Source organism: Rahnella perminowiae, assembly GCF_019049695.1.
Classification (GTDB): domain Bacteria; phylum Pseudomonadota; class Gammaproteobacteria; order Enterobacterales; family Enterobacteriaceae; genus Rahnella; species Rahnella perminowiae.
Map to the genome: position 1 here is coordinate 455,209 of NZ_JAFMOT010000188.1, position 48,647 is coordinate 503,855.

Sequence of the window (48,647 nt, forward strand, 5' to 3'; positions counted from 1 at the left end):
GCAAAGGAACCTTTCCTGCCGGCATCGAATACTGGCAACCGTTGTTTTTCAGCCAGCCGCTGACCACACTGTTTAGCTATTTACCGGAAAACACACTGGTGCTGAATACCGGCGATCTGGAAGCCGCTGCCGAGCGCTTCTGGCTGGACGCCTGCCAGCGTTACGAAAGCCGCCGCGTTGATCCGATGCGCCCGCTGCTTGAACCGGAAAACCTGTGGCTGCGCGTGGAGTCGCTTTATACCGAGCTTAAAGCCTGGCCACGTATTCAGTTGCGTACTGATTCACTGCCGAAAAAAGCTGCCAACACCAATCTGAGTTACGAAAAACTGCCCGATTTATCCGTTCAGCCCCAGAACAAAGCGCCGATGGATAATTTGCGGCGCTTCAATGAATCCTTTGCCGGCAGCCTGGTATTCTCCGTAGAAAGCGAAGGCCGCCGCGAAACGCTTCAGGATTTGCTGGCGCGCATCAAACTGATGCCAACGCTGATCACCCGCATTGAACAAGCCGAAACCGCCGGTCGTTACATCATGATTGGTGCCTCTGAACGCGGTTTTCTCGATGCCGGTAAACAGCTGGCACTGATCTGCGAAAGCGATTTGCTCGGTGAACGCGTGGCGCGCCGCCGTCAGGACAGCCGCCGGTCAATCAATACCGATACACTGATCCGTAACCTCGCCGAGCTGCGACCCGGCCAACCGGTGGTACACGTTGAGCATGGCGTGGGGCGTTATCTCGGGCTGACGACGCTGGAAACTGGCGGTATTACTGCCGAATACCTGATCCTGACCTACGCCGGTGAAGACAAACTTTATGTACCGGTGTCATCGCTGCATCTCATCAGCCGCTATGCCGGTGGCGCAGATGAGAGCGCGCCGCTGCATAAACTCGGTGGTGAAGCCTGGTCGAAAGCGCGGCAGAAAGCGGCGGAGAAAGTGCGCGACGTCGCCGCTGAACTGCTGGATATCTATGCCCAGCGCGAAGCCAAAAGTGGTTTCGCATTTAAACACGACAAAGAACAGTATCAGTTGTTCTGTCAGGCTTTCCCGTTTGAAACCACACCGGATCAGGCACAGGCCATTAATGCTGTACTGACTGACATGACCCAGCCGCTGGCGATGGACCGGCTGGTCTGCGGCGACGTCGGTTTCGGTAAAACAGAAGTGGCGATGCGCGCGGCTTTCCTTGCGGTATCCAACAATAAGCAGGTGGCTGTTCTGGTACCCACCACGCTGCTGGCACAACAGCACTTTGATAATTTCCGCGATCGTTTCGCCAGCTGGCCGGTGCGTATTGAAATGATGTCCCGTTTCCGCAGTGCGAAAGAGCAAAATGCGGTGCTGGAAGACGCAGTAGAAGGCAAAGTCGATATTATTATCGGTACGCACAAACTGCTGCAAAGTGACCTGCGCTGGAAAGATCTGGGGTTGTTAATTGTTGATGAAGAACACCGTTTCGGCGTGCGTCATAAAGAGCGCATCAAGGCGATGCGTGCCGACGTGGATATTCTGACCCTGACCGCAACGCCTATCCCGCGTACGCTGAACATGGCAATGAGTGGCATGCGCGACCTGTCGATTATCGCCACGCCGCCTGCGCGACGTATGGCGGTCAAAACCTTTGTGCGCGAATACGATAGCCTGGTGGTGCGCGAGGCAATCCTGCGTGAAATTCTGCGCGGCGGGCAGGTTTATTATCTTTACAACGATGTGGAGAATATCGAAAAAGCCTCGCAGCGGCTGGCGGAACTGGTCCCGGAAGCTCGCATTGCTATCGGTCACGGCCAGATGCGTGAACGCGACCTCGAACGTGTGATGAATGATTTCCACCATCAACGTTTCAACGTCCTGGTGTGTACCACTATCATCGAAACCGGTATTGATATCCCGACCGCCAATACTATTATTATTGAGCGTGCAGACCACTTTGGTCTGGCACAGCTGCATCAGCTGCGGGGTCGTGTGGGCCGCTCACACCATCAGGCGTATGCATATCTGCTGACGCCGCCGCCGAAAGCGATGTCGACGGACGCACATAAGCGTCTGGAAGCCATTGCCTCGCTGGAAGACCTGGGTGCCGGTTTTGCGCTGGCGACGCACGACCTTGAAATCCGCGGTGCAGGCGAACTGCTCGGTGAAGGCCAGAGTGGCCAGATGACCAGCATCGGTTTCTCGCTGTATATGGAGTTGCTGGAAAACGCTGTCGACGCGTTGAAAGAAGGCCGCGAGCCGTCGCTGGAGGATTTAACCACCAGCCAGACCGAAGTTGAAATGCGCATGCCTGCGTTGCTGCCGGAAGATTTCATTCCTGATGTGAATACGCGCCTGTCGTTATATAAACGTATCGCCAGTGCGAAAACAGAGGGAGAGCTGGATGAACTGCGCGTTGAGCTGATTGACCGTTTCGGCACCTTGCCGGACGGTGCGCGCAATCTGTTGCAGATTGCCGTACTGCGCCTGAAAGCCAAAGAGCTGGGCATCCGGCGCATTGAAGGTAATGAGCGCGGCGGATTCATTGAGTTTGGCGATAAGAACCGTGTCGATCCGGGCTTCCTGATTGGTCTGTTACAGAAACAACCGCAAGTTTATCGTCTGGACGGCCCGGCAAAACTGAAATTTATGTTAGATCTGACTGATCGTCCGAAACGGCTGAAGTTTGTCGGTGACATGCTGGGTGAGTTTACAGAACATCTGATCTGAAAATGAACAAGAGGAAGTCATGCAAAATGGCAGGTATTATTCTTCTCGCCGCGGGTACGGGGAGCCGGTTTATCGCCGCCGGTGGTGAAGGAAATAAACTAAATGCACGCCTGCAAAAGACAGCAGGAAACGTTGTCACTGTTTTTGAGGCAACGTTGCGTCAGGCGTGCGCGAGCCGGTTGCCGGTACATGTGATCACCCGCCCTGAAAACCGGCCGGTTCAGACATGTTGTTTGTGTGAGGGAATACCGTTCACGCTCATCAGCAGCGCCGGCACCGGCGAATCCATAGCCGCGGGTGTGCATGCTACGGCGGGCTGGGACGGCTGGCTGATCCATCTGGCCGATATGCCTTTTGTCACCGCTGAAGTTTTCACCGCCGTGGCGGATCGCCTGCGCCAGGAGATGATCGTACGCCCGTACTGGCAAAATGAACCGGGGCATCCTGTCGGTTTTGCCCAGCCAATGCGTGAAAAACTTCGGCTCTTACGCGGTGACAACGGCGCACGTGAACTGCTCCGCAGCCATCGTATGTTGCGCCTGGATTTCAACCATCCTGCCGTAATCACAGATATTGATATTCCGGCGCAACTTTCCCCGCCCCTGTTTATTTCAAACCTAAATCAGCATGCAGCATCTTGATAATGAAGTTATTTCCCAGGCTATAACCTGGCTGGCACATCAGCCAGTATGGCTTTGCACCGTACTCAACACGTACGGTTCTTCTCCGCGCGCGCCGGGCGCTCTGATGGCGGCGACACGCGACGGGCATTTTTGCGGATCGCTTTCCGGCGGTTGTGTCGAAGAGAATTTTTTACAGCGTATTGCCGCGGGTGAATACCGGCAACCGAGCCAGATCGTGCACTATGGCGAAGGAGGACTGACGCCCGACATTGCGTTGCCGTGCGGCGGTTCGCTGGACGTGCTGGTCGAATATTTACCGGCGACTGCCGGTAATGCCGGTTATCTGCAACGTATGGGAATGGCACTTGCCGGGCATTATGCGCTCAGCAAATCCATCACGCCGCCTGCCGCCTGTGATCATCTGGCACCCGCTGAGTATTATCATGCGACGCAAATCAAGCGCGACGGCAATTGCATCACGCTGCATCTGGCAGCACCCCCAAGGTTATTGATCGCCGGTCTGTCGGGTGTGGCACTTTACTGCGCCGATTTTGCCTGCGCCCTGGGCTTTGAAGTCGTGGTCTGCGAATGCCGGGACGACGTGCTGGAAAATTTCTTACCGAGACTGAAATCAGATATCCGGCTGGAAAGACAGTTCCCGGCAAAATATCTCGAACAGCAAAACTGCCATGCGAATACTGCGATTGTGGCGCTGACCCACGATCCGCGAATGGATGACCTGACACTGATGGAAGCGGTGAATACACCCGCGTTTTACATCGGCGCGATGGGGTCGCAGCTCAACAGCGCACGACGTCGTGAGCGTCTGCAAAGCATCGCTGATTTCAGTGAGGAAGATTTTTCCCGCCTGCATGCGCCGGTAGGATTACACATCGGCAGCAAGACCCCTGCGGAAATTGCACTGGCGGTCATGGCGGATATCGTCAAACACAAAAATGGTCTGTAAGCGGTATAAAAAAAGCCTGAGGTTCGCCTCAGGCTTTCATTTCTCACCGCTACCGCGTGTTTATGAACGGGTAAGTTGCAGCTGACCGCTTTTATCCAGCGGAATTTGTGTGCCCGGATCGTGGTCCATACGCACTTTCCCTTGCTGATCGCCTATTTTATAGGTCACATCATAGCCGAGCATTTTATCTTCTTTGTCATACACGGTTTTACAGCGCTGCTGTTGCGTGGTGTAGGTGTCATTATCCTGCATGCTGCTCTGCACACGGTTACCCGCATAGCCACCACCCAGTGCACCGGCTACTGTCGCAACATCACGTCCGCGACCGCCACCAAACTGGTGACCCAATACGCCACCGGCAACAGCCCCGAGTACGGAACCGGCAATCTGGTGCTCATCCTGTACAGGACGGCGGTGAGTGACTGTCACATTACGACATTCCTGACGTGGGGTTTTTGTGGTCTCTTTGATTGGCGTTGCGCTGACAACCTGCGCATATTGCGGGCCAGACGAAAAGACGTTCATGCTCGCGACGCCAGCAATGCCCAACGCCGCAGCCACACCAATACCGACCCCAGCTAACATTGACTTGTTCACAGGACTTCCTCCGAAAATGTTACCACGCAATTCGTACCCTCCCGGGACGCTCCTCAGCGAACAGCCCTATCTCTGAGGTCCGGCGTGCGTGAATCGCCGTCTGTAAACTTATCGTCAAGTCTGCCCACCCAAACGTAAGCAAACAATAAGACGAACTCTGTAAGTGAGGAAAATGACCTGTCCCGTGAAGTGTTTCGGAGGATTCTTAGCTGACAACATAAAGAGGTCGTGATCGTATGCGTGTTGAGAAAGGATTACGCAGCAAATAGAAAAGCCTGCGGTAAACAGGCTTTTTAGGTGTGTCACGATTTCGCTGCTATCCCTAAGAGAGATGACCGGAATCAGTGCAGTTTAAGACGCGGGCGGATTACCCGGTTAATACCACCGACCAGCATCATCAGACCGGTTTTAATGTAACCGTGCAACGCAATCTGGTGCATGCGGTACAGCGAGATATAAACCAGCCTCGCCAGTCGGCCTTCGACCATCATGGAGCCTCGCATCAGATTACCCATCAGGCTGCCGACAGTGCTAAAGCGTGACAAAGACACCAGCGAGCCATGGTCTTTATAGACGTAAGGTTTCAGGCCCTGCCCCTTGCGCTGCGCCATAATATTGGCGAAGCAACGGGACGCCATCTGGTGTGCAGATTGCGCACGTGGTGGCACAAAACCCCCCGCAGGTTGCGGGCAGGAAGCACAGTCGCCAATCGCGTAGATGTTCGGGTCACGCGTGGTTTGCAACGTCGGCTCAACCACCAGCTGATTAATCCGGTTGGTTTCCAGGCCCGCGATCTCTTTCATGAAATCAGGGGCTTTAATCCCGGCTGCCCAGACCATCAGGTCTGCTTCGATGAACTCGCCGGACTTGGTGTTCAGGCCATTTTTATCAGCACTGGTGACCATCGTTTGTGTCAGAACCTGCACACCCAGTTTGGTCAGCTCATGGTGCGCCGCCGCAGAAATACGCGGAGGTAAGGCAGGCAGAATGCGTTCACCGGCTTCCACCAGCGTGACATTCAGCGCTTCGCTGTCCAGCCCTTCAAAACCATAGCTGTGCAGTTCTTTTACCGCATTGTGCAACTCGGCAGACAATTCAACGCCGGTTGCCCCGCCCCCCACAATGGTGATATTCACCTTTTTCTGTTTATCGGAACTGGCAGAGAATTTGAGGAAAAGGTTCAGCATTTCGTTATGGAAACGGTGTGCCTGATGCGGGTTATCCAGGAAGATGCAGTGATCTTTGACACCCGGTGTACCAAAGTCATTAGAGGTGCTGCCCAGCGCCATCACCAGTGTGTCGTACGCGATATCACGCACCGGCACCAGTAATTCGCCGTTCTCGTCGCAAATTTCAGCCAGTTTGATGGTCTGGTTTTCGCGGTCAATGTTGGTCAGTGAACCGATCTGGAAAGTGAAACCATGGTTACGGGCATGAGCCAGATAGCTCAGCGCATCGACGCCATCGTCCAGACTGCCGGTCGCCACTTCATGTAATAAAGGTTTCCATAGATGGCTGTGGTTGCGATCGACCAGAATGATCTCCGCTTTTTTGTTGCGGCCAAGTTTATGGCCCAGACTGGTTGCCAGTTCCAGACCGCCGGCGCCACCGCCGATAATCACAATTTTTTTCACTGGTGATGTCAAAATGACCCCCTCAAATGTGAACCAATTGTTATATAAGAGTAAAAATATTATCCTTATATTACATAGGGTTGCTTAAGTTAAATCGGTATCTGAGACGGAGGATATCACGCGTGGTGATTTGGTCATACCAAAATTGATATAGGTCAATTTAAATTCAATTGGATAATTTAATTTAGGAAAATGGCACGCGTTTTGCCATTTTTAAATCAGCAAGTTAGAGACAGAACCGGCAGAAAACGGTTCATGGCCGGCGAAGGGTATAAATGAAAAACCACTGCGCGAAGGCAGTGGTTTCAGAAACGACAGGTTAAATCAGGCGATATTTTTGAATGCTTTAATCCGTTGCAGATGCGTCGATATATCTTTGAATTTATGGCTCTGATGCTCGTCCCATTCAACCGGATAATAGTGATGCAATTTCTCAGCCGTTTTGCTGCTGTCGAGTACACCGTCTTCACGGGATAAAATCACCAGGCAGCGGTCACGGTTTTTCTCGCGGAAATCACTGATGCACTTGGTGGCGATGTCTTCATACTCTTCAGGGCGGTCGATTTTTCCGGCCATATTATCCTGCGGTGACAAATTCGGGTTGAACATCACCTGACGGATCCCACACAGGAATCCGATGCGCTCAGCCCAGAAGGCTCCAAGCCCGACGCCGCAAATCAGCGCGTTTGTGTCCGTCGTTTCATGCAGGACTTTATCCACTTCTTTGAGCAAATGTTGCATGTCATGACGCGGGTGGAGCGTGCTGTAGCTGATGAAGCGCACGTCCGGATCAATGAACTGTAACTGCAAAACTTTTTCATGGTTACCGGGACTGGTTGAATCGAAGCCATGCAAATAGATAATCATCGTTTACCTCATCCTGAATGTGCGTTGACCCCTTCACGCGGTCGAAAAAACGTTACAGGGCTGCCTGTTTGTGTTCCTGCCAGCGGGCATCGAGTGTGGTCAGATCACGGTTTGCCTCTTTCCAGCGACTTGAATTTTGCAGATCCTGACGGGCCTGTTTTCCACTGTACAGTCCGCGATGATACAACTGCGTAACACGCTCAGCGTTGACCGGGGACAGGTTATCCAGCACGCTCACCGCGCCTTGCCGGTTATTACAGGCAAGGATCATGTCACAGCCCGCATCCAGCGAGGCCTGTGCCCGTTCGGGATAACTCCCCATAATGGCCGCGCCTTCCATTGATATATCATCGGAGAAGATCACGCCGTTGAAATTCAGCTCTTTGCGCAGAATTTCCTGTAACCAGTATGGTGAACCACTGGCCGGGCGCGGATCGGCCTGGGTATAAATCACATGTGCAGGCATCACCGCATCCAGCAATTTACGTTCGTTAAGCTGGCGGAAGATAGCCATGTCGTGCTGACGGATAACCTCCAGCGGACGATCGTCACGCGGTGTTTCTTTATGGGAATCTGCGCTGACGGCACCGTGGCCCGGGAAATGCTTACCGGTGGTTTTCATACCGGCGGAATGCATGCCGAGAATATACTGCTCAGCCATTTCCAGCGCTTTACGGGGTTCTGCGTGGAACGACCGCTCACCGATAGCTGCGCTGATATGCCCGATATCCAGTACAGGCGCAAAGCTGATGTCGATATCCATCACAATCATTTCTGATGCCATCAGCCAGCCGCTTTCCTGCGCCAGGCGTCCCGCTTCGTGCGCTTCGTTGAGCGCTGCAAAAGATTGCGCGGCAGGCAAACGGGTAAAACCTTCACGAAAACGCTGTACGCGCCCGCCTTCCTGATCGACGGCCAGCACCAATCTGTCGTGCGACGCGGCACGGATCTGGCGGATCAGTTCATGCAACTGATCGACATCATGATAATTCCGGGTGAATAAAATCAGCCCACCCACCAGCGGGTGCTGCAAAATTTCACGTTCTTCAGCATCCAGCGCGTAGCCAGCGACATCCAGCATGACAGGTCCCAACAAAATGGACGCTCCTTTTCTTTTTCATATGATTATCACGGGCGCAACGGGTGCGCCCATTCACTGTATTGATTCTCGCCGGTCTGCTGCCAGCGCACTTCAAACCACATCAGCATCAGGTAGTTGACCCAGGGGATCCAGCGGTTAACCTGCTGCTGCAACAGGGACAGGTTCTGATACCCGCCAGCCTTTACGTACTCGTACAGGAACGCCCTTTTCTGCTGCTCGTTCCAGTCGTTGCCGCGAATAAGCGCCGCCAGCTCAAGTGCAATATCCGCATTCGCCGCGTACTCCCAGTCAATCAGGCGCAGCCCCTGCGGCGTATTCAGCACATTTCCCGCGTGAATATCCATATGTACCAGCGCCAGTTTCAGCGGTGACGGCGGAACCTGCGACAACATCTGGTGGTGTAAACGCAACCAGCGTGGCGTCAGCCTGCGCCTGTCGATATGTTGCCAGTAACGGGCAAATTGCTGCTGTAAATCCAGCCGGTAACCCGACGGCGGCAACTGATGTAACGTCACGAGACGTTCGCATAAGGCGTTGCGCACTGAAGCGTCAGTGAATGCCTGTTCCTCCAGCGGTGTTCCGTCAACCCAGTCGACTATCAGCCATGGCGGAGAATAAAGTCTGACACGCGGACCTAATTTATGCCGCGCGATATGCCGCAAAATCGCAGATTCACGCTGGCGGTCAGCGCCCGAAACTTGCCGCTGAGCAGACTGATGCCGTGCCAGAAAGTCGCCGGCAGGGGAACTTATTTTCCAGCTTTCGCCGGTCAGGCCGGCAACCGGTAATAAACGAAAACCGGCGGTTTTCACCGCCGGATAATGTTGTTCAATCAGTTGCTGTAGTTCGGATTGCACAAGCCCGGCGTTAATTATGAACGGCACCGCGGCCTGACCAGACGATTTCACCGCTCGGTGCGGTAAGCAGACGCATCGACATGGTTGGCGCTTTGACATCGCCGCTCACCGTGCTGTAAAGGACATATTGCGCTTTCACGATGTTTGCCAGGCCGATGGCCTTGCTGACAGAAGCCAGGCTGTCGTCCGGCGATAATCCCAGTGACTGTTTGGCCGAAGCCAGTTGCCCGGCAGGCACTACCTGGAAGGTGGTGTTGTTGGCCAGTGCATTACGCAATGCATCGGTAGCTTTTGCCATTTGCAGGGAACCGTTGGTGCTGTTTTTCACCCCGTCCACCAGCAGCACGCTGCCCGGCTGCACACCACCGGATTTCAGCATCTTCGCGAGCATTGGCTCGACGGTTGCGGTCCAGTCGATATTGGCAAATTTAGGCGGCTGCGGGACCGGCTGGATCTGTGGTTGTTCAGGAACAGGCGGGTTCACCGGTGGCAACGGTTGCTGAGGCTGTTGCGGTTGTTCAGGCTGCTGTGGCTGGGTTTGTTGCTGGTTTGGCAACGTACAACCGCCAAGGATCAATGCGGCCATTGCCACAATGAGGAAATACTTTTTCATCAACCTTCTCCGTACAGAAAATTAAAGATAAAGGTAAATACGCACACTGTACGCATCAAGATTACCGTTCAGGGAACTGACGTCCACGCTGCTGTTCGCAGGAACAGTAATGGTTCTGGCCTCGGCGACCGGGAATAAATCCAGCCCCTGTTTATCATACCAATAGAAACGGTAATGCAGGGTGACAGAGTGTGGCTGGTTGTTATTCAACGTGGTGGTGGCTTTTTTCTGCCCGCCGGAATCAGACACGGATGGCGAACTTGGGATGATGCCCGCCGTCAGAACGGGGGACTCCATGACCACTCTTTGCTGATTATTCAGCGCAATAGTGGGCGTGCTGCTACAGCCAATCAATAAAATTACCGGCAATAACGCCATCAGAAAACGCATGTTTACCCTTACTGACGCGACAGCAATGGACCCAGTGCACGGCCACCGACCAGATGCATATGGATATGATAAACCTCCTGACCGCCGTCACGGTTGCAGTTGACGATCAGGCGATAACCGCTTTCGGCGATACCTTCCTGTTCAGCAATTTTTGCCGCCACCGTCATCATTCTGCCCAGTGCCGCTTCATGCGTTTCATCAACGTCATTCATTGTCGGGATCAGAATATTCGGGATAATCAGAATGTGGCTAGGTGCCTGAGGAGAAATGTCGCGAAACGCAGTGACAAGTTCATCCTGATAAACCACATCAGCAGGGATTTCACGGCGAATGATTTTGCTAAAAATTGTCTCTTCGGCCATCTTAACTGTCCTTAACAAAGTAAAAAGCGTTGTACGCAGTATGGGTTAGAATTTCCATTCCTTTCAACCTGATTACGCGTTTTGATGCTTAATTGACGCAGAAAGCGTCAGCCAGCGCTCCGCTGAATCGCAGACATAAAAAAAGGAGGCCGCAGCCTCCCTTCTCAGAACCAGTCATTGCTCACCATTAATGGCTACGCATGTACTCGTCCATGTCGGTTTTCAGGTTGTCAGACTTGGTACCGAAAATCGCCTGAACACCAGAACCTGCAACGACCACACCTGCCGCACCCAGTTTTTTCAGGCCAGCCTGATCCACTTTGGAGACATCCGCGACACTGACACGCAGACGGGTGATACAGGCATCAAGGTTTGTGATGTTTTCTTTGCCGCCGAAAGCCTGAACCAGAGACGCAGACATTTCAGAACCGCCCTGCGCTGTGGTTTCGCTGGTGGTATCTTCGCGGCCAGGTGTTTTCAGATCCAGTTTCGCAATCAGGAAACGGAAGATGCTGTAGTAAACCACCGCATAGACTGCACCAACGATTGGGAACAGCCAGATTTTGCTGCTGTTACCGCTCAGAACGATAAAGTCGATCAGACCGTGCGAGAAGCTGGTACCGTCACGCATGCCCAACAGAATACAGATTGGGAATGCCAGACCGGCCAGAATCGCGTGGATCACGTACAGGATCGGCGCAACGAACATAAAGGAGAATTCGATTGGCTCGGTGATACCGGTCAGGAACGCAGTCAGGGCAGCGGAAATCATAATGCCGCCGACTTTTGCACGGTTTTCAGGTTTCGCTGAATGCCAGATTGCTACCGCAGCAGCAGGCAGACCGTACATTTTGAACAGGAAGCCACCGGACAGTTTACCCGCAGTCGGGTCACCCGCCATGTAACGTGGGATATCGCCGTGGAACACCTGACCTGCAGAGTTCACGTACTCACCGATTTGCATCTGGAATGGAACGTTCCAGATATGGTGCAGACCAAACGGTACCAGCGCACGTTCAACAACGCCGTAGATACCGAATGCCACCACCGGGTTCTGGTAAGCAGCCCATTGTGAGAAGGTCTGGATACCTGTACCGATTGGCGGCCAGATAAAGGACAGCACCACACCCAGGATAATTGCAGCCAGACCAGAGATGATCGGAACAAAACGTTTACCGGCAAAGAAGCCCAGGTATTCCGGCAATTTGATACGGTAGAAACGATTGAACATGTATGCCGCAATCGCACCCGAGATGATACCGCCCAGTACACCGGTATCAGCCAGATGCTTGGCCGCAATTTCTTCAGCGGGCAGATGCAGAACCAGTGGTGCAACAACCGCCATGGTTTTCACCATGATGCCGTATGCCACAACGGATGCCAGTGCAGAAACACCGTCATTGTTAGTGAAGCCTAAGGCAACACCAATAGCAAAGATCAGAGGCATGTTAGCGAAGACTGAACCACCGGCTTCGGCCATAACATGAGAAACGATCATTGGAAGCCAGCTAAAGTTTGCAGAACCGACACCAAGCAGGATACCTGCGATTGGCAGTACGGATACTGGCAGCATTAGCGATTTACCGACCTTTTGAAGGTTTGCAAACGCATTCTTAAACATAATTGATTGTGCTCCTGAGTAATGATGCTTTTTGATACTTCTTGCGGTTTAGCCTGATAACTCACCGCTTTGCAAAAGTGTTGTGAACCTTTTGCTGCCGGGTGTCTGAGCACCCCTTTTAATTTTTACGCAGGGTAAAATAATTCCCTTTGTTAATGTTTGATGGCAGTCACGTTTTTCTGAAAAATGCATTAAGAGCGTCTTAAAAGCCATCATTTAACAACATAAAATCTGAATAAAAGCCTGCGGCACCGCCAAAAACGGTGCCAAGATACCTCATTAACAGGATTAATTACGAGGTGAAAAATAAATACAGGGAATATGACCTGGCCTAACGCGAGATCAAAGTGGAGGAGTCGATGTGAAATAAGTGTGAAAAGTTTGCTGTAGTCGCTTCGGCAAGCCGTTCCACGCTGACGCCCTTGAGGACGGCCATATATTCGGCAACGTCACGCACATAAGCTGGCTGGTTTTCCTTTCCGCGATGCGGCACCGGTGCCAGATACGGCGAATCGGTTTCCACCAGCAAACGATCCAGCGGGACATAGCGTGCCACCTCCCGTAACGCTTCTGCATTACGGAAAGTCACAATGCCGGAGAAAGAGATATAAAAACCCAGATCCAGCAGAAACTCAGCGGTCGGTAAATCTTCGGTGAAACAGTGCAGCACGCCACCACATTCCCCGGCTTTCTCTTCTTTTAGAATATCCAGCGTATCCTGTCGGGCATCGCGTGTATGCACAATCACCGGCTTGTTCAGTTCACAGCCAATGCGGATATGCTCCCGGAAAGAGTCCTGCTGTAACTTCAGCTGAAGAGCCTCTTTCTGATAAAAATAATCCAGACCGGTTTCACCCATCGCCACCACTTTTGGACTGGCCGCCAGCTCACGCAATGTATTGAAATCATAACCATCATCAATATTTAACGGGTGAACACCGCAGGAAAATGCCACCTCCGGGCGATCACCAATCAGCTGCGTCATCGACTGATAGCCTGGCAATGTTGTTGCGACAGCCAGCATAAACTTCACATCACGTTCGCGGGCTTTTTCCAGCACGCTGTCCACGCCGGAATGCAATTCGTTGTAATCCAGGCTGTCGAGATGACAGTGGGAATCGACTAAAAACATAATTATTAACTCGTCGGTCTGTTAAAGATAAAAAAATATCAGCGTGATAGTGCGGAACTGAAAATAGACGGGGAAACTGTCCCCTGAAGCATTTGTTCCCATTCCAGCAATTGTTCTGTCAGCAACAGTTCGCGGTTTATCCCCACGATGGAAAGTAATTGCTGACGGCAGTGCATCCATGCTGTAACCGACTGTTGCAGAGAGGCGTTAGTCTGTGCATCCGCCAGCAAGGTAATCAGCGGTTGTTGATCATGATTGATGATGTACTGCCCGGCATGTTGCTGCCATTTGATAGCATCGAGCAATAACGTCGCCAACCAATACAGGCGTTCGGCGGCATCGTCATGATTAAGCTGGGGCAACAGAGAAAGCATATCCTGCTGCTGGCACTGCACATAAAGCTGCTGACAAAGCGCTACGCGTTGTTTCCAGCGCTCCGGCTGCAACAACTGAATCGCCGATAATGGTCCGCCGTTGGTCAGACGCAAAGCAGTTTTAATCGCGACCGGATCTGCACTGAGCTGGCGATTGATCCAACGCACCGCCAGTGTTTCTTCGGGCACCGGCAGATGCCAGTAGAAGCAACGACTGCGGATCGTCGCCAGTAAGGCCGAAGGCTCACGGCAACCAAGCAGGAAATAGGTACCTGCCGGCGGCTCTTCGAGCGTTTTCAACAAGGCATTGGCCGCCGCTTCAGTCAGCATTTCCGTCTGCGGGATCCACACAACTTTTGCACCGCCCTGCTGTGAATAGTTGTACAACGTTTCAATAAGCTGACGCACAGGGTCGATGCCCAGTGAGCTTTTGCCCTTTTCAGGCTGAAGAATATGCCAGTCAGGATGGTTTCCGGCAATCATCAGCTGGCAGCTATGGCAGGTCCCGCAGCTTTTTTCGCCGTCTTTATGCTGGCAAAGCAGCCAGCGACTCAGGCCATACACCAGCGCCTCATCGCCTAACCCCGTAGCCACGTGCATCAGCAAAGCGTGATGCCCCCGCCCCGTCTGGTATTGTGCAACCAGTTTTCTGTACGGGTCACTGAGCCACGGATACCAGTTCATGAGGCGTTGCCTTGTAAAGCCTGCTCATCGAACCAATTTTTCAACGTCAGCCTGATAGCGGCAGTGACCTGTTCAATGGATTGTGAGGCATCAATAGTTTTGATGCGATTGTCTTCAGCGGCCAGTTCGAGATAACGCCTGCGTGTACGCTCAAAGAAAGGCAAAGCTTCCTGCTCAATGCGATCCAGTTCTCCCCGGGCACGGGCGCGTTGCAGGCCGACAGCAGGAGGCAGATCAAGATACAGCGTCAGATCAGGTCGGAAATCGCCCAGGACAGTATCGCGCAACGAACTCATCAGATTAGCGTCAATCCCACGACCGCCCCCCTGATAAGCCTGTGAAGAGAGATCATGACGGTCACCGACAACCCAGGCCCCACGTGCCAGGGCAGGTAAAATAACCGTTTCAACCAGCTGAACACGGGCCGCATAAAGCATCAGTACTTCTGCTTTCACGGTAGGTTTTTCGCCATCAACGCCACGTTTGAATAAATCGCGTAATTTTTCAGCAAGCGGCGTTCCCCCCGGTTCACGGGTGAACACGATTTCCTCCACGCCGTGCTGACGCAGAGCATCGACGACCACATCGTGAGCCGTCGTTTTCCCTGCCCCTTCAAGGCCTTCAATCACGATGAAGTTACTTTTCATTCTTATTCTTAAGCGCCTCTATGTACACACGAACCGCCTTGTTATGGTTCTCAAGATTCGTGCTAAAAGTATGCCCGCCTTTGCCGTCAGCGACAAAATAAAGATACGGTGTTTTGGCCGGATGCGCGGCCGCCTGCAGTGAGGCTTCGCTCGGCATCGCAATGGGCGACGGCGGCAGGCCAGTGATCACATAGGTATTGTACGGGGTCGGCGTTTCCAGATCTTTCTTCGTAATGTTGCCGGTGTATTTATCACCCATTCCGTAAATCACCGTCGGATCGGTTTGCAGTCGCATCCCTATACGTAAACGGTTGATAAATACTGACGCGACCTCAGGGCGTTCATCTTTCACTGCGGTTTCTTTTTCGATAATCGACGCCATGGTAACCATATCAGCAGGCGTTTTATACGGCAGAGAATCCATGCGACCTTTCCAAATATCCGCCACCGTTTTTTCCATCCGTACATGCGCACGTTTGAGTAACGATAAATCTGTCATACCCGCCGTGTAATGGTAGGTATCGGGATACAGCCAGCCTTCAACGTTTTTAGTCTCCGTTTCGCCCAGCGCGGCGGCAATGTCTTCGCCACTTTTACCGCTGAGTTCATGTTTCAGATACTCTGATTTATCCAGAACCTTCATCCAGTCGCTGAGCTTAAAACCCTCGACAAAACGCACGCTGAATTGTGCCTCTTTACCGCTTTTCAGCAATTCAAGCATCTGACGCACTGTCATGCCTTTTTCAAAACGGTAGGTACCGGCTTTAAACTCACTCAGCGCCGGCTCTAAACGCAATAACCACGGAAACCACGGATTGGGTTTCATCAGTTTTTTATCGATCAGCAGTGTTTCCAGCACCACGCGGCCCGTACCCGCTGGCAGGGTAAAGATCATTTCACTGCTGACATTGATCGGGCGATCCGCAAACTGTTTTACTTTCTGATAGGCAAACGTCGCCAGCCCTAACAGAATCAGGACAATCAGGGCGAAGATTTTGGTCTTTTTGTTTGTCATTGTTTAATCACTTTTTTAACAGTTCTGGAGCAGGAAATCGTACAAACGCCGTGAAGCGTAATATTGATTATCGATCTGATTCACCGGCAGTACCGGCATCAGGGCGTTACAAATCAGGATCTCATCGGCATCTGATAGCGTGCCCGGCGGCTCACTGACTATGTGCACCCCCCGGGGGGATGTCGCTTCAAGTACGCGGATGAGATGCTGACGCATAATACCGTCAACGCCTGACTGCGATAAATCCGGTGTAAAAACCTGATTTCCCTTACGCCAGAATAAATTAGCGGCACAGCATTCCACCAGGCAGCCCGAAGTGTCAACCACCAGCGCTTCATTAGCCTCTGTCTGGTCAAGATGCATGCGGATCATCACCTGTTCCAGCCGGTTAAGATGTTTTATGCCGGCCAGCAAGGGAGCCTTGCTCAGTGTTACCGGGCTTAGGGCCAGTTTCACGCCCTGTTTCCGCCATGCGTGATAATGCACCGGGTAAGCAGAAACAGAGACAATGCGCGTCGGCGCAGAACAACCGGCGACGCTGTAACCACGGCCGCCCTGCCCGCGCGTCACAACGGCTTTAACCACTGCCTCTTGCTGCTGTCCGGCAGCCAGAACCATTTCCTGTTCCAGCGCCGCCCAGTCCACACCTTCGATACGCAGTACTGACGCTGCACGCTGCAGACGGTCAATGTGCCTGGACAGAAATTCAATTACACCGTCTGACACCCGGGCTGTGGTAAAGCAACCATCACCAAACTGCACTGAACGGTCACTGGCCGGCAACGTCGCGGCCGCCACACCGTTAATCCACATGATTACTTCCTCCGGATCTCATGGTCATGCTTGACTGCAGAGCCTGCGTGAGCCGGTCTGTCGCATCAAGGAGAGCATTCTTACTTTATCGTATTGAAACACGCTGCCAGCAGGAACAGGCATCCCGTTTACACATTGTTGTATTCAGGCGTCGCTTTTATTCAGACAGCAAAAAGGCCCGATTAACGGGCCTTCACAAACACAGCGTGTGCCGGTTCAGATCTTACGGAACACCAGCGAACCATTGGTACCGCCGAAACCAAATGAGTTACACAGCGAATACTGCATATCTTTCACCTGGCGCGCTTCGTGAGGAACAAAATCCAGATCACAACCGTCATCCGGATTATCCAGATTGATGGTCGGTGGAACCATCTGGTCGCGTAATGCCAGTAAAGTGAAAATGGACTCCACTGCACCGGCCGCACCTAACAGATGACCAGTCATCGACTTGGTGGAGCTGACCATAACTTTTTGCGCATCGGCGCCAAAGACGGCTTTAACTGCCTGTGCTTCAGCTTTATCACCCGCCGCCGTCGACGTACCATGCGCATTGATATAACCAATCTGCGCTGCAGAAACACCCGCATCACGCAGTGCGTTTTCCATCGCCAGTGCCGCACCCGCGCCATCTTCAGGCGGTGATGTCATATGATAAGCATCACTGCTCATGCCAAAACCGACAATTTCCGCATACATTTTTGCGCCGCGTTTGCGGGCATGCTCGTACTCTTCCAGCACCATAATACCTGCGCCGTCACCCAGTACGAAACCATCACGATCTTTATCCCACGGACGGCTTGCCGCCTGGGGGTTGTCATTGCGCGTAGAAAGCGCACGTGCTGCACCGAATCCCCCAACACCTAACGGTGTACTGGCTTTTTCCGCACCGCCTGCCAGCATCACGTCGGCATCGTTATAGGCGATGATACGTGCTGCATGACCAATATTATGCACACCAGAAGTACAGGCTGTTGCGATAGAAATACTCGGTCCACGCAACCCGAACATGATACTCAAATGACCTGCAATCATGTTGACGATAGTTGATGGCACGAAGAAAGGACTAATTTTGCGCGGTCCGCCGTTAACCAATGAGGAATGGTTTTCTTCAATCAGACCAAGTCCGCCGATACCGGAACCGATCGCCGCACCAATGCGTGTCGCGTTCTCAGCAGTCACTTCAAGCCCGGAGTCTTGCATCGCCTGAATACCGGCAGTAATACCATACTGAATAAAGGCATCCATCTTGCGGGCATCTTTTCGCGGGATGAAGTCTTCACAGTTAAAATCTTTTACTAAGCCAGCAAAACGCGTTGCGTAGGCACTAGTATCAAAATGGTCGATCAGGCTGATGCCACTCTGACCGGCAAGGAGAGCGTTCCAAGTGGACTCTACAGTATTGCCGACAGGAGACAGCATGCCCAGTCCAGTCACTACAACTCGACGCTTAGACACGTGTGTCCTCCAGGGAGGGAAAAAAGTAGTAATACCGTGGGATATAAAAAACTTAGGCGGTCAAATGACCGCCTAACTATCTAAACTTAAAGCATGTACGCTTACTGTTGGCTAGCGTTGATAAAATCAATTGCTGCCTGAACAGTAGTGATTTTTTCAGCTTCTTCGTCAGGGATCTCGGTATCAAACTCTTCTTCCAGAGCCATAACCAGCTCAACGGTGTCGAGAGAATCAGCGCCAAGGTCGTCTACGAAAGATGCAGCATTCACTACTTCTTCCTGTTTAACACCCAGCTGTTCAACGATGATTTTCTTAACGCGTTCTTCGATAGTGCTCATACTCTTAAATTTCCTATCAAAACTCGCTTTCGCGATGGTTTTCGTAGTGTATAAAATGTTGAAAAAGATGCAACTAAATCCAGGCTGGTCAAACCACGAATTTGCTCTATTTTGCGGTTTTTACCGCAAAAAACGCAAATAATTTCGTAATTTTTAAATCATATACATGCCGCCATTGACATGTAATGTTTCACCCGTGATGTAGCTGGCCTCGTCAGAGGCTAAAAAAGCAACGGCGCTGGCAATTTCTTTGGCATCGCCCAACCGGTTGGCTGGAACTGATGACAAAATGCCTGCGCGTTGATCATCTGTCAACGCCCTTGTCATATCCGTCTCAATAAAGCCGGGAGCGACGACGTTGACAGTAATGCCACGTGAAGCGACCTCACGTGCCAAAGACTTACTAAAACCAATCAAGCCAGCTTTAGCCGCCGCGTAGTTCGCCTGCCCTGCGTTACCCATGGTGCCAACAACGGAACCAATTGTAATAATCCGTCCACACCGTTTCTTCATCATAGCTCGCATGACAGCTTTTGACAGCCGAAACACTGAAGTCAGGTTCGTATCCAGGATATCCTGCCACTCATCATCCTTCATACGCATGAGAAGGTTATCACGGGTGATGCCGGCATTATTAACTAAAATATCAATTTCGCCAAATTCAGCTCGAATCGTCGCCAATACTTGCTCAATAGATGCAGAATCAACCACATTGAGCATAATACCCTTGCCATTTTCGCCTAAATATTCACCAATCGCTTCCGCACCTTTCTCGCTGGTCGCAGTACCGATCACTTTTGCGCCACCAGCAACCAGCTTTTCTGCGATTGCGCGGCCAATACCACGGCTCGCACCGGTCACCAGTGCAATTTTGCCTTCGAAGCTCATATTCATCCTCTTATTACTGCTCAAGCGCCGCTGCCAGACTTGCCATGTCATTCACAGCGGCAGCCGTCAGGGTGTCAACAATACGTTTGGTCAGCCCGGTCAGTACTTTACCCGGCCCCACTTCTAATAGTTTTTCTGCGCCTTGTGCTGCCATGAATTCGACAGACTCAGTCCAGCGAACCGGGCTGTATAACTGACGGACCAGCGCACTGCGGATGGCTTCAGGAGAGGTTTCGATTTTCACATCTACATTATTCACGACAGAATACTGTGGTGCGCTGAAAGTCACATTTTCGAGTGCAACCGCCAGTTTTTCAGCGGCTGGCTTCATCAGCGCACAGTGTGAAGGCACACTGACAGGCAGAGGCAGAGCACGTTTTGCGCCCGCTTCTTTACATGCCGCGCCGGCGCGTTCTACAGCTTCTTTGTTACCCGCAATCACCACCTGACCAGGCGAGTTAAAGTTCACCGGAGAAACAACCTGACCTTGTGCCGATTCTTCACAAGCTTTGGCAATGGCATCATTATCCAGACCGATGATCGCATACATCGCGCCTGTCCCCGCAGGGACGGCTTCCTGCATCAGCTTACCGCGCAGTTCAACCAGGGAAATCGCCTGTTTAAAATCCAGCACGCCGGCACAAACCAAAGCGGAATACTCGCCCAGGCTGTGGCCTGCCATCAGAACAGGCTGAGTGCCGTTCTGTTGTTGCCATACGCGCCAGATAGCGACGGAGGCCGCCAATAATGCCGGTTGCGTCTGCCAGGTTTTATTGAGTTCTTCAGCTGGCCCCTGCTGCACCAACTGCCATAAATCGTACCCCAGCGCCGAAGAAGCCTCGGCAAATGTCTCCTCAACAACCGGATGCGCAGCGGCTAAATCAGCCAGCATACCGAGTGTCTGAGAACCCTGACCAGGGAAAACTATTGCTATTTTTGTCATTTTTATCATCCTGTTAAATCAAAAACGTACCAGCGCCGAGCCCCAGGTAAAGCCACCGCCAAATGCTTCGAGCAACACTAATTGCCCCCGCTGAATTCTGCCGTCACGAACCGCTTCGTCAAATGCTGCAGGCACAGAAGCCGCAGACGTGTTCCCATGGCGATCGAGCGTGACAACGACTTTATCCATCTCCATGCCCAGCTTTTTCGCTGTTGCACTGATGATGCGCAGGTTCGCCTGATGCGGCACCAGCCAGTCAAGTTCGGAACGGTCAAGATTATTGGCCGTCAGGGTTTCATCGACAATGTGCGCCAGTTCAGTCACTGCGACTTTGAAGACTTCATTACCCGCCATGGTGACATAAGCCGGTTTTTCCGGCTCTGACTGGCTAGGGTAAGCCAATGTCAGTAAATTGCCGTAATGGCCATCTGCATGCATGTGAGTGGAAATAATGCCCTGCTCTTCGGACGCACCCAGCAATACTGCGCCAGCGCCATCCCCAAAGAGGATCACCGTACCGCGATCTTCCGGATCGAGTTTACGGGATAACACATCAGAACCGATTACCAGTGCGTATTTCACGGCACCGTTTTTAATGTATTGATCGGCCACGCTCAGTGCATAGGTAAAACCTGCGCATGCGGCAGCCAGATCAAACGCTGCGCAATCTTTGATGCCCAGCATATTCTGCACCTGGCAGGCTGAACTTGGGAATGCATGTGAAGATGAGGTTGTTGCAACAATGATCAAACCTACGTCACTTGTGCTGACGCCGGCCATTTCAAGTGCTTTTTCAGCAGCGTGCAGGCCCATTGTGGCCACAGTCTCATCCGGTGCAGCGATACGACGTTCACGAATACCCGTACGCGTGACAATCCACTCATCGGAGGTATCCACCATTTTTTCTAAGTCGGCATTAGTCCGAACTTGCACGGGCAAATAGCTCCCCGTACCGAGAATCTTTGTATACATGTACGATCAGTCACTCTTGGGTAATACAGCTTCAAGGCGCGCGGCAATCCGCTGAGGGACTTGCCGCTGCACCGCCTGCACAGCCTGTTCGATAGCAACAGCAAACGCACGCTGGTTTGCTCCACCGTGGCTTTTAATAACGATGCCCCGTAATCCTAACAAACATGCGCCATTATACTGGTCGGGGTTGAGATGGCTAAAACGCTTTAGCAATTTTTTCTGCAGGATCCGACCTAACCATTTCAGCCACCAGGCCTTCTTGCCACCCTCTCCCGAGGATTTTAACAGTGACAAAAACATCCTTATTACGCCTTCCATGGTCTTGAGCGTAACGTTACCTACAAAGCCGTCACACACCATCACATCCGTTTTACCGGTCAGAAGGTCGTTGCCTTCAAGATAGCCGATATAGTTGATTAATGCGGTATTTTTTAAAATCGCGGCGGCTTCGCGGATATTATCCAGCCCTTTGCTTTCCTCTTCGCCAATATTGAGCAAGGCAACACGAGGATTTGTGATCCCCACAACCTGCTCGGCCATGACAGCTCCCATCACGGCAAACTGGACCAGCATCGTGCTGTCACACTCAACGTTGGCGCCCAGGTCCAGCACCACGGTTTTACTGCGTTGCTGGTTAGGTAACACGCTCATCAAAGCGGGTCGCTCGATACCATCCAGCGGTTTGACAACCAGCTTGGCTAATCCCATCAGTGCACCGGTATTCCCGGCACTGACACACGCCTGTGCGTCACCACTTTTGATCAGTTCCAGCGCCACACGCATTGAGCTTCCTTTGCTGGCCCGTATAGCTTGCGACGCACGTAAATCGTTGGCTATCACTGATTCAGCAGGAATTATCCGAATTCGTTCTGTTAAAGAAGGATCGGCTTTGGCTAAGAAAGGTGTGATTGCGTCGGGATCGCCGACCAGAAGGAGGTCTAATTGAGAATTAGAGATCAGTGCCTGCAATGAAGCAGGCACTGTGACGGAAGGACCAAAATCTCCGCCCATTACATCTAACGCGATGGTTAGACGAGTCAAGGTATCGCCTTGCCAGCACTTATCACGTGAATAAGTTGCAGGCAAATATCAGCCGATTACCTTGCGACCGCGGTAGAAACCGTCGGCAGTGATGTGGTGACGCAGGTGAGTTTCACCAGAAGTCTTGTCCACAGACAGAGTGGAAGTGGTCAGAGCATCATGTGAACGACGCATGCCACGTTTAGAACGGGTTGGTTTATTCTGTTGTACGGCCATGGACCTTACTCCTTAAGTACTTTTCTTTAAACTCGCTAATACGGCAAATGGATTGGGTTTCTCCGCCTCTTCAGGCAGTTTACCGAATACCATGTCCGCTTCGGACACTTCACAGTGTTCAGATTCATGTACCGGAACGACAGGCAGTGAAAGAATAATTTCGTCTTCAATCATTGCCAGCAGATCAACTTCGCCAAAATCATCGACTTCGATCGGCTCGTACGCTTCCGGTAATGCCTCAGCCTGTTCATCATTTTGGACAGGACTAAAACAATATGTTGTGTGAACCTGATGTTCAAACGTCTTACCGCATCTCTGGCATTCCAGAGTCACAGCAACATCGGAGTGGCCGGTAATCACAGCCAGGCGCTGATTGTCGATATTGAACGACAAAGAGGTTTGTATATCAGAATCCACACTGACCACTGATTGGGCAACACGCGTAACCTGATCAGCGGTATAGACACCTGTATAGTCTAAACGCTTCTGGGCTGTGCGAACCGCATCAAGGGTCAGGGGTAATTTTACTTTTTGCATAGGGCGCGCATATTAACTTTGTAACGACAGAGAGTCAAAGAAAAAGGCCTTAAAACCGCACCTTTCACCAATATTCGCTTCCACAGCGGCCAACAGTTTAAAATGTGCGATTCAATAACGCTACGCTTTGTGAAAAAAAATTATGTCAGCACATCCCAAAAAATTACTTCTGGCTTCAACATCGGTATACCGCAAGGCCCTTCTCGATAAAACCGGCCTGGTATTTTCCTGCGCTGCTCCGGATATTGATGAGACACCGGGTCGCGACGAAGAACCGGCAGAACTGGTGCAGCGTCTGGCTTACAGCAAAGCCAGCGTGCTTGCGGCAGTGTATCCTGAACACCTGATTATTGGTTCTGATCAGGTTTGCGTGATTGACGGAAAAATAACCGGCAAGCCGCATACGTTTGATAACGCATTCCAGCAGCTGCGCGCTGCCGGCGGGAAGACGGTGACGTTTTATACCGGCCTGAGCCTGTATGACGGCAAAACACAAACAGCACAAACTTTATGTGAAACATTTGACGTAACCTTCCGGTCATTAACTGATGAAGAAATTGCCGGTTATTTACATCGTGAACAACCTTATGACTGTGCCGGAAGTTTTAAATGTGAAGGTCTGGGAATTACGCTTTTCGACCGTCTGACAGGACGCGATCCGAACACACTGGTTGGATTGCCCCTTATTGCGCTGCTTGCTTTGTTGCGGCGGGAAGGTATCAACCCGTTGCTCTAAATCAATCAAAAAGGCGCACCCCGTGCGCCTTTGTTTACTGTTCACAACTTAACGTGCCGTTGTTTTAGCCCGTAGGACTTTCAGGCAGTGACGCAGTTTGGCATCCATCGGTGCTTCAATGCGCATCGTCTCGCCGGTATTCGGATGTTCAAACCGCAGCGCCGCTGCGTGCAGGAATAAACGATTAAGGCCGGTTCCGGACAGCCTGGCATCGAAATCACGCTCGCCATAACGGTCATCAAAAGCAATCGGATGGCCGGCATGCAATGCGTGTACGCGGATCTGATGGGTTCGGCCGGTCACCGGGCTGGCTTTCACCAACGTGGCAAACTCATAACGCTCTTCAATTTTAAAGCGTGTTTCTGAAGGTTTGCCTTCGGCATTCACCCGGACAACACGTTCACCGCTTTGCAGAATATTTTTCAGTAAAGGTGCTTGTACGACTTTGCAGTGTGAGGGCCATTCCCCCCGGACCAGCGCCAGATAATCCTTTTGCATGCTTTTTACACGTAATTGTTCATGTAAGGCACGCAGCGCAGAGCGTTTCTTAGCAACCAGCAGAACACCGGAAGTATCACGATCGAGACGATGTACCAGCTCCAAAAAACGGGCCTCAGGGCGGAGCGCGCGCAAACCTTCAATCACGCCAAAACTCAAGCCACTGCCACCGTGTACGGCCGTGCCGGAGGGTTTATTGAGGATCAGCAAATGCTCGTCTTCATATAAAATGCAATCCGCCAGCGCGGCGACTTTATCCAGTTTTGCGGAAACAGGCGCCTCATCACGTTCAGCAACACGAACGGGGGGGACACGCACTTCATCACCGGCAATTAATTTATATTCCGGCTTAATTCTTTTCTTATTGACCCGCACTTCACCCTTACGCACTATGCGATAGATCATGCTCTTCGGCACACCCTTAAGGATTTTAAGTAAGAAGTTATCGATACGCTGACCGGCTTCGTCGTCAGAAATGGGGATTAATTGTACAGTTGGATTCTCAGTTTTCATGGCTCGCGATTCTAAATATCCGGCACGGTTCGCGCCACTGATTTTTATGTGCTTAACTTTCACTTTACCAGTAACTGCGCCGGAAAACCTTCTTACCCCCTCTGTTTTTTAACAAAGCTCAGGTTCTGACAATGCGGCGCATCTCTCATTGAGGTAAATATCTTACCTGCTTGGGAAAAGTCACCTTGCTATCACAGTGCCTGCAATGGAATAATGAAGTTACTTTCGGCGTTGTTTCTCTTAAGTTAGGGAAAACGCAGGAATTATAGATTTGCCTGATCGCACAAAAACGCAGCAATGGCGTAAGACGTAATGTGAAATCAAGCAATTAGCGGGCTGCGGGTTGCAGCTTGGCCGGCGAACGGAATGAGATCTGTTAACGTAAATTCAGAAGCTATTCCCCTAATAAAAGTGCTGCTTTCACAACGCTGGTGTCTTTAATACAGCAAAAGCAGACTTACCGAAATAATGCGCCCCTATGCAAGCGACAGCCGTGAGGTTGACGATTTGCGAGAAGACTCGGGGCCAACGGTTTATCCGGTCATGAGGTCATTTTGCCCGCAGCTCTGTCAATAATGGAATAATAATGAGTAAGTTAAGATGAAAAGAATGTTGATTAACGCAACTCAGCAAGAAGAGTTGCGCGTTGCCCTTGTAGATGGACAGCGGCTGTATGATTTGGATATTGAAAGTCCGGGCCATGAGCAGAAAAAAGCGAATATTTACAAAGGCAAAATTACCCGCATAGAACCTAGTCTGGAAGCAGCATTCGTAGATTACGGCGCGGAACGACATGGTTTCCTCCCTCTGAAAGAAATTTCCCGCGAATATTTCCCTGGTAATTATGCTTCTCATGGCCGCCCGAACATCAAAGATGTGCTGCGCGAAGGTCAGGAAGTGATTGTTCAGGTAGATAAAGAAGAGCGTGGAAATAAAGGCGCAGCACTGACGACGTTTATCAGTCTGGCCGGTAGTTATCTGGTTCTGATGCCAAACAATCCACGTGCCGGGGGTATTTCCCGCCGTATTGAAGGCGATGACCGTACTGAACTGAAAGAAGCCTTATCCTCCCTGCAACTGCCTGATGGCATGGGTCTGATTGTGCGTACTGCCGGTGTCGGCAAATCCGCAGAAGCTCTGCAATGGGACCTGACTTTCCGCCTCAAGCATTGGGATGCGATCAAGAAAGCCGCTGAAGGCCGCCCTGCTCCGTTTCTGATCCATCAGGAAAGCAATGTTATCGTTCGGGCGTTTCGTGATTACCTGCGCCCGGACATCGGTGAGATCCTCATCGATAACCCGAAAATTCTCGATCTGGCAAAAGAACATATTGCCGCGTTGGGCCGTCCTGATTTCAGCAGCAAAATTAAACCGTATGTGGGTGAGATTCCGCTGTTCAGTCACTACCAAATTGAATCGCAAATTGAATCCGCTTTCCAGCGTGAAGTCCGTCTGCCTTCCGGTGGCTCTATTGTTATCGACAGCACCGAAGCGCTGACCGCTATCGACATCAACTCCGCACGTGCCACCCGCGGCGGCGATATCGAAGAAACCGCATTCAACACTAACCTTGAAGCAGCAGATGAAATTGCCCGTCAGTTACGTCTGCGCGATCTCGGTGGTCTGATTGTTATCGACTTCATCGACATGACGCCCGTTCGCCACCAGCGCGAAGTCGAAAATCGTCTGCGTGATGCTGTTCGTCAGGACCGCGCCCGTATTCAAATCGGCCGCATTTCCCGTTTCGGTTTACTGGAAATGTCCCGTCAGCGCCTTAGCCCTTCATTGGGTGAATCAACGCACCATATCTGCCCGCGTTGTGCAGGTACCGGTACCGTCCGTGACAACGAATCCCTGTCACTGTCGATTCTGCGTCTGATCGAAGAAGAAGCACTGAAAGAAAATACCAAAGAAGTCCATGCCATCGTTCCGGTGCCTATCGCTTCTTACTTGCTGAACGAAAAACGTGAATCGGTGAATGCCATCGAAAAACGTCAGGGCGGTGTGCGCGCGGTGATCGTGCCTAACGATCAAATGCAAACTCCGCACTACCATGTCCTGCGTGTTCGTAAAGGCGAAGAAATCTCTGCACTGAGCTATCTGCTGCCACAGATTCATGAAGCAGAAATGCTGCAACCTTCTGAAGAATTGCCCGCTGAGCGTCGTCGTCCTGAGCAACCCGCTCTGGCTGCGTTTGCGCTGCAAAGCGAAGCGCCTCCGTCCAGCTTTGAGCCGACGACCGAAACCGAAGAGCCGGTTAAAGTCAGAACCACAACAGTTAACGCTCCTGCAACACCTGTTGCTGAAAAATCAGGTTTTGTCAGCCGTCTTCTGAGCGGTCTGAAAAGCTTGTTCGCGCCTGAGCCACAGCAGGAAGTTAAACCTGTTGAAGCACCAAAAGAGGCTCAGGAAGCGGCTGAAACGGAAAATCGCCGTAACAACGAACGCCGTAATCCACGCCGCCAGGGCGGACGTCGTGAGCGCAACGGAGAACGTGGCGATCGCAATGACCGCGGTAATCGTGGTGAACGTGGCGAAGGCCGCGACAATAATCGTGATAATCGTGGCGAAAGCCGTGATAGCCGCGAAAATAATCGTGAACAGCGTGATGATCAGCGCCGTGGCCGCCGTAATCAGGAACCGGTTGTTACCGAAACCCGTAGCGAAGAGGTTGAAACGGCCGCGCGTGAAGAGCAGCAACAACAGCCTCGTCGTGAACGCTCACGTCGCCGTTCTGAAGACAAGCGCAAACCACAGACTGAAGAAAAAGTTCAGGAAGTCGCAGCCGTTGAACAGGTTGCTGCGCCGGTGGTTGCTGATGAAACTGAGCAGGAAGATCGTCAGCCAACTCAGCGCCGTCAGCGTCGTCAGTTATCGCATAAAATCCGCTTCGAGTCTGAAACAGACGTTGATCACGAAGAAGAAGCCGCAGCACAGCTATTGATCACCGGCACTCGCCCGGCGGCTCCTGTGATTGCTGAGCAGGAACCTTCTGATGCTGAAACAACAAACATTACCGATAACGAAGATAATCAGAATGACAATGGCCGTGAAAATGGTATGCCACGTCGTTCACGCCGCTCGCCACGCCACCTGCGTGTAAGTGGTCAACGTCGTCGTCGTTATCGTGATGAACGTTATCCGACTCAGTCACCTATGCCACTTGCCGGTGCGTTTGTTTCTCCGGAAATGGCTTCGGGTAAAGTCTGGGTCACTTATCCGGTTGCTCCGTCTTCTGAACTACAGGTTGCTGAAACAGAAACCCCTGAAGTGCTGACTGAACAGGTTGAGATTGCACAGGCGAATACGCCGGTACTGTCTGAGATCGCTGAAGTTGCACAACCGTCAACCGCTGAACCTGCCGATGTTGTTGAAGCTGTTGCACAAGAAACGCCAGCCGAAACTACACTAACCGACGTTGCGCAGCCTGTTGCCGAAGAGCCAGTTCTCGTTGAACCGGCAACAGCTGAACCCGTCGTGGAAACGCCTGTTGTTGACGTTGCACCTGAAGCACACGAGCCAGTGGTCGTGGAACCAACGCCTGTTCTCGCTGAACCTGAAGTTCAGGCCCCGGTGCCAGTCGCCGAACCTGAAGTGAAAGCTGAAGAGAAATCAGAACCGGTGGCTGACGTTAAACCTGCTGCAGAAGCTGCGCCAGTTGCAGTCGTGCCTGCAGTCACGGAAGCTGCGATTGTTGCACCTCGCTTCAAGCACCACGCGACAGCGCCTATGACGAAAGCTCCGGCACCCGCCTATATACAAGAGCCTCCTCGTCACAGTGACTGGGTTCGCCCTGAGTTCAACTTTGAAGGTAAAGGTTCTGCAGGTGGTCATGCGGCAGTCGCTACTGCAACAGCCCCGGCAACCAAACCTGAAATGCCAGCCGAGTAACTGCTGAGCAGTGAGACTCAAAAACCCGCCTCGGCGGGTTTTTTTTTTAAAGAAAATGACCAGAGGTTCAACCCGATCAGGCCAGACTTTTCAACCGGCGAATCGTAAGTTCCTCCAGTTTACCTTCCAGGCTTTTTGCAAAGTGTTGGAAATGCTCGGTCTTGTTGTGCTGATTCAGCGCCTCTTCAGAGGCCCATCGTTCGTAGAAAACAAAGGTACCCTCTGTATCGAGATCCTGATGCAGCTCATATTGCAGGCACCCTACTTCCAGCCGGCTTGGTTCAATGACATCAAGCAACGCTTCTGTCACTTTTGACTTGAATTCTGCTTTAGCGACAATAGTGGCAACCACTCTGATTTCCATAATAATTCTCCTGTTTTTTTTGGTCATGCTTCAGGGCGTACCGGGAAGCACTCTGACTAAAATCTATTCCCACTATGAACCTGTCGATGCATTGATTTCAATACGAACTTTATTTAACGGATGCAACACAACGCTTTTACGCTTATTCTTGTTCCCCGCCGTTAATGCTCCCATTACCGCACCTGTTCTCTCTATTTTGTCCCTCAATGCCGGAGTTTTGCCTGATGACCGCAACACCGCAAGTTTTGAAAATCCGCCGTCCAGATGACTGGCATATTCACCTTCGTGACGACCACATGCTCAGCACGGTGTTACCTTTCACCAGTGAAGTATTCGGTCGCGCCATTGTTATGCCAAACCTCACTCCCCCCGTAACCACCGTGGCGGATGCGATAGCATATCGTGACCGGATTATGGCCGCGTTGCCTGCAGGACATAACTTTACTCCTCTGCTGACCTGCTATTTGACCGATTCTCTGGATCCGGAAGAAATTGCGTGCGGTTTCGGACAAGGTGTATTCACTGCGGCAAAACTGTATCCGGCCAATGCGACAACAAATTCTCAGCATGGCGTTTCTGATGTCAAAAAGATTTATCCTGTTTTGGAGCGTATGCAGAAAATCGGCATGCCTTTGCTGATCCACGGTGAAGTTACGCACAACCATGTAGATATTTTTGACCGTGAAGCCCGTTTCATTGATGAAGTCATGGATCCGGTACGTCGTCAGTTTCCTGAATTGAAAATTGTCTTCGAGCACATCACCACCAAAGAAGCCGCGCAATATGTTCTTTCTGGCAATCAGTATCTGGGTGCGACCATTACGCCACAGCATCTGATGTTCAACCGCAACCACATGCTGGTTGGCGGTGTACGTCCGCATCTGTTCTGTCTGCCAGTCCTCAAACGTAATATTCATCAGGAAGCATTGCGTGAAGTTATCGCCAGCGGGGCTGATCGCTTCTTCCTGGGTACCGACTCTGCGCCGCACACGAAAGGCCGTAAAGAATCAAGCTGTGGCTGCGCGGGTTGCTTTAATGCCCCGCTGGCGTTATCAGCTTATGCGACCGTCTTTGAAGAACTCAATGCGCTGCAACATTTTGAGGCGTTTTGCTCCCTGAACGGCCCGCGTTTCTATGGCCTGCCGCTGAATGAAGACTTCATCGAATTGTCCCGTATCCCGGTGACACAGCCTGAAGAAATTGTTTTAGGCCATGAATCTATTGTGCCATTCCTGGCAGGTCAGACACTGGCCTGGAAAGTGACGTCTTACTAACAACAAATTCTCACCAGCGCGTATTGCACTGATCATGATTTGACTGTATAAACATACAGTCAAATCTATTCAGGAGGTCCTATGCGTGTTGAAGTCACAATTGATAAAACCAAGCCTCTGCCTGCCGGCGCGCTGGACGCGTTATCAGGTGAATTGAGTAAAAGAATTAACAAACAGTTTTCCGACCGCGAAAATAAAATCCAGGTGCGATATGCCGGGGCAAATAGCCTGTCTGTTCTGGGCGGGGCAAAAACTGACCGCGACCTGATTGAGGAAATTCTTCAGGAAACCTGGGAAAGCGCTGACGACTGGTTCTCCAATCAGAATGATGACTAAGCCGATGGAATTTCTGAAAAGCTATTCATTCTCTCCCCCCTATCTATAATAATCAGGTTTATTAAAACCACGCCGAAAGGCTATTTTTGTATTTCACCGGGCGTCGCAGTCCGGTTTTTTATTCCTTTTTACTGCATAAAACAGACTATTCTGAAAAATAAAATTTAGGTTAACTTCAGATTATTCCGTTTAATAAATAATCAACACAAATTATTTACAATTTAATTCTCTTAAACCACTCCCTAAATCGCTTTATCTGTTTATACTGAAATAGCTCACATGATAATGAGCCGCATTGATCCTCAGATAGTCACTCACGTCAGTCACTACAATATAAGGGGTCTATATGGACAGAAATGATGAAGTTATTCAGACACACCCGCTTGTTGGTTGGGATATCAGTACCGTCGACTCTTATGACGCCATGATGATACGCCTTCATTATCTGTCTTCAAAAGACCAGACACCCGAGGATGCTCAGGTAGACAGAACCTTGTGGTTAACTACCGACGTTGCACGGCAACTCATTACCATCCTTGAAGCCGGCATCGAAAAGATAGAATCTAACGAGTACGAATACAGTGATCACCGTAAACATTAATCTTTACCTGCACGTCTGAGGCACCAGCGATTTATCCTGGTGCCTTTTTCTTTGCCTCCGCCCTGCTTGCCTTCTTCGCTGTAAACTCTCTATCATGCCCGTAGCCAGCTTGTTAAAAACTCTCACCACAGGAACGTTTTAATTATGGATTACGATCTCATTATCGTAGGCAGCGGTTCGGTCGGTTCAGCCGCAGGTTACTACGCCACCCGTTCCGGCTTGAAAGTGCTGATGATAGACAGCGCAATGCCACCCCATCAGGCGGGGAGCCACCATGGCGAAACACGCCTTATCCGCCACGCTTACGGCGAAGGCTCACGTTATGTGCCAATGCTGTTGAGAGCGCAAACGCTTTGGGATGAACTGGCAGAACTCAGCAACGATAAGATTTTCCATCGCAGCGGCGTTCTGAACATAGGTCCTGAAAATTCAGAATTTATCCGTAATGTTAAGCACAGTGCAGAAACCTACCGTCTGGTCACACAATCTCTCAGTTCGGCCGAAATCCGCGAAAAATGGCCTCTTTTCACCTTACAGGACGGCTATTGCGGTGTGTACGAACCCAACTCGGGTTTTCTGCAAAGTGAAATGGCGGTGTCGGCGTATATTCGCCTTGCGCGGGAAGCCGGTTGTGCGCAGCTATTCAACTGCCCTGTTGAAAGCATTAACTGGCTGGATGATAGCATTGAAGTGACAACGATTGACGGAGTCTACCGCGGGGCCAAACTGGTGGTAGCAGCGGGAACCTGGGTCACAAAAATCCTGCCAGCGTTGCCCGTTAAACCTTTGCGTAAAGTGTTTGCCTGGTTCCATGCAGATGGCCGCTACAGTGAAGAAAACCATTTTCCCGCCTTTACGCTCGAAACGCTGCAAGGTGACCAGTATTATGGATTCCCCTCTGTTAAGGATGAACTGAAATTGGGGAAACATAATGGTGGTCAATGGATAACCGAACCTGAACAACGTAAATCTTTTGGCAGCTTCAGTCAGGATGGAACGGAATCATTCAATTTCTTCCGCCATTTCCTCCCGGGCGTGGGTGTCAGTTTGCGTGGTGCCTCATGCACTTATGATATGACGGCTGATGAAGATTTCATTATTGATACCCTGCCGGAAAGAGAAAATACGTTAGTGATTTCGGGGCTAAGTGGTCATGGGTTTAAATTCGCCAGTGTATTAGGAGAAATAGTTAGCCTCTTCGGTAACAATCGTCCTATTCCTTTTGATCTTACTCCCTTTTCTCTTAATCGGTTCAATTAATGTAAAATATTTTCTGCCCTCGTGGATATTTAGCGGGGGTTATCATTTTATTTTCTTTATGATTTTTCTAATTCCAGTTTGAACAAGATCAACAGACTCGCATTTCCGAATTGACAGCATTAGAGAAAAGAATCTATGCTGGATACAGAAATCACAGGAGTGGTTTCCTGCGCGTAATGTTACGCATGACAAGGATGTGATATGAAAGTTTGTATAATTGAACCCTGTGGTTTTACGCGCTTAGGAATTTTCTCTTATCTCGTTGAAAATAATAGTCTTGATATTATTGATACTGTGAATATTTCTCATTCCCTTAATTTAATTCCTGAATTCGAACCAGATATTATCCTGGTAAATATGACGATTAATTGCCATACTGCAGAACTATCTGAAGAATTAAAAACCTTCTTTGAATTTCGTCATAGCGCCCGAATATACTGCTACGTTGATGCTCACTATCCGAATACCGAAACGCCAATTGCTGTAACCCGTGAAGTCTCTATTCTCAACAAGCAGTCGCTCACCGCCCTCTTGCAACAGATTGCTGAAGACCCTGAAGCATTTATGCCGATAAATAACATCGGCCTGCCAAAAACGTTACTGAGCGATCAGGAAATTCTGGTGATGAGTTACTGGATGTCTGAAATGCCGAACTATCGCATTGCCAGAAAATTAAACATCAGCAGCCGTACTGTTTATGTTCATAAACGGCATCTGGCGCAAAAAATCCGAGTCCGTAACCGGCTGGAGTTTTGTTTCATTTACAATCTGATTAAGTATTTATTCTGGCCGATTGATGATATTTCAGCAACGCCCATCAGCCGGCAGATTAAAGACGACCTGCAGATGATTTACAAAAATTACAGCTAAATCTGCGAACATCTTGAATGCCCTGATCATTCAGGGCATTTTTACGTGACGGCATTCTTTCTCACTTTTTTAAATATTTTCCCTGTATTCTCCGTCTCCCGCCAGGTTGTACTGTAACTGCAGAAATCTGCAACGGACGTCATGGCACGCCTGTACCCCTACCCTCATGGCAGAACAGTGAATGCGCTCGCTCATCATTTCGAAGAGAAAAGCTAACTTTTGCGTTCTGCGGGACAATCACCCAGAAGCACAGTAATTTTGTGGCCTGCCGCTGTGGCTTCAAGCGCTATCCTGAGCACAATCGTCAGTGGCACCGAAAGCAACATGCCAACCGGCCCCATCAGCCATCCCCAGAAGATCAACGACATAAAGACCACGAGTGTCGATAAACCTAATCCGCGCCCCAAAATTTTCGGATCAATAATACTGCCGAAAACCAGATTGATCAGGATATATCCCCCCGTTAGGATCAATCCTTCAGTGGAACCATTAAACAGAAAGGCCTGAATGATCGGCGGGATAGCCGCGATAAAAGAACCTATGTTGGGAATGTAATTAAGGGCAAAAGCCAGCATCCCCCACAGAAAAGCAAAACGAATGCCGGTAACCGCCAGTAAGGCCCAAACAGCCAGCCCCGTTACCACACTGATCAGTGTTTTGATCACCAGATAGCGTGTCACACTGTCCAGCGCACGCTGAACATTCGCCATGCCCTTGTCCGGGTCATCTGACATTTGTTCCACTTTGTAGGGCAGTTGCGGGACTTCAAGCAGCATGAATGCAACGGTCATCAGCAGTAAGAACAACCCCGCCATCGCATTGGACAAATAGCTGATCAACTTACTGACCAGATTCAGCGTCGCCGCGGGATCAATGTATCCGGCCAGTTGTTCGGAGGATAGCGTCAGCCCGCTTTGCGGAAACCAGGCTTCGATATCACTGAGTTTCTCAACTAACAGTCCGCGATATTGTGGCAATGTACGGGCAAACTCATTGAGTGTCACCAGCAGTTTGGTCGTGAGGAAAACCATCATGCAAATTACCAGTGTCGCCACCAGCAAAACAGCCAATGCCCTGGGCACTCGCCATTTCTCCAGCAAGACAATCAGCGGATTCAATACGAAAGCCAGAAAAAGCGCCAGAATAAAGGGCACGATAATATCTGCCGCGGATTTAATTCCCGCGAAGATAACTACCAGCATTGCCATCATTACAACAGCTTTCAGGCCCTGAGTTGTTACGATCATTTTACGCACATCTTTCTCCTGAAACTGGCCGGATCCTTTAGCGAGATTTCACCCACTCACGCAGACGCTGGATATGTACGTACAGTGCCGGAATAAATAAGATCCCTGCCGTCGTGGATAACAACATCCCACTGAACACCGTTACGCCGATGATATGGCGGCTCATGGCTCCGGCACCGGATGCCATGACCAGCGGTAACACCCCAAGAATAAATGAGATTGCGGTCATCATTACCGCACGGAAACGCTGTTTTGCCCCATCCTGAGCCGCGTCATGTACCGACGCCCCCTCTTCTCTTCTGGCTTTCGAGAACTCAACGATCAGAATGGCATTCTTCGCTGCGAGCCCTATGAGCAAGACCATGCCGATCTGAGCGTAGACATCGTTGCTTAGTCCTGCTACATGCAGGCCGGCGATTGCGCCAAACACCGCAAATATCACGGAAATCATGACAATAAGAGGGATGCTCCAGCTTTCGTATTGCGCCACCAGAAACAAATACGCAAACAGCAATGCGGCCGCATAGATAAGAATAGCCTGGCCGCCAGCCTGTATTTCCTGCAATGACATGCCGGTCCATTCATAACCGTAACCCGCAGGTAATGTCCCGTTCAGGATATGTTCCATCTGTGCCATAGCTTCACCGGAGCTGATACCGGGTGCTGCCGAGCCGCTGATCGCCAGGGAAGGAAACTGGTTATATTGGGTAATAAATGGCGCACCCAACGATGGTGTCAGTTCAACCATCTTCGCAAGGCTGACCAGTGAGCCGTTGTCGCTGCGTACCGTCAGTGCAGATATCTGGTCTGCACGTTGGCGGTCATCCATTTCATTTTGCATCTGCACATTATACAGACGGTTATTAATGATGAAATCGCTGACGTTAACCCCGCCTAGTGACGTCTGTAACGTACCGAAGATACGGCTGACCGGCACCTGCATCAACGCTGCACGGTCGCGGTCCACACTCAGGGCAATTTCCGGTACGGACGCACTGAAGGTGGTAAATACGCGGCTCAGGCTGGGATCCTGATTAGCGGCCTGGATCAGCGCCTGCCCTGTGGCAGCCAGTTCTTGCGGGGATTGCCCCTGTAATGCCTGCAAACGCAAATCCAGCCCTGATGCTGTACCTAATCCGGAAATCGCGGGCGGATTTATGGCCATAATTATCGCAGAAGGAATGCCGGCCATCGCCGGTTGCAGCCGCCCGATCACCTGATCCACACGGCTACGCTCGTCCCATGGCTTGAGCAATACAATACCAAAGGCGGCGTTTGGCGAGCTCCCGCCGCTCAGCAGGCTGAAGCCACTGATAGCGATCACATCCTCGACCGCCGGGTCTTTCTGCATAATCTGCTGCATTTGTTCAAGCACAACATCGGTACGGTTTAATGATGCGCCATCAGGTAACTGTACATTCACAAAGAAGTAGCCCTGATCTTCATCTGGCAGAAAGGATTTTGGCAAACTGCTGTAGCCCCATACGCTGGCTCCGCCGATCAGACAAACCGTCACAATGCTGGTAAACACATTTTTGCTGATCCCCCTTGTAGCTTTCACATACACGTTACGGACGTGCTCCAACCCGAGATTGAACCCGCGAAAAACACGTGCCGGTTTGTCCGGGCGCGGTTTCAGCAGGGATGCACAAAGCGCAGGGGTCAGAGTCAGCGCGTTGATACTCGATAAAACGACGGCTGCTGACAGCGTGACAGCAAACTGACGATACAGTGCGCCGGTAATCCCTGGCAGAACGGCAACCGGAACGAACACCGCCAGCAATACCACGGTAGTCGCGATGATCGGCCCGGCGATCTGCTTCAGGGCTTCACGGGTTGCAGCCACACGCCCGAGCGACGGATCTTCCATCATCAGACGCTCCACGTTTTCCACCATCACGATGGCATCATCGACCACGACTGTCAGCGCCAGAATAATGGCAAACAAGCTGAGAGTATTGGCGGAATAGCCAAAGGCATAAAGCACGGCAAAGGTGCCCAGCAAAGAAACAGGAATGGTCAGTGCCACGATAAATGTCGCCCGTGCACTTTGCAGAAACAGGTAAACAACCGACAGCACGACGATAAAGGTCAGCACCAGTGAAACGGTAATTTCATCGAGCGTAGCACTGACAAAACGGGTCGAGTCGAATTTGATTTCATAAGTCAGATCATCAGGAAAATTGCGCACCTGACGCGACATTTCCTCACGCACCGCGTCCGCCACACTCAGCGCATTCGCTCCCGGCGCGGGGTATACCGAGAGAAAAGCTGACGGTGTCTGGTTCAGTGTCGCATTCACCTGATAATCCTGCGCGCCCAGCTCAATACGGGCGACATCGCGCAAACGCACCGTACCGCCATGCGCGTTTTTACGCACAATAATATTGCCGAACTCCTGCGCTGAACTCAGACGCCCTGCCCCGCTGATCGTCAGGGTTTGCTGTTGCATTGACGGGCTCGGTGATGCGCCAATCTGCCCGGCCGCAGCCTGCACATTCTGATTATTAATCGCGGTGCTAATTTCCATACTGCTGACATCCAGCGCTTCCATTTTGCGCGGATCCAGCCAGATACGCATGCTGTAGTCACGCGAACCAAAAACCCGAACATCACCTACGCCATCAACACGCGCCAGCGCATCACGCAACTGGATGCTGGCAAAGTTGCTGATGAATAACATGTCATGGGTTTTCTCCGGTGAAAGGAGGCTGATACCCATCAGTATATTGGAAGCCTGTTTGCGCACCGACACGCCCGTATTCAGCACTTCTGGCGGAAGACGGGAGCTGACCTGTGAAATACGATTTTGTACTTCGACGGCTGCCGTATCCGGATCAGTACCGCTGGCGAAGGTAATAGTCAGCGTGTAGCTGCCGTTATTGCCGCTGTTCGATGACATATAAAGCATGTTACTGACACCGTTGACCTGTGCCTCGATCGGCGCAGCAACAGACTCCGCGACGTCCCGTGCACTCGCACCGGGATAAATCGCACTGACTGACACCACCGGTGGCGTAATATCCGGATATTGCTCAACCGGGATAACCTTCAGGGCGACGGCACCGATCAGCGCCGTCACCAGAGCAATAACCACCGCAAAACGGGGTCTTTTGATAAATTTCTGGAGCATCGTTGTTCCTTAACGTTTTTTCGCGGCCATATCCGGGGCTTCGGTTGCCCGTGCGTTCACTTCCATTCCTGGCCGGATCCATTGCTGGCCTTCGGTCACGACTTTTTCTCCGCCCTGCAAGCCCTCTATGACGAAATAACCGTGTCCGATCTGCGCGCCAAGCCTCACCAGCCGCGCTTCTACGCGCTGCCCGGCATTGACCAGCAAAACAAAATGCCCTGTCGCATTTTGCTGCACAGCCTGCGCAGGTAATACCGGCAGTGAATGTCCGGAACGCGGCTTTGCCGCTACATTCACAGTGCCCCCCGGCAGCAAACGATGATCAGGATTTGCTACGGTCAGCCTGACCGGTAAAGTGCCTGTTTGCACATCAATACGGTTACCGATGGATTCCAGCGCCGGCGCTTTCATGTAAGGCGAACCGTCAGATAAACGCAGAGAAAGCATCATGTTATCGGCCATGAAGGCGTCCTGCAGCGTGCCACTGCTGTGGCTGGCACTGAGAACATCACGTTCGTTCACTGAAATCACTACGCGCACCGGATCAAGCTGCACGATCTCCGTGAGCACACCGCTGGCCGGATTCACCAGGCTTCCGGTATGAAAATGGCTTACGCCGATACGCCCTGAAATGGGGGCCGTAATGCGGGTGTAGCTCAGTTGTAGTTCCTGAGTTTTCAGCGCTGCCTGCGCCTGTGTGACGGCTGCACGGGCAGTATCACGCGCGGCCAGCGCAGCATCAACGTCTGACTGACTGACGGTCCGCGCATCACCGAGACGCTGTATACGGTTCAGATGGGTCTGGGCATGACGCGCGGTGGCATTGGCACTGTCTAACCGGGCTTTGGCCTGCGCGACAGCCGCCTGATGCAAAGCGGGTTCTATTTCATACAAAACGTCGCCTGCATTCACAAACTGCCCTTCCTCAAAGGCACGACGGGCAATAAAGCCTTCGGTACGGCTGGTCACATTGACGGCCTGAACAGCTTCAAGGCGACCCAGGTATGTGCGGCTGACGCCATCAGGTTGGGTAGCAATTGTCACTGTTGTCACCGCTGGCAGAAGTTGCGCAGCCGCACCGGTCAGGGGGAATGATAAGAGGGTCAGCAGTACAGGCACTGCCATAAAACGACGCATTGCAGGAAACATAAAGTCACTCTCCATGTGATGTCGGACGTGGCACCTTTAATTCAGCGAAAATGCACACACCGGCAACATCAGATAATAATCTATAAAAAAATTCCTAATCAGAATTATTGAGGATTATAAATATTGTCTGATATCACAAGCTGATCTCGATCAGCTTGTGAATGAACCTTTAACTTCTTTACGTTTTATTTAATCACCATTTAGATTCTTATTCTGAATAAAAAATCCATTATTCTCTGCTGCACAACGGGTGAAATAAAAACAGCACTTAGTATTAATCACAGCCGAAATTATAATTTTTACTCAGTTTTTTAGAAATAGAAATAACTTTACGGTTGGTGACAAATCCTTACAAAGCATCTCCTGTACTGGATCAGCTATGCCAAAATTCGTTTACATCAAAAAATAACAAAACTACTGAACAAAAACTCCTTAAAAACATCAAAAATAATGAATGAGTTAAATTAATTGCAACATTTGAAAATAATAGTTTGCCAAAATGTTTCTAAGTGTTTAATTTTCAGCAATACCTTATTACTGAGAACGCCATCCTATGCACTGGAAAAATACCCCCGTCCGCTTTGGTTCTATTTCCATGTTAATTCATTGGCTCGTCGCTCTGGCTGTTTATGGTTTATTTGCACTGGGATTATGGATGGTCGGACTGGGTTATTACGATACCTGGTATCACCGTGCGCCAGAAATACATAAAAGTGTCGGCATCCTGATTTTTGCTGCGATGGTATTTCGTCTCGCCTGGCGGTTTATTTCTCCGCCACCCAAACCGCTGGACAGTTACAGCGCGAAAACACGCATCGGCGCCTGGCTGGCTCACGTTCTGTTGTTCACCGGCCTGTTCGGCATTTTGATCAGCGGCTATCTGATTTCAACGGCTGAAGGCCAGCCGGTCAGCGTCTTCGGTTGGTTTGAGGTACCTGCTACGTTGTTTGGGCTGGAACAACAGGCTGATATTGCGGGCACCCTGCATCTGTGGATGGCGTGGGGCATTGTCATCATTTCAGGTTTTCACGCCCTTGCCGCACTTAAACATCATTTCATCGATCGCGACAGCACCCTGATGCGCATGCTGGGGCGCTGATCCGGTTTACGTTCTGCTCTTTACTTATGTTGTTCACATTATGGATAAACGGAGAATAACCATGTTGAAAAAGACCACTCTGGGTTTAACGCTGGCCTCGCTGTTACTGGCGGCGGGTTCGGCAACGGCAGCCAGCTACAAGATCGACAAAGAAGGTCAGCACGCGTTTATTGAATTTCGTATCAAGCATTTAGGTTATAGCTGGCTGTATGGCAGCTTTAACGATTTCGATGGCGGATTCACCTTTGATGAGAAAAATCCGGCTGCGGATAAAGTCAATGTCACCATCAATACCACCAGCGTCTTTACGAATCATGCCGAGCGTGACAAACATCTGCGCAGCGCTGAATTCCTGAATGTTGGCAAACATCCGCAGGCTACGTTCAAATCAACGTCAGTGACAAAAGAAGGTGAAAACCTGGCAGTGACCGGTGATTTGACGCTTAACGGCGTCACTAAGCCTTTAACATTACAGGCGAAATTGCTCGGTCAGGGCAAGGATCCGTGGGGCGGTTACCGTGCTGGCTTTGAAGCGGCAGGCACCCTCGCACTGAAGGATTACGGTATCACGACCGATCTGGGCCCGGCATCGCAGAACGTTGAGCTGATCATTTCTGTCGAGGGTGTGCAGGAGAAATAATTCCTGCCGCCAACGTAAAGGCCCTGAATCGCTCCCGCCATTCAGGGCCTTTTATAGACACCGGTCAGTCGTTTTCAGGTGCCGGAATATGCATGGTGGTTTGCAATAATCCCTTGGATTTATTGAAAATTTTTATGCCATTCTCGCGGCCCGCGCGCAAAGCCCGTTGTTCTTCTACCGGTAGCTTCAGCTCTGTCATACAGATTTCGCTGCAACATCCGTCAAATTTCGCTGCACACGTCGGACACTGAATAAACAGCAGATGGCAACCGTCATTTTTACAGTTGGTGTGATTATCACAGGCTGTACCGCACTGATGACAATGCGCAATCACGTCATCAGAAATACGCTCACCCATACGTTCATCAAACACAAAATTTTTGCCTTTGAATTTAACAGGTAAACCCTTCTCTTTGGCACGACGAGCATATTCGATAATGCCGCCTTCCACGTGATACACATTCTTAAAACCTTTGTACAGCATGTACGCACTGGCTTTCTCACAGCGGATGCCCCCGGTGCAATACATCACAATTTTCTTATCTTTGTCTTCTTTAAGCATATCAACGGCCATGGGCAGTTGATCGCGGAAAGTGTCAGACGGGACTTCAATCGCGTTATCAAAATGCCCCACCTCGTATTCGTAGTGGTTACGCATATCGACAAACAAGGTGTCCGGATCGTCAATCATGGCATTGACCTGTTCAGCTTTCAGGTACTCACCTACGTTTGACGGATCGAAAGAATCATCATCAATCCCGTCCGCTACGATGCGGTCACGCACTTTGAGACGCAGCACCCAGAAGGATTTACCGTCATCTTCCAGCGCAACATTCAGCCGGACCTGATCCAGCGCCGGATGGCTGGAAAACAACCCGGTTTTAAACGCTTCAAACTGGCTCTGCGGTACGCTGATTTGCGCGTTAATCCCTTCTTTTGCGACGTAAATACGGCCAAACACGTTAAGGCGTGTCAGACTGACATACAGAGCGTCACGGAAGGCCTTTGGATCTTCAAGCTGGAAATACTTATAAAAAGAAACCGTTGTACGGGGCTCAGTTTCAGCCAACATGCGCGCACGGAGTTCCTCATTAGAAATACGGTTATGTAACACTGGCATGGTGTACGTTCCTGTCTTTCAGGGAAATTTAACTATTGAATACCGAATAGCTACTTTTGAAGCGGCAAGATTATACATTAAAGCAACAACGAGGACATCTTACGTTGAAAATTCGGCAGAAGAAAAACACCTGCTGTTCATTGCCCATTTTTGAAATGCGATAACCTACTCTTAGTTGTTATCTATCCTTGTAGTCCATCACCACGCTGAATTTTAAGGGGCATAAAACATGAGTAAGCTTTTTGAACCGATTTCCTTAGGGAAGCTGACCCTCGCTAACCGCATCGTGATCGCGCCAATGTGCCAGTATTCATCCGACGAAGGGAAAGCCACATCCTGGCATCACGCGCATCTTGGGCAGTTATCCTTTTCCGGCGCGGGTTTACTGATCCTTGAAGCGACCGCTGTTGAAGCCGTCGGACGCATTTCGGCCCAGGACTTAGGCTTATGGGATGATGAAACCGAAGCTGCCATGAAGGATTTAGTGACCGGCTTACGCGACAACAGTGATATGCCACTCGGTCTGCAACTCGGACATGCCGGGCGTAAAGCCTCGTGCGCTGCCCCCTGGAATGGTGGTGCACAAATTCCTCCCTCCGCAGGCGGCTGGCAGACGGTTGCGCCCTCACCGCTGGCCTTCGCGGAAGGTACCGAAGCCCCGCTCGCGATGTCCACGGAACGTATCGCAGAACTGAAAAAAGCCTATGTTGATACGGTTCGCCGCGCAGATCGCCTGGGCTTTGATCTGCTGGAGCTGCACGGCGCGCACGGTTACCTGTTGCATCAGTTCCTGTCACCGCTTTCAAACCAGCGCACCGATCAGTACGGCGGGTCTCTGGAAAACCGCATGCGTCTGCTTTTGGAAATTTTCACGGAAATCCGTGCGGCATTCCCGGCAGAAAAACCGATTGGCGTACGCATTTCTGCGACCGACTGGGTAGACGGGGGCTGGGATCTGGAGCAGTCCGTTGAACTCGCCAAAGCGCTCGACGAGCTGGGTTGCAGCTACATCCACGTCTCCAGCGGCGGCCTGAGCCCGCAGCAGAAAATCACGGTGGGTCCGAACTATCAGGTCCCCTTCGCGGATAGCATTAAGCGCCATGTAAAAATGCCGGTGATTGCGGTGGGTCTGATCACAGAACCGGAACAGGCCGAAGCGATTATCGGCACCGGGCAGGCAGACATGATTGCTCTGGCGCGCGGCATTTTGTACAACCCGCGCTGGCCCTGGCATGCGGCGGCAAAACTGGGGGAAAAAGTGGCTGCGCCGAAACAGTACTGGCGCAGCGAGCCTCACAGCGTCAAAGGTCTTTTTCTGCCGAAATAATCGCCTGACTTAACATTAACGCGGGACTCGCCAGAAACGGCATTTCGCAAACGTGATCCCGGGCGGCGGTAGTGTCGCCCGTTTCATTGACAAAAAGGCATTCTCTACTGATATTTGAATCATGGTGAGTGAATATGCCGGGAAATTAATGCGTACTTTTTGTTTTACATTCACGCAAACTATAAGTAAATGAGGTATTAGTGCCGTGGATTTTCACCTCACACCGAAAAAATGCCACAATATTCCACTTTGCTGCAAAAAATAACGTACAACGCATATTCCGGATGAATATGTGTCCGTGTTTCTGTGGCAGGCTGCTGCATTAGACAGAGCTTATAAACTTTCTACTTCGACTCACTGACGCAGAGATTCTATGACTCAGGTACCAACCTTTACTCGTTCGTTACTGCACCCGCGCTACTGGATCACCTGGATGGGTCTGGGACTGCTTTATGTGCTGGTGTTACTGCCTTACCCGGTCATTTACCGCATCGGTACCGGCCTGGGCCGCTTCTCAATGCGCTTCCTGAAACGTCGCTATAAAATCGCCCGGCGTAATCTCGAATTATGTTTCCCGGACATGCGTGCGGAACAGCGCGAAGATATGATACTGAAAAACTTCGAGTCCGTCGGCATGGGCTTGTTTGAAACTGGCATGGCGTGGTTCTGGCCAGACTGGCGCATAGAGCGCTGGTTCAAAGTCAGCGGTCTGGAACATATCCAGCATGCGAGAGAGAATAAACAAGGGGTTCTGCTAATCGGTGTGCATTTCCTGACGCTGGAACTGGGTGCGCGTATCTTTGGGATCCATAATCCCGGCGTGGGCGTTTACCGTCCTCACGATAACAAGCTGATGGATTGGATCCAGACCAAAGGCCGTATGCGGTCTAACAAAGGGATGCTGGATCGCAAAGATCTCAAAGGGATGATCCGCAGCCTCAAGCAAGGCGACATCATCTGGTACGCACCGGATCATGACTACGGTCCGCGAGCCAGCGTATTTGTGCCCTTTTTTGCGGTAGATAAGGCCGCCACCACAACCGGGACATATCTGCTGGCACGCATGGGCAAACCGGCGATTATTCCCTTCACTCCGCGACGACTGCCGAAAGGTGAAGGTTATGAGATGATTATTCATCCTCAGGTCGCTGACTTCCCGCTGGATGACGAAGTGGTTGCCGCAGCGTACATGAACAAAGTGGTGGAAAACGAGATCCGCCAGGCACCGGAGCAGTATATGTGGCTGCATCGTCGGTTTAAAACACGCCCGCAGGGTGAGCCTTCGCTCTACAAACCCCTTAGCGATTAATCAATCAAAACCGGTCCGGCCACCGTCGCTGGTCCGGTTTTTTGATTTGCTTCATCAATTTTTTTCACAAACTTCTTCAAACTTATCAGATTTTATCCGATCCTGTTTAGGCCAATACTCTCCCCATCATTTCTCCACGTGATTACTCCGCTTATTTTGGAGCCGCGTGACCCCCGCCTCTGAACAGGCATGTTACCTTTAAAAGGAACACATTATGTTGGCTAAACTGAACGCCGCCTTTACCCGTGCTGTTGATCATCAGAATTTCGGTAAGCTTTTGTTGCGTCTGACTTTTGGTATTTTAGTTTTATTCCACGGTGTGGCAAAAGTGGAAAATGGTGTGGGCTGGATTGCACAGATGTTACAAGCTGATGGCCTGCCTGGCTTTATTGCTTACGGTGCCTATATAGGTGAAGTGATCGCACCGGTGCTGATTATTCTGGGTATATTCACCCGCCCTGCCGCGCTGATTCTGGCATTCAATATCTTAGTGGCCGTTTTCCTGGTTGTTGGCGGCAAATTCTTCACCGTCACCGAAGTGGGTGCCTGGGGACTGGAAGGTGAAGCTCTGTATTTCTTCGGTAGCCTGGCCATTATGTTCCTGGGTAGCGGCCGTTACTCTGTTATGAAGAACGAAGCCCTCCGTTAAGATCTGGTTTTAGTTGTGTCTTTCATTGTCTGTTTTTAATTCTGTGTCTGTCGCGGTCAGCCTCGGTGCTGACCGTTTTTTTTGACTTTTACCGCGCTGAATTGCTCTTCTTTATCCCGCCAAATTTTTTGAACCTGTATTTCACTTGGCTTGTTACAGTTCATTAACATCATTGAAGTGAATGATAATTAGGCGCATAATTATCAAGCCAACTGACTGTTATTTGTGCTCTGTCTTGTTTCTTTCTCTCATTCCAGAGCAAATCTGATCCCTTTATTCGGTACTATATGACTTCGGCCTCTGAACCTGAAATCGCCCCAGATCCCATTAACTGGAAACGAAATTTATTTGTTGCCTGGATCGGTTGTTTCCTTACCGGTGCTGCATTCAGTCTGATCATGCCTTTCCTGCCCCTTTACGTGGAAACCCTCGGCGTAACCGGTCATGAATCCCTGAATATGTGGTCCGGGCTGGTGTTTAGTATCACTTTCCTGTTTTCCGCCATCGCCTCACCTTTCTGGGGTGGGCTCGCCGATCGTAAAGGCCGAAAAATCATGCTGCTGCGCTCTGCACTTGGTATGGCGATTGTCATGGCGTTAATGGGATTTGCACAAAACATCTGGCAGTTTCTGGTTCTGCGTGCATTACTCGGTTTGCTTGGCGGATTTGTTCCTAATGCCAATGCGCTGATCGCCACCCAAATTCCGCGCAATAAAAGCGGCTGGGCACTCGGCACGCTGTCTACCGGTGCCGTGAGTGGCGCCCTGATTGGTCCGCTGGTCGGCGGCTTGCTCGCTGACAGCTACGGTTTGCGGCCGGTTTTCTTCATCACAGCGTCCGTGCTGTTTCTCTGCTTCCTGATGACGCTGTATTTCATCCGTGAGCAATTTGTCCCTGTGAACAAAAAAGATATGCTCAACCGTAAACAGGTTTTCGCTTCACTGAAAAACCCCAAACTGGTGCTCTGTCTGTTCGTCACGACGCTGATTATTCAGGTAGCAACCGGTTCTATTGCGCCCATACTCACGTTGTATGTGCGTGAACTGGCGGGAAATACCCAGAACCTGGCGTTTATCAGCGGTATGATAGCTTCGGTGCCGGGCGTGGCCGCACTGATGAGTGCGCCGCGTTTAGGCAAACTCGGTGACCGGATAGGCCCCGAGCGGATCCTGGTGGCGATGATGGCGTTATCTGTGCTGTTATTGATTCCGATGGCCTTTGTACAAACACCATTGCAGTTGGGTATTTTGCGTTTTCTGTTGGGTGCCTGCGATGGTGCATTGTTGCCAGCCGTTCAGACCCTGCTAATTTATAACTGCACGAATCAGGTGGCAGGACGGGTATTTAGCTACAACCAGTCATTCCGTGATGTCGGCAATGTCACCGGTCCGCTATTGGGTGCCGCGGTCTCAGCCAGCTACGGCTTCCGGACGGTATTTTTTGTCACGGCGATGGTCGTATTATTTAATGCAGGATATTCGTACTGGTGTCTGCAACGCCGGCCGCATCAGGCCATGATTGACTGAATCACAAACGGCGAAGCAGAACGGGGCATTGAGTTTTAACTACCTGCGGCGGTACGGGTGAATGTTCCGTCACCTCAACGACTGGCCGTCGCGCTTCATAATGCTTGCCAGCCGTTGTGGCCGAAGCACAGACATCAGTTTCTGTACTCTGCTGACATTTATCGCTAGGCCGTCCAGTCACGCAATGCCAGTACTACCCGATAACCGTCAATGTCCTCAAAGGTTTTGCCGCATTCATCCCAGTAGGGATTAAACGACGGTACGGCAATAAAACCCGCCTGTAGCATCCGCTCGCACTGCATACTCCACTGCTGATTATCCGGGATATAGAACACCAGAAGATTGTCTTCGGTAGGCGCACGCCCCACGGACGAGCCGTGATGATGCGTAAATTCGAGATGATAATGATGATGCGCATGCCCGACCAGCACACCATCAAACCCCTGATGATCGCAAAAACTGCCAATGATGTCGAAACCCAGCCCTTCTGAATACATACGCGTTATTTGCCCGAGATTATCCGTCGGGCGCGCCACCCGTAAGATTGCCTGTCGTGAAACCATCTGTACTCCTGCTCTTTTTTAAATAGCCGCAACGGCGCGGGTAAGAAAATGAGAATAGCAGAAAAAATCTGACTGATTTCGTCTGAAAACTTGCATCCTGTCAGTTATCGACAACACTCTTTTAATCAGGTTTTTCACTGTCAGATGGCTGTTACTTATTCATTAATAACGCTATTTGCTGCAGATCTCTTTATCGTTCAACTCAGGAGACAACAATGAGCATGTACGCAACGCTGGAAGAAGCACAACAATCTTTTACACACCATTAAAACTGATAGTTAGTACTCAACCGTCACTACCTCACATATCACCTTCGTACCATTCCATTCATCCTTGTAGATACTTGTATCAATCCCGCATCCCGCTTCAAACGCTCCCCACACAATAAACACTACATATGCTGCATTAAAATTTACAAAGCACTACATAGTGTAAAATTGGAGACAATACGCACGCATAATGTATTGCAAAAGAGCAATCAGGATTGTACATTTAACCATGCTGTTTATCTAACCAGTACAATGGTGAGGGGAAAATTCTATGAGTAATAATTCAGTGTCTTTCGCAAGTGTTGAACAGATTACTTCGCGTCCAAATTATTCTTCAAATGTGAATATTACCGTTGAAAACTTTCACACTCTCATAGGTCGATACCATCTAAGTGAAAGTGTTCAGTGCCAAGTGAAAAGTGATCATGGTATCTGTGGGAAAAAACACCAAATTGGCTATGTTGGAGTTACTCAAAATGGCATGGAAGGATTAATTGGTGGATACTGCGGCGATAAGTATTTCGGGGAGAGTACGATTTTTGTTCAGGAAAAAAATCGTATAGATGCCGAGTTAGATAGAAGGGAGAATTTAGAAAAACTACTCAATTACAAAGAAAACTTTTTTTCATTAACTTCTCACTATAATGAGTTAAAAAAAAGTATCGAATTAATTAAAAAAAGAGCCAATCACCTATATAAGGGGTTTGACCTGCCCCCAGGATTAGATACAACCGTCAGTTAGTAATGTCGGTTTGTTGACCCGCTCCCCGTATGTGATCCATTCATAATCAGGAATAACCGGCTTCATGTTGGTTGTGTATTCTGGCAACCGGCAGACTTCTCAGCAAATTCTGACGGGGTCATCCAGCCCAGCGCAGAATGG

Annotated in this window: 46 protein-coding genes (1 of these 46 running past the window's edge); 17 read left to right on the plus strand and 29 right to left on the minus strand. The window is 50.8% G+C overall.

Annotated elements, in window-relative coordinates; all coding sequences use genetic code 11:
- The 3 genes in view from mfd to J1781_RS25835 are tightly spaced (at most 26 nt apart) and all read left to right on the plus strand, a layout consistent with a single transcriptional unit that may run on beyond the window.
- On the plus strand, positions 1 to 2,699 hold the 3' portion of the coding sequence (mfd, locus tag J1781_RS25825) for a transcription-repair coupling factor (RefSeq protein WP_217234410.1). The gene continues 745 nt to the left of window position 1, outside the view; only the last 2,699 of its 3,444 coding nucleotides appear in the window; its start codon lies off the left edge, out of view; its stop codon occupies positions 2,697 to 2,699.
- Between the two features lie 26 nt (positions 2,700 to 2,725).
- Positions 2,726 to 3,340: a nucleotidyltransferase family protein gene (locus tag J1781_RS25830; protein WP_217234411.1), complete on the plus strand. Its 615-nt coding sequence runs from the start codon at positions 2,726 to 2,728 to the stop codon at positions 3,338 to 3,340.
- Positions 3,327 to 4,289: an XdhC family protein gene (locus J1781_RS25835; RefSeq protein WP_217219374.1), complete on the plus strand. Its 963-nt coding sequence runs from the start codon at positions 3,327 to 3,329 to the stop codon at positions 4,287 to 4,289. The genes J1781_RS25830 and J1781_RS25835 overlap by 14 nt, the downstream gene beginning before the upstream one ends.
- Positions 4,290 to 4,349: 60 nt before the next feature.
- On the opposite strand, the gene J1781_RS25840 is transcribed toward J1781_RS25835, so the two are convergent.
- The 22 genes from J1781_RS25840 to yceD all read right to left on the minus strand — a co-directional run bounded on the left by J1781_RS25840 (position 4,350) and on the right by yceD (position 23,390).
- On the minus strand, positions 4,350 to 4,886 hold the full coding sequence (locus J1781_RS25840) for a glycine zipper 2TM domain-containing protein (RefSeq protein WP_129951819.1): 537 nt from the start codon (positions 4,884 to 4,886) through the stop codon (positions 4,350 to 4,352).
- A 341-nt stretch (positions 4,887 to 5,227) separates the two neighbouring features.
- Positions 5,228 to 6,532: an NAD(P)/FAD-dependent oxidoreductase gene (locus tag J1781_RS25845; RefSeq protein WP_217157775.1), complete on the minus strand. Its 1,305-nt coding sequence runs from the start codon at positions 6,530 to 6,532 to the stop codon at positions 5,228 to 5,230.
- 312 nt (positions 6,533 to 6,844) lie between these two features.
- Positions 6,845 to 7,387: an alpha/beta hydrolase YcfP gene (gene ycfP / locus J1781_RS25850; RefSeq protein ID WP_129951821.1), complete on the minus strand. Its 543-nt coding sequence runs from the start codon at positions 7,385 to 7,387 to the stop codon at positions 6,845 to 6,847.
- A gap of 52 nt (positions 7,388 to 7,439) precedes the next feature.
- Complete coding sequence (gene nagZ, locus J1781_RS25855) at positions 7,440 to 8,468, minus strand: beta-N-acetylhexosaminidase (protein WP_129952139.1); 1,029 nt, start codon at positions 8,466 to 8,468, stop codon at positions 7,440 to 7,442.
- A gap of 47 nt (positions 8,469 to 8,515) precedes the next feature.
- On the minus strand, positions 8,516 to 9,346 hold the full coding sequence (locus J1781_RS25860) for a phosphotransferase (protein ID WP_240782811.1): 831 nt from the start codon (positions 9,344 to 9,346) through the stop codon (positions 8,516 to 8,518).
- Positions 9,347 to 9,356: 10 nt separating this feature from the next.
- Entirely contained in the window at positions 9,357 to 9,959 is a 603-nt protein-coding gene (lpoB, locus tag J1781_RS25865; RefSeq protein WP_217219844.1) for a penicillin-binding protein activator LpoB, read from the minus strand.
- 21 nt (positions 9,960 to 9,980) lie between these two features.
- Complete coding sequence (locus tag J1781_RS25870) at positions 9,981 to 10,349, minus strand: YcfL family putative periplasmic lipoprotein (RefSeq protein WP_129951824.1); 369 nt, start codon at positions 10,347 to 10,349, stop codon at positions 9,981 to 9,983.
- Between the two features lie 8 nt (positions 10,350 to 10,357).
- A complete protein-coding gene (gene hinT / locus J1781_RS25875; protein WP_129951825.1) occupies positions 10,358 to 10,711 on the minus strand; it encodes a purine nucleoside phosphoramidase in 354 nt (117 codons plus the stop codon).
- 187 nt (positions 10,712 to 10,898) lie between these two features.
- Entirely contained in the window at positions 10,899 to 12,332 is a 1,434-nt protein-coding gene (gene ptsG, locus J1781_RS25880) for a PTS glucose transporter subunit IIBC (RefSeq protein ID WP_129951826.1), read from the minus strand.
- 331 nt (positions 12,333 to 12,663) lie between these two features.
- On the minus strand, positions 12,664 to 13,464 hold the full coding sequence (locus J1781_RS25885; RefSeq protein WP_217234412.1) for a metal-dependent hydrolase: 801 nt from the start codon (positions 13,462 to 13,464) through the stop codon (positions 12,664 to 12,666).
- Positions 13,465 to 13,502: 38 nt separating this feature from the next.
- Positions 13,503 to 14,522 (minus strand): DNA polymerase III subunit delta', encoded by a 1,020-nt coding sequence (holB, locus tag J1781_RS25890; protein WP_129951828.1) that lies wholly within the window; start codon positions 14,520 to 14,522, stop codon positions 13,503 to 13,505.
- On the minus strand, positions 14,519 to 15,169 hold the full coding sequence (gene tmk / locus J1781_RS25895) for a dTMP kinase (protein WP_129951829.1): 651 nt from the start codon (positions 15,167 to 15,169) through the stop codon (positions 14,519 to 14,521). Before tmk ends, holB begins: the two co-directional genes overlap by 4 nt.
- Positions 15,159 to 16,184 (minus strand): endolytic transglycosylase MltG, encoded by a 1,026-nt coding sequence (gene mltG, locus J1781_RS25900; RefSeq protein WP_217139237.1) that lies wholly within the window; start codon positions 16,182 to 16,184, stop codon positions 15,159 to 15,161. The genes tmk and mltG overlap by 11 nt, the downstream gene beginning before the upstream one ends.
- 15 nt (positions 16,185 to 16,199) lie before the next feature.
- Entirely contained in the window at positions 16,200 to 17,000 is an 801-nt protein-coding gene (pabC, locus tag J1781_RS25905; protein WP_370278307.1) for an aminodeoxychorismate lyase, read from the minus strand.
- A 213-nt stretch (positions 17,001 to 17,213) separates the two neighbouring features.
- A complete protein-coding gene (gene fabF / locus J1781_RS25910; protein WP_129951832.1) occupies positions 17,214 to 18,455 on the minus strand; it encodes a beta-ketoacyl-ACP synthase II in 1,242 nt (413 codons plus the stop codon).
- Between the two features lie 101 nt (positions 18,456 to 18,556).
- Positions 18,557 to 18,793 carry an acyl carrier protein gene (gene acpP, locus J1781_RS25915; RefSeq protein ID WP_015690190.1) on the minus strand — a complete coding sequence of 79 codons (237 nt, stop codon included), beginning with the start codon at positions 18,791 to 18,793 and terminating at the stop codon, positions 18,557 to 18,559.
- 153 nt (positions 18,794 to 18,946) lie between these two features.
- Positions 18,947 to 19,681, minus strand: coding sequence for a 3-oxoacyl-ACP reductase FabG (gene fabG, locus J1781_RS25920; protein WP_013576245.1), 735 nt, complete (start codon positions 19,679 to 19,681; stop codon positions 18,947 to 18,949).
- A 13-nt stretch (positions 19,682 to 19,694) separates the two neighbouring features.
- The gene (gene fabD / locus J1781_RS25925; RefSeq protein WP_217139239.1) at positions 19,695 to 20,624 is read right to left on the minus strand and encodes an ACP S-malonyltransferase; all 930 of its coding nucleotides are present in this window, start codon (positions 20,622 to 20,624) and stop codon (positions 19,695 to 19,697) included.
- A gap of 18 nt (positions 20,625 to 20,642) precedes the next feature.
- Positions 20,643 to 21,596 (minus strand): beta-ketoacyl-ACP synthase III, encoded by a 954-nt coding sequence (locus tag J1781_RS25930; RefSeq protein WP_129951834.1) that lies wholly within the window; start codon positions 21,594 to 21,596, stop codon positions 20,643 to 20,645.
- 6 nt (positions 21,597 to 21,602) lie between these two features.
- Positions 21,603 to 22,637, minus strand: coding sequence for a phosphate acyltransferase PlsX (gene plsX, locus J1781_RS25935; RefSeq protein WP_129951835.1), 1,035 nt, complete (start codon positions 22,635 to 22,637; stop codon positions 21,603 to 21,605).
- A 48-nt stretch (positions 22,638 to 22,685) separates the two neighbouring features.
- The gene (rpmF, locus tag J1781_RS25940) at positions 22,686 to 22,853 is read right to left on the minus strand and encodes a 50S ribosomal protein L32 (RefSeq protein ID WP_013576249.1); all 168 of its coding nucleotides are present in this window, start codon (positions 22,851 to 22,853) and stop codon (positions 22,686 to 22,688) included.
- Between the two features lie 12 nt (positions 22,854 to 22,865).
- The gene (gene yceD, locus J1781_RS25945; RefSeq protein ID WP_013576250.1) at positions 22,866 to 23,390 is read right to left on the minus strand and encodes a 23S rRNA accumulation protein YceD; all 525 of its coding nucleotides are present in this window, start codon (positions 23,388 to 23,390) and stop codon (positions 22,866 to 22,868) included.
- Positions 23,391 to 23,532: 142 nt separating this feature from the next.
- On the opposite strand from yceD, the gene J1781_RS25950 reads away from it, so the two are divergent.
- The gene (locus J1781_RS25950; RefSeq protein ID WP_129990515.1) at positions 23,533 to 24,126 is read left to right on the plus strand and encodes a Maf family protein; all 594 of its coding nucleotides are present in this window, start codon (positions 23,533 to 23,535) and stop codon (positions 24,124 to 24,126) included.
- Between the two features lie 48 nt (positions 24,127 to 24,174).
- Here J1781_RS25950 and rluC read toward each other — a convergent pair whose 3' ends face one another.
- The gene (gene rluC / locus J1781_RS25955; protein ID WP_129951837.1) at positions 24,175 to 25,137 is read right to left on the minus strand and encodes a 23S rRNA pseudouridine(955/2504/2580) synthase RluC; all 963 of its coding nucleotides are present in this window, start codon (positions 25,135 to 25,137) and stop codon (positions 24,175 to 24,177) included.
- 600 nt (positions 25,138 to 25,737) lie between these two features.
- Between rluC and rne the strand changes: the two genes are divergently transcribed.
- Positions 25,738 to 29,028 (plus strand): ribonuclease E, encoded by a 3,291-nt coding sequence (rne, locus tag J1781_RS25960; protein ID WP_217234413.1) that lies wholly within the window; start codon positions 25,738 to 25,740, stop codon positions 29,026 to 29,028.
- Positions 29,029 to 29,104: 76 nt separating this feature from the next.
- Here rne and J1781_RS25965 read toward each other — a convergent pair whose 3' ends face one another.
- A complete protein-coding gene (locus tag J1781_RS25965) occupies positions 29,105 to 29,392 on the minus strand; it encodes a putative quinol monooxygenase (protein ID WP_129951839.1) in 288 nt (95 codons plus the stop codon).
- A 224-nt stretch (positions 29,393 to 29,616) separates the two neighbouring features.
- Between J1781_RS25965 and pyrC the strand changes: the two genes are divergently transcribed.
- From pyrC to J1781_RS25990, 5 genes are all read left to right on the plus strand, one after another.
- Complete coding sequence (pyrC, locus tag J1781_RS25970) at positions 29,617 to 30,666, plus strand: dihydroorotase (RefSeq protein WP_217234414.1); 1,050 nt, start codon at positions 29,617 to 29,619, stop codon at positions 30,664 to 30,666.
- 81 nt (positions 30,667 to 30,747) lie between these two features.
- Complete coding sequence (gene dinI / locus J1781_RS25975) at positions 30,748 to 31,002, plus strand: DNA damage-inducible protein I (RefSeq protein WP_129951841.1); 255 nt, start codon at positions 30,748 to 30,750, stop codon at positions 31,000 to 31,002.
- Between the two features lie 346 nt (positions 31,003 to 31,348).
- The gene (gene bssS / locus J1781_RS25980; protein WP_129951842.1) at positions 31,349 to 31,603 is read left to right on the plus strand and encodes a biofilm formation regulator BssS; all 255 of its coding nucleotides are present in this window, start codon (positions 31,349 to 31,351) and stop codon (positions 31,601 to 31,603) included.
- A gap of 144 nt (positions 31,604 to 31,747) precedes the next feature.
- The gene (gene solA, locus J1781_RS25985; protein WP_129951843.1) at positions 31,748 to 32,863 is read left to right on the plus strand and encodes an N-methyl-L-tryptophan oxidase; all 1,116 of its coding nucleotides are present in this window, start codon (positions 31,748 to 31,750) and stop codon (positions 32,861 to 32,863) included.
- Positions 32,864 to 33,064: 201 nt separating this feature from the next.
- On the plus strand, positions 33,065 to 33,733 hold the full coding sequence (locus J1781_RS25990) for a LuxR C-terminal-related transcriptional regulator (protein ID WP_129951844.1): 669 nt from the start codon (positions 33,065 to 33,067) through the stop codon (positions 33,731 to 33,733).
- 212 nt (positions 33,734 to 33,945) lie between these two features.
- Here the strand turns inward: J1781_RS25990 and J1781_RS25995 are convergent, their stop codons facing one another.
- From J1781_RS25995 to J1781_RS26005, 3 genes are read right to left on the minus strand one after another with little or no spacing between them, the layout of a single operon-like run.
- On the minus strand, positions 33,946 to 34,989 hold the full coding sequence (locus J1781_RS25995) for an AI-2E family transporter (RefSeq protein WP_129951845.1): 1,044 nt from the start codon (positions 34,987 to 34,989) through the stop codon (positions 33,946 to 33,948).
- Positions 34,990 to 35,017: 28 nt separating this feature from the next.
- Entirely contained in the window at positions 35,018 to 38,113 is a 3,096-nt protein-coding gene (locus tag J1781_RS26000) for an efflux RND transporter permease subunit (protein WP_217234415.1), read from the minus strand.
- 9 nt (positions 38,114 to 38,122) lie between these two features.
- On the minus strand, positions 38,123 to 39,262 hold the full coding sequence (locus J1781_RS26005) for an efflux RND transporter periplasmic adaptor subunit (protein ID WP_217218869.1): 1,140 nt from the start codon (positions 39,260 to 39,262) through the stop codon (positions 38,123 to 38,125).
- Positions 39,263 to 39,815: 553 nt separating this feature from the next.
- Here J1781_RS26005 and J1781_RS26010 point away from each other — a divergent pair.
- Together J1781_RS26010 and J1781_RS26015 are read left to right on the plus strand one after the other, a co-directional pair.
- Positions 39,816 to 40,361 carry a cytochrome b gene (locus J1781_RS26010; RefSeq protein WP_129951848.1) on the plus strand — a complete coding sequence of 182 codons (546 nt, stop codon included), beginning with the start codon at positions 39,816 to 39,818 and terminating at the stop codon, positions 40,359 to 40,361.
- Positions 40,362 to 40,425: 64 nt separating this feature from the next.
- Positions 40,426 to 41,001: a YceI family protein gene (locus J1781_RS26015; protein WP_217234426.1), complete on the plus strand. Its 576-nt coding sequence runs from the start codon at positions 40,426 to 40,428 to the stop codon at positions 40,999 to 41,001.
- 64 nt (positions 41,002 to 41,065) lie between these two features.
- Here the strand turns inward: J1781_RS26015 and trhO are convergent, their stop codons facing one another.
- A complete protein-coding gene (gene trhO / locus J1781_RS26020) occupies positions 41,066 to 42,121 on the minus strand; it encodes an oxygen-dependent tRNA uridine(34) hydroxylase TrhO (RefSeq protein WP_129990522.1) in 1,056 nt (351 codons plus the stop codon).
- 229 nt (positions 42,122 to 42,350) lie between these two features.
- Between trhO and J1781_RS26025 the strand changes: the two genes are divergently transcribed.
- The 4 genes from J1781_RS26025 to mdtG all read left to right on the plus strand — a co-directional run bounded on the left by J1781_RS26025 (position 42,351) and on the right by mdtG (position 46,932).
- The gene (locus tag J1781_RS26025; protein WP_217219038.1) at positions 42,351 to 43,448 is read left to right on the plus strand and encodes an NADH:flavin oxidoreductase/NADH oxidase; all 1,098 of its coding nucleotides are present in this window, start codon (positions 42,351 to 42,353) and stop codon (positions 43,446 to 43,448) included.
- A gap of 373 nt (positions 43,449 to 43,821) precedes the next feature.
- Entirely contained in the window at positions 43,822 to 44,757 is a 936-nt protein-coding gene (locus tag J1781_RS26030) for a Kdo(2)-lipid IV(A) acyltransferase (RefSeq protein WP_129951851.1), read from the plus strand.
- Positions 44,758 to 44,971: 214 nt separating this feature from the next.
- Positions 44,972 to 45,406, plus strand: coding sequence for a DoxX family protein (locus J1781_RS26035; RefSeq protein WP_217156607.1), 435 nt, complete (start codon positions 44,972 to 44,974; stop codon positions 45,404 to 45,406).
- A gap of 287 nt (positions 45,407 to 45,693) precedes the next feature.
- Complete coding sequence (mdtG, locus tag J1781_RS26040) at positions 45,694 to 46,932, plus strand: multidrug efflux MFS transporter MdtG (protein ID WP_129990523.1); 1,239 nt, start codon at positions 45,694 to 45,696, stop codon at positions 46,930 to 46,932.
- A 164-nt stretch (positions 46,933 to 47,096) separates the two neighbouring features.
- Here mdtG and J1781_RS26045 read toward each other — a convergent pair whose 3' ends face one another.
- Positions 47,097 to 47,495, minus strand: coding sequence for a VOC family protein (locus J1781_RS26045; RefSeq protein WP_129951854.1), 399 nt, complete (start codon positions 47,493 to 47,495; stop codon positions 47,097 to 47,099).
- Positions 47,496 to 48,035: 540 nt separating this feature from the next.
- On the opposite strand from J1781_RS26045, the gene J1781_RS26050 reads away from it, so the two are divergent.
- Entirely contained in the window at positions 48,036 to 48,506 is a 471-nt protein-coding gene (locus J1781_RS26050) for a hypothetical protein (RefSeq protein ID WP_217234416.1), read from the plus strand.
- Positions 48,507 to 48,647: the final 141 nt, after the last annotated feature.

Coding starts and splice junctions, on each gene's coding strand:
- J1781_RS25830 (WP_217234411.1), top strand. CDS start 2,726: ATGGCAGGTATTATTCTTCTCGCCGCGGGTACGGGGAGCCGGTTTATC.
- J1781_RS25835 (WP_217219374.1), top strand. CDS start 3,327: ATGCAGCATCTTGATAATGAAGTTATTTCCCAGGCTATAACCTGGCTG.
- ycfP (WP_129951821.1), bottom strand. CDS start 7,387: ATGATTATCTATTTGCATGGCTTCGATTCAACCAGTCCCGGTAACCAT.
- nagZ (WP_129952139.1), bottom strand. CDS start 8,468: ATGCTGGATGTCGCTGGCTACGCGCTGGATGCTGAAGAACGTGAAATT.
- lpoB (WP_217219844.1), bottom strand. CDS start 9,959: ATGAAAAAGTATTTCCTCATTGTGGCAATGGCCGCATTGATCCTTGGC.
- J1781_RS25870 (WP_129951824.1), bottom strand. CDS start 10,349: ATGCGTTTTCTGATGGCGTTATTGCCGGTAATTTTATTGATTGGCTGT.
- hinT (WP_129951825.1), bottom strand. CDS start 10,711: ATGGCCGAAGAGACAATTTTTAGCAAAATCATTCGCCGTGAAATCCCT.
- ptsG (WP_129951826.1), bottom strand. CDS start 12,332: ATGTTTAAGAATGCGTTTGCAAACCTTCAAAAGGTCGGTAAATCGCTA.
- J1781_RS25885 (WP_217234412.1), bottom strand. CDS start 13,464: ATGTTTTTAGTCGATTCCCACTGTCATCTCGACAGCCTGGATTACAAC.
- holB (WP_129951828.1), bottom strand. CDS start 14,522: ATGAACTGGTATCCGTGGCTCAGTGACCCGTACAGAAAACTGGTTGCA.
- tmk (WP_129951829.1), bottom strand. CDS start 15,169: ATGAAAAGTAACTTCATCGTGATTGAAGGCCTTGAAGGGGCAGGGAAA.
- mltG (WP_217139237.1), bottom strand. CDS start 16,184: ATGACAAACAAAAAGACCAAAATCTTCGCCCTGATTGTCCTGATTCTG.
- acpP (WP_015690190.1), bottom strand. CDS start 18,793: ATGAGCACTATCGAAGAACGCGTTAAGAAAATCATCGTTGAACAGCTG.
- fabG (WP_013576245.1), bottom strand. CDS start 19,681: ATGAGCTTCGAAGGCAAAATTGCACTGGTGACCGGTGCGAGCCGTGGT.
- fabD (WP_217139239.1), bottom strand. CDS start 20,624: ATGACAAAAATAGCAATAGTTTTCCCTGGTCAGGGTTCTCAGACACTC.
- J1781_RS25930 (WP_129951834.1), bottom strand. CDS start 21,596: ATGTATACAAAGATTCTCGGTACGGGGAGCTATTTGCCCGTGCAAGTT.
- rpmF (WP_013576249.1), bottom strand. CDS start 22,853: ATGGCCGTACAACAGAATAAACCAACCCGTTCTAAACGTGGCATGCGT.
- yceD (WP_013576250.1), bottom strand. CDS start 23,390: ATGCAAAAAGTAAAATTACCCCTGACCCTTGATGCGGTTCGCACAGCC.
- J1781_RS25950 (WP_129990515.1), top strand. CDS start 23,533: ATGTCAGCACATCCCAAAAAATTACTTCTGGCTTCAACATCGGTATAC.
- rluC (WP_129951837.1), bottom strand. CDS start 25,137: ATGAAAACTGAGAATCCAACTGTACAATTAATCCCCATTTCTGACGAC.
- rne (WP_217234413.1), top strand. CDS start 25,738: ATGAAAAGAATGTTGATTAACGCAACTCAGCAAGAAGAGTTGCGCGTT.
- J1781_RS25965 (WP_129951839.1), bottom strand. CDS start 29,392: ATGGAAATCAGAGTGGTTGCCACTATTGTCGCTAAAGCAGAATTCAAG.
- pyrC (WP_217234414.1), top strand. CDS start 29,617: ATGACCGCAACACCGCAAGTTTTGAAAATCCGCCGTCCAGATGACTGG.
- dinI (WP_129951841.1), top strand. CDS start 30,748: ATGCGTGTTGAAGTCACAATTGATAAAACCAAGCCTCTGCCTGCCGGC.
- bssS (WP_129951842.1), top strand. CDS start 31,349: ATGGACAGAAATGATGAAGTTATTCAGACACACCCGCTTGTTGGTTGG.
- solA (WP_129951843.1), top strand. CDS start 31,748: ATGGATTACGATCTCATTATCGTAGGCAGCGGTTCGGTCGGTTCAGCC.
- J1781_RS25990 (WP_129951844.1), top strand. CDS start 33,065: ATGAAAGTTTGTATAATTGAACCCTGTGGTTTTACGCGCTTAGGAATT.
- J1781_RS26000 (WP_217234415.1), bottom strand. CDS start 38,113: ATGCTCCAGAAATTTATCAAAAGACCCCGTTTTGCGGTGGTTATTGCT.
- J1781_RS26005 (WP_217218869.1), bottom strand. CDS start 39,262: ATGTTTCCTGCAATGCGTCGTTTTATGGCAGTGCCTGTACTGCTGACC.
- J1781_RS26010 (WP_129951848.1), top strand. CDS start 39,816: ATGCACTGGAAAAATACCCCCGTCCGCTTTGGTTCTATTTCCATGTTA.
- trhO (WP_129990522.1), bottom strand. CDS start 42,121: ATGCCAGTGTTACATAACCGTATTTCTAATGAGGAACTCCGTGCGCGC.
- J1781_RS26025 (WP_217219038.1), top strand. CDS start 42,351: ATGAGTAAGCTTTTTGAACCGATTTCCTTAGGGAAGCTGACCCTCGCT.
- J1781_RS26030 (WP_129951851.1), top strand. CDS start 43,822: ATGACTCAGGTACCAACCTTTACTCGTTCGTTACTGCACCCGCGCTAC.
- J1781_RS26035 (WP_217156607.1), top strand. CDS start 44,972: ATGTTGGCTAAACTGAACGCCGCCTTTACCCGTGCTGTTGATCATCAG.
- mdtG (WP_129990523.1), top strand. CDS start 45,694: ATGACTTCGGCCTCTGAACCTGAAATCGCCCCAGATCCCATTAACTGG.
- J1781_RS26045 (WP_129951854.1), bottom strand. CDS start 47,495: ATGGTTTCACGACAGGCAATCTTACGGGTGGCGCGCCCGACGGATAAT.
- J1781_RS26050 (WP_217234416.1), top strand. CDS start 48,036: ATGAGTAATAATTCAGTGTCTTTCGCAAGTGTTGAACAGATTACTTCG.